Raw genomic sequence first — 46,103 nt, forward strand, 5'->3', positions numbered from 1 at the left:
GGCGGCAGCACGCGCTTGCCGGTGTTGCGCGGTGACTCGTTGACCGGGCGCTTGCAGTTGAACTTGGCGCCGGACTCGCCGGTGGCGAAGTCGTAGTCGCGGTAGGCGATCGTCGGCGACACGCAGTACGGCCAGCCGTAGTTCGCCGGCTTGTCGACGAGCATCCACCGGCCGTGCCCGGCCGGGCCGCGCTCCGGGCTCGGATTGGAGGCGTCCGGAGAATAGTCGCCCACGTACACGTTGTCGGTACGCCGGTCGACGGCGAACCGGAACGCGTTGCGCAGCCCCATCGCGTAGATCTCCGGGCGGGTCTGCGCCGTGCCCGGCTTGAACAGGTTGCCGGAGGGCACCGTGTAGCCGCCACCGTTCTTCACCTTGATGCGCAGCAGCTTGCCGCGCAGGTCGTTGGTGTTGGCCGAGGTGCGCTGGGCGTCGTACGCCGGGTGGCGGTCGGCCCGCTCGTCGATCGGGATGTAGCCGTCGGAGGCGAACGGGTTGCTGTCGTCACCGGTCGACAGGTACAGGTTGCCCTTGCTGTCGAAGTCGATCTGGCCGCCGACGTGGCAGCAGATGCCCCGGTCGGTGGGCACGTCGATGATCTGCTGCTCGCTGGCGAGGTTGAGCTTCATCCCGTCCAGCTTGAACCGGGACAGCCGCAGCGCGCCCTTGAACCGCTCCCAGTCCGCCTCGGTGCCGGTCTCCGGCGCGTCCCCCTCGTTGACGCCGGGGGTCGCCGGGTCGTCCACCGGCGTGTTCATCGGCGGCGAGTAGTAGAGGTAGACCCACTTGTTCTGGGCGAAGTTCGGGTCGATGGCGACCCCCTGCAGCCCTTCCTCGTCGTGCTCGTACACGGGGATGTCGGCGGCGAGGGTGTTCAGCCCGGTGCGCGGGTCGTGGATGCGGACCTCGCCGGTGCGGGAGGTGTGCAGCACCCGCAGGTCGGGCAGGACGGCGAGGCTCATCGGCTCGCCCGGGAAGTCGTTCAGTGTCACTTTCTGGAAGCTGCTGTCCGGCGGCGCGGCCGGTGCGGCGGCCGCTGCCGACGGTGGTACGACCAGACCGGCCGTCACCAGCAGCAGGGCGGACACGAATGCGGTTCTGTTCATCAAATGGTCCCCCGAGGTGTTTCAGTACCGGAGTGAAGCGAGAAAGTCGAAGCCGACCCGGGCGGTGTCCAGGGCGTCGGCGGGGGAGCGTGGCGGAGTGCCCGCGTCGTCGCGCTCCACGATGTACTCCTCGATGCCGGCCTCACGTTCGTGCGCGAAGATCCGACCGAAGTCGATGAGGCCGTCGCCGAGGTCGGCGAAACCGCCCTCGACGTCGAGGTCCTTGACGTGCACCTGGCGGATCCGGCCGCGGTTGGCCCGGATCACGTCGACCGGGTCGTGCGCGCCCCGCCAGGTCCAGTAGAGGTCGAGCTCGAAGTGCACCAGCCGGGGGTCGGTCTCCCCGGTGAGGATGTCGAACCCGGTCGAGCCGTCGGTCAACGGCACGAACTCCAGTTGGTGGTTGTGGTAGCCGAAGTCGAGCCCGGCGCGTTCGGCCATCCGGCCGGCCTTGTTCAGGTCGCGCGCCAGGGCCCGGTAGACGTTGGGGTCCCGGATGGCCTGGCCGCTCGCGTCCCGACCGAAGTACGGGTGGACGATCTTCTTGCAACCCACGACGTTCGCGTCGGCGAGGGCCTGCTCCCAGGTGGCGGCGTCGAACGGCTGCGGGATGCCGGTGTGCCCGGAGGTGGCGCGCAACCCGGCCTCGTCGAGCGCCGTCCGGAACTGCGCGGCGGTGCGTCCGACGAAACCGGCGTGCTCCACCCGCCGGTAGCCGATCCGGCGCAGCGCGTCCAGGGTGCCGGGCAGGTCGGCGGCAAGTTGGTCACGCAGCGTGTAGAGCTGAATGCTGATCCGGTCCACGGGAACCCGGCGCCGGCCGTGGGACTGCGCGGCGGGGGCGGCGGTGGCCGGAGCGGCGAACATACCGGCAGCGCCGACGGCAGCGGCGGACACGGTCGCGGCGCGCAGAACCGCACGCCGGCTGACCGGCTCGGACACCGCTGTCGGCTCCGGTTGGTTGATCTGTTGATCCATGGTGGTGGTCCCTTCCTGACGGCTGGCATGCCGTCGACGGCAGTCGACCTGGCTGCCGTCGCCCGGACGCGCCGAACCGGCCGGAGCGTGGCTCCGGCTGGACGGTGAGGGACGGCGCTCGGGCGCGGCCCGGACCCATCGGGGGGCGGAACGCGGCGACCCGGCAGGGTGGCGGCAGGCTGATCGACGAATGGGCAACCCTCTATCTAGATCGTGACCTTACCCTTGCCTCCGGACGAAGGCAAAGCTTCGTCGCGTTCGGCAGAAGTTTCGCTCCAACTGACAAAAGTCCGCCCCCGAGGTGCGCCGGCCGGCCTGACCTTCTACTTCCTCGCCCGCCGAGCGGCGCCGAGCGGCGCCGGGCCGGGCGCAGGCCGGAGCGCGCTGGGCCGGGCCTCGCTGGGCCGGGCCTCGCCGGGCCGGGCCTCGCCGGGCCGGGCCGCGCCGGGCCGGGCCGCGTCCGGGAAGCCTGATCCACTCGCGTTCACGGAACTCGGGGTGTCCGGACGTCCCGGACACCCCGATTCTCCGGAAGACGAGTCGATCATGAGTGCCGCGTAACCGCCACACGCCTCGTTGACGACGCTTCCCCCACAGGCGCGACCAGACGCCCGTCATTCGGACAGTCGGTGTGGCGGTCGCTCAAGCAGAGCAAAGGGCATGACACGGGCTGGTTGAACGCCTCATCCGCCAACCGGAACATTGGCGGAAAATGCGTCGATAAATGCGCCGACGATTATTTGCGAATGCCCTGGACGCCCCTGTCGGGGAAGCGAGAATGTGACGGAGGGAAGTCAAAAACGGGGGGACTGAACATGACGTCTAGGCGGCGATTGACGATGTTGGCGGTAACCATCGCAGCCGCACCACTCGTCCTGGGTGGGTGCACCGCCAACCGGGAGTCGGCGACCGGTTCGGCCAAGGGGCACGCCGCCCCACCGGAACTCGCCGTGACACCGGGGGACAAGACCCGCGACGTGCCGGTCAGCGCCGAGGTGGGCACCGTGGTCAAGGGTGGCCGGGTCACTGGCGTACGCCTCACCGACGACAAGGGCAAGCAGGTCAACGCCGAGCCCCGCGAGGACGGCTCGGGCTGGGTGCCGAGCGCGCCGCTGCAACCGCGCCGGACGTACACCGCGGAGGTGACCGCGACCGGTGACTCCGGTGCCACCACCACTCGCACCACCACGTTCACCACGATGGCGAAATCCACCAAACCGCAGATCACCAGCACCCTCTATTTCGTCGGTAATCGGACGTACGGCACGGCGATGCCGGTAACCGTCGCGTTCGACCCGGCAATTCCGAAAGAGGCCAGGGCGGATGTCCAGCGGCGGTTGTTCGTGAAGACGAATCCACCGCAGCCGGGCGCCTGGTCGTGGATCGAGGACGGAACTCAGGTCTATTACCGGGCACCCGATTTCTGGAAGCCGGGGACCACGATCAGCGTCCGGGCCGGTCTGGAGGGTCTGCCGATCGGGAAGGACCGGGTCGGCGACTCCGAGCGGACCGCGACCTCCAAGATCGGGCGCCAGGTCTCGCTGGAGATCGACAACGCCACCAAGCAGATGACGGTGCTGCAGGACGGCAAGCAGGCCCGGCGGATCCCGGTCAGCCTGGGTAAGCCGAGCACGCCGAGTTCCAGCGGCAAGATGGTGATCATGGAGAAGCACGACCGGACCACCTTCGACACCCGGGGTGAGCCCAACGGCGGGTACGTGGTCGACGTCGACGACGCGCAGCGCTACACCTGGGGTGGCGAGTTCATCCACTCCGCCCCGTGGTCGGAGGGGGACCAGGGAAACACCAACGTCTCCCACGGCTGCGCCAACGTCTCCGCCACCGCGGCCGACTGGTTGATGGGGGTGACCCAGGTCGGTGACCTGGTCACCGTCAAGGGCACCGAGGTGGAGTTGCAGCCGGGCAACGGCTGGACGGCGTGGAACGTGAGCTGGGACGAGTACGTCCGGGGCAGCGCCCTGCCGGTGCCGCCCGGGCTCAAGCCCGCGCCGGCCGCCCCGGCGCACCCGGGCGCGGTGGCCGGCGGGTCGCCCGCCCCGGCACCCTCGGTCAGCGGTCGCTGAGTCACCGCCGCGAGCCCTCGGGGCCGGCCCGCCACCGCGGCGGACCGGCCCCGCCGCGAGGGCCGCGCCGACCTGCCAGCAGGGGGCGGGGCCATCATCCCAGGGGTACGCGGGCCACCCCGGTCCCGACCAGGCTGCCCAGCCAGAGGTGGTCGCCGTGCTGGCGTACCCCGGTGATCATCCGGTAGTGGCCGGTCGGGCCGTGCAGCGTCCGGCGGACCGTGCCGTCGCCGTCGACCAGCGCGACCAGCCCGTAGCGGCGTGGCTGTGGCTGCATCGCGTCGGGCAGCAGCGCGGCGATCTGGCGCAGTCGCGGGTGCGGCAGCAACCGTTCGGCGATCGGCACCCGTGGGCTGGGCAGGGCGATCCAGTACGTCCCGTCGCCCACCGCGGCGAGATTGTCCGGGTACGCGGGCAGGTCGGCCAGGATCCGGACGCCGCCGCCCAGCTCGACGCGGAGCAGACGGTGGGTGCTGGTCTCGACGAGCATCAGGGCCGACTCGTCCGGGGTCAGCGCGATCCCGTTGGGGAAGTACAGCCCGTCGGCCACCACCTCGGTGCGACGGCTGCCCGGGTGGTAGGCCAGCACCCGGCCGTTGGGGCGGTGCTCCAGCAGGTCCCGTTTCCAGTGCGACACCGGAAACCGGTCGGAGCTGTCGGTGAAGTAGATGGTGCCGTCGCGGCTTACCGTCGCGTTGTTGGCCAGGTGCACCGGGGGCGTCGTCCCGGTCAGCTCGCGAACCGTGCCGTCGGGCGTGACCCGCAGCAACCCCCGGTACGCGTCGCAGACCACCAGCGCCTCACCGGACTGGTCCAGCTCGATGCCGAGCGGCCGGCCACCGGTCTCGGCCAGCAGCCGGGGTCGGGTGCCGGCCGGCGCGTCGACCGGCCACCACCAGAGCCGACCCTCCTCGTCGCCGCTGATCACCCGTCCGGAGTGGTCGACCAGCACGTCCTCCGGGCCGACGGCGCCGTCGGGAAGGGGCAGCACCTCGGCCTGGTCGAGCCGGCGGTCGGTGGGGGCCCACTGCCCGGCCAGCGCCGGGGGGACGGTCGCCGGCTCGCGGACGGGACGGATCAGCCGGGGCGGCCGGGGCCGGGGGATCAGCATTCGCCTATTCTCCACCGCCACTGTCGGCGGCCACCGGATCACCGCTCACGCGGCGCGCCGGTGTCCTGTCCCGGCCTCCACCCTGAGGGGGATGGGCAGCACCTCGGGGTATGACCCTGGGCGTACCCGGAATCACTCCGCGGAGGGGCGAAACTGTCGGGGGTGGGGGCTAGATTTCTGGGCATGGAAGAGCACAGCGACCGGCTCGACGTGCAGCTCAGCGTGGGTGACCAGGTGGTCCTCATGCGGGTGGCCGGCGAGGTCGACATCGCCACGGTCGCCGCGTTCCGTTCCGCCCTGTGGTCCGCGCCGGTCCGTCCGGTGCTCCAGGTGGATCTGTCCGAGCTGCGGCTGCTCTCCGCCGCCGGCGTCCGCACCCTGCTCGCCGCGCATCTGCGCGTCCGGGCCCGCGGTGGCGAGCTGGTCCTGGTCGACCCGAGCCCGGTGGTGGCGCGGGTGCTGCGCGCGACCGGGCTGCACCGCGTGATGCCGATCCTGGAGCCGGCCCGGGTGGTCGAGGCGGCCCGCCGCCCGACGGCCGCGACCGCGCACCTGCAACTGGTCGCCTGACCTCAACGCACGGTGGGGCCGCCGACGCGAGCCGGCGACCCCCTCCGACAGTCGGTCAGCTCACGCCGAGCAGGTCGACGATGAAGATCAGCGTCTCGCCCGGCGCGATGACGCCGCCTGCGCCCCGGTCGCCGTAACCGAGGTGCGGCGGGATGGTGAGACGGCGGCGGCCGCCGACACGCATGCCCACGACGCCCCGGTCCCAACCGGCGATGACCTGGCCGCCGCCCAGCGGGAACTCGAACGCCTCACCCCGGTTCCAGGACGAGTCGAACTCGCCGCCGGTGGAGTGCGACACGCCGACGTAGTGCACGCTGACCAGCTGGCCCGCCTCGGCCTGCGGGCCGTCGCCCACGGTGATGTCCTCGATCACGAGGTCGGCCGGCGGTGCTCCCTCGATCGGGCCCACCTCGGGCTTGCCCGATCGGGCGCCTGCTGCCTGGTTCATGCGCGGATCTCCTGCCGTTTTGGGTGATGTGTCCGGTCACCGTCGATCCTGCCGGATCGCCCCCCACCGATGTGCGGCGGACCCGCCACCTGCTCGATCGCCCGACGCGACGCGCGGCTGGCGGCCGGGTCGACGGCCACGACGAGCCCCAAAGCCCGGCCCGACGTCGCGGGACTTCGTCCGACCGCCGACGCCGGGCCGGGCGTACGCCTAGGCTCGGGAAACAGCCGGCCGACGGTGTGGCGGGCGGTGCACCGTGGTCGATGCGGAGGGCGTCGGTGGCTGAGGCGACGGTCACGGTCCCGCTGTGGGCCTGGGCGGCGGTCAGCGCGGTGATCGCCGTGATGCTGGCCGTGGACGTGCTCCTGCACCGCGACAACCACGTCATCGAGCTGCGCGAGGCGGTGCTGTGGAGCGCCGTCTGGATCGGCGCGGGCCTGCTGTTCGGGTTGGTCGTGTGGTGGGGTCTCGGCGGCGACCCGGCCATCGCCTACTTCTCCGGTTACCTGCTGGAGAAGGCGCTCTCGGTGGACAACGTCTTCGTCTTCGCCCTGCTCTTCGGCTACTTCCAGGTGCCACCCGGCTACCAGCACAAGGTGCTGTTCTGGGGCGTCGTGGGGGCGCTGATCTTCCGCCTGCTGTTCATCTTCGCCGGTGCCGAGCTGCTGGACCGGCTGGCCTGGGCCGGGTTCGTGCTGGGCGCCTTCCTGATCTGGACCGGCTGGCGACTGGCCGTACGCGGAAAGCCGGACGTCGACCCGGACCGCAACGTCGTGGTCCGGATGTTCCGTCGGCTGGTGCCCACCGACGCCCGCTACCACGGCGACCGGTTCACCGCCCGGGTGGCCGGCCGACGGGTGGCCACGCTGCTGCTGGTGGCCCTCGTCGCCATCGAGGCCACCGACGTGGTCTTCGCCATCGACTCGGTGGCGGCGATCCTCGCCATCACCACCAATACCTTCCTGGTCTGGACGGCCACCGCGTTCGCCGTGCTGGGTCTGCGCAGCCTCTACTTCTGCCTCGCCGGTCTGCTGCGACACTTCGGCTACCTGCGGTACGGGCTGGCGCTGCTGCTGGCCTTCGCCGGGTTGAAGCTCATCCTCGCCGAGACGCCGGTGGGCAAGCTGCCGGTCTGGTTGACGCTCGCGGTGGTGGTGCTGACCCTGGCGGTCAGCATCGGCGCGAGCATCCCGGCCGCGCGGCGCCCCGGAGCCGGCGGGCCGCCCGGAGCCGGCGGCTGAACCGCCCGGCAGCGCCGTGGCGCGGGGCCGCGGTCGGGTCAGTCGACCACGACCGGGCGGGACAGTTGCTCGGCCAGGAGCGCGGGTGCCTCCGCCAGCGAGGGGCCGTACCAGGTGAGGTGCCGACCGGAGAGCAGAGCGCACGGTACGCCGGGGAACGCCTCGGGGCCGTCGTCGGCGGTGAACCGGTACGGCTCGTCGGGCAGCACCACCAACTCGGGCTCCCGTTCGCGCAGCTCGGCGAGGGTGGGACGGGGGTAGCGCTCGGGATGCTCATCGTAGGTGTTGACCACGCCGAGCCGACGCAGCACGTCACCGGCGAACGTGTCCCCGCCGAGCACCACCCACGGCCGACGCCAGACCGGCACCACCGCCCGGCGGGGCGGGGCCAGCCGGGGTGGCTCGGCCCACGCCCGCCGGGCGTCAGCCAGCCAGGCCGGCTCCGTCGGCGCCCCCAGCTCGGCCAGCAGCTCGCCCAGCTCGGTCAGCGCGCCCGCGACGGTACGCGGATAGGTGACCCGCACCGGCACGCCGGCCGCCCGCAACGCCTCCGCGTCGTCGCGGCGGTTCTCCTCCACGTTCAGCAGCACCAGATCCGGCCGCAGGGCGCGCACCCGGTCCAGGTCCGGATACTTGCTGCCGCCGACCCGGGCGACGTCGAGCCCGGCCGGGCGGCTGCACCAGTCGGTGGCCCCGACCAGCAATCCCGGCAGGGTCACCGCCACCGCCTCGGTCAGTGACGGCACCAACGACACCACCCGCACCCGCGTACCTCCGTCCGCCACCGGTCCCGGCACCGATCATGCCCGTCGTGGCACCGTCCGTCAGGGCCGGCCCGGCTCGACGCGGGCGGTCACGTCGAGGTGCGCGGGCGTGCAGCCGGCGGTCGCCGCGAACCGGCGGACCGCGGCGTCGACGTGCTCGCGTACGGCGTCGACCGGGGCGTCGGCCGCCAGATCCACCCGGATCCACACGTCGGGACGCCCCGGCGCTCCGGTGAGCACCACCCGGGCGCGGCGCACCCCGGGGTCGCCGACCAGGTCGCGCTCCAGTGCGCCGACGAGCACGTCGGTGGCCAGGCGGGTGCGCCCCGGGTGGCGTCCGGGCTGGCTCAACATGCCGTGCAGTGTTTGGCGGGGTCGGCGCACCTCACGGCCCAACAGGCGCTGCCCGGTGAGGGCGGTGAGTACTCCGGCGACCGCTGCGGCCAGGGTGCTCCACGGCGCGGCCACCCGCCACGCGTCCAGTAACCCCGCGCCGAGCAGTGCCGCGCCCGAGTCGCTGTCCGGCAGTGAGGCGAGGTTGGCGCCCAGCGCGGTCGTTCCGAGCACCACCAGCAGCAGCGCGACGACAGTCCACAGCAGCCGGTGCGCGGCGTCCGTCATGCCGGCCGCCGGCGGGGCAGCAGCCGGATCTCGATCCGACCGGCACGGGGGGAGGCCAGCTGTCGCAGCTCCTGGCGCACCGCGAACTCGACCTCCGCACGGGCCGCCGGGTCGCCGGTGGCTCGCACCCGGGGGCGCCACTGGTCACCGCGCCGGCGGATCCGCACCCGCGCCCGGCGTACGCCGGGCACGGTCGCGGCCGCCTCGGTCAACCGGCGTTCCACGCACCGCCGCCGTAGGTGCCAGCCGTCCCGCTCGTCGGTTCGCAGGCGGACCGGTGTCCAGCGGCGCAGCTGGGCGGCCAGGATCACCAGGCCCAGCAACACGGCTGCGCCGGCCACGGCGCGAACCTCCGAGTCGTGCCAACGGGTACTGGTCAGCGCGTCGTACCAGCCGGTGCGCGCGAGCAGCGACGCCGGGCGACCCAGCGTGACCAGCAGCGCCTGCACGGCCAGCAGCACGCCGCCGACGAGCAGGGCGACGGCCAGCAGCACCGAGGCGGCCCGGTTGATCGTCCGCATGTCGGCCTCCGGCCAACGGGCGGGCCGTCCTGCCGCGGCGCCGTCCACCCCGGGGACGAGCAGGTCGTCCACCGTGATGGTCACCGCGGCCACGGTGAGGCCGGTGCCGGCGGCCACCCGCTCGCAGACCGCGACCCGGACCGCCTCGCTGACGGCGGGCACGCTGTTTCCGTACGAGGTGACCAGGTGCAGGTCGAGTCCCACGGACCCGCCGCCCAGACGGACGGCGGCCGGGTGAGCGCTGGTCACGCCGGACACCCGGCGGGCCGCTTCGGCCGCGATCCGAGCGACGTCCGCCGCCCCGACGGTGCCCGGATCGCGTCGCTCCGGCCCGATGCCGGCACGAGGTCGACTGGTCGGATACCGGCCCGCGCCGACGGGCGTGGTGGGGCTGCTGGTCGGGATGACGCGCGTGGTGCCGGCGGTCTGGCGGAGGGCGACGGGCCGCGAGGGAACCCGGTGGTGTCGCCCCGCGCGGTCAGCGCGAGGGCGCCGGCGGATGGTCGGGTCACCGGCCAGTCGGGGCCGGCGGGCGCGACGCGGGTCGTCCTGCCGGCGGCCGGCGGCCAGACGGCTACCGGCTGGGGTGCCGAGCTGTTGTCGCGACATGCTGACCTCCCGGCCGGTCCGCTACCGGCGACCCGGCTGAATACACCCGTCGCGCACCCGGGGAACACGACTCCTGCGTGACCTGCGTCACAGGTCCGGGTCGGACGCTGGCACTGACCGGTGGTTCTTGACACGCTTCTACAACGTTGTAATCCACGCTTCGACCCCCGGGAGCCCTCGATGCGCGTTTCTCCGGCACAGCCAGCGGCGTCGCCCGCCCACCCGTCCGCCGTTCCCGACGAGGTGCCGGTCGAGGCGCTCGGCGACCTCTACCGCGACGGCATCACGGCCTGCCGGGCCGCCTTCGACGCGACGTGGGTGGACCAGGTCGGCGAGGATGTCACCGCCGCCTTCGACGAGGCGCGCTCGCGCCCCGACGGCGCCGTCGGGCGAGGCCCGCAGCGCTGGTACGTGGAGATCCATCCGGAGCAGCTGCGCGGCTTCGTCGAACTGGTCACCCAGCCCTGGGTGGTGTCGGTCTGCCAGGCGGTGCTGGGCCCGGAGTACGAGATCGTCGAGCTGGGCTTCGACATCCCCTTCCCCGGCGCGGCCCTGCAACCGTGGCACCGGGACTTCCCCATGCCGGAGGAGACCCGCCGGCAGCGGCGGCTCACCTCGTTGGCGTTCAACCTGACCACCGTCGACACGGTGGAGGAGATGGGGCCGTTCGAGATCGCCCCGGGCACCCAGTGGGACCACGGCGCCGACTTCGACCACGCGATGTTCCCGCCACGGGAGCGTTACCCGCGCTACCAGCAGCGGGCGGTGCGCAAGTATCCGCAGCGTGGGGACATCTCGGCCCGTTCGGCGCTGACCATCCACCGCGGCACCCCGAACGTCTCCCGTCTGGCCCGCCCGGTGCTGGTGCTCGGCGTCGACGCGCCGGGAGCGGGAAACGCCGCCCACCACGACATGGCTGTCACCCGCAGCTACTGGGAGAGCCTGCCCCCGTTTGTCCGGGAGCACCTGCCCTGCCCGGTGGTGGACCGGCTGGAGCCGATCCGGCAGAAGCACACCATCGAGGGCCTGGTGATGGGCGCCGCCGAGTAACGGTCGGCCAGTCACCTCCGACCGGCCGCACCGCCGAGGCGCACGTCATGATCGACCACCTAGACTCGGCCCGGCGCGACCGACCGGCGGATGGATCAGGCAGATGACGAGCATCGGCAGCGACGACCGTGGCTGGCTGCGGGCGGTGCCCGCCGAGGACGGACGCGACCCGCTGCTCACCCGCGCCGGCCACCGGGTCCACCCGGCGCGCCGGCTCAGCGACCTGGTCCAGGGACGCCCTCCCGGTGTCACCGGCAGCCAGTGGAGTTCGGCCAGCCGCGCCAGCTTCGACTTCGTGGTCTGCGCGGCCGACACCGGCCGGGCGATCGTCGCCGTGGAGATCGGCCCCGTCGCGCCCGCCGGGTCGGCCGAGCAGCGCGTCGAGCGGCTGAAGGACGCGGTGAGCGCCGCCGTCGGCCTGCCGGTGCTGCGGGTCGGTTCGCCGACGTTGCGGGCGAGCGAGCACGGCCGCCGCCTGGTGGAGTACGTCATCGACGCGCGCGCCTACGCTGCCGGTGCCGCCGGGGCGACGGCCGCCCGGGACGACCCCGCCCCGGTGGGTTTCCGCGACATCCTCGGGCGGCTGCCCGACGGCCGCACCGGACCGGTCAACGACCTCGGCGCGCTGACCCGGGCGGCGGCGGTCGAGGCGTACGTGGCCGGGCGCGTGGCCGACCCGATCGTGCGGGGCCTGCACGTGCGCTGGGTGGACGGGCCGGCGCAGGGGTGGAGTTGGGTGCAGGTCCGTCCCGACGCGTGCCTCGTCGAGCGGGTCACGGTGACGGAGCACCGATTCTCCTGCGGCATCGACGCGGCCCGGCTGGCCGAGGACCTCGCGACGGTCGCCGTCGGGGAACGGCTGCGGGAGAACGTCGCCTCGGAGCTGTTGCCGCGCGCCGAGTTGACCGAACAGATCGTCGCGCTGAGCGGACGCCGCCACGAACTGGTGGGCGGGTTCGCCTTCGACCACCTCTGCGCCGACTGATCCGCACCCGTTCCACCTGCTGATTTCCTGGTCCGCACCGGCGTGATGTCGGGTCGCGGCAATTTCCTGTGCGCCGGTTGAACCTTCGCGGTCGCCCACCCGTACTCCTGCGCGAATGAACAGGATCTCCCATCCGTGTCGTCGGACGCGGGAGGCGGTGCGGAAAGGGCATCGTCGGCCATCGACGCATTACCGGTAGGTCACGGTGGTCGCCGCCGTGGCGTGCCATCTCACATCCGTCGGTCCGCCGAGGGCAGGAATCCACTACCGGATCGAGAAGGAGAACAATTCGATGCGCAGGTCCACACGGGCGAGCCGGTCATCCGGCAACTCGCGGAGCAAGCGTCTGCTGGCCGTTGTCGGCACGCTCGTGGTCTTCGGCGGAGTCGTCGCCGTGACCCAGATTTCGTCGGCCCAGGACCGGCGGACAAATAAGCCGCGCCCGGCTGCTGGGCAGTGCGTGGAACCGAGCCCGGGCGCTACCGCGCCGACGGGCGGCGGTTCGACCAGCCGCACCTGGCAGAACGGTCGGTGGGTGCGTAATCACTGGGGTGACGGACAGCAGTCGGTCCCCGAGTGTGAGGACGGCAAGGACGGCACGGTGGGCACCGGCACGGCCATTGCCTGCCCGGACGTGACGGCCAAACTGCCGCAGGTGCCGGACCGGGCGCGGGCCGAGGTGGACCGCAACCTCGCCCAGTTGCAGACCCAGATCGCCGAGGCGGACCGCCGTCTCGCCGCCGAGGGCAACAAGGGTGAGGCGTTCATCCGCAGCGCGATCCTCCAGCCGCTGGCCGGCAAGCGACGCGCGGTGCTGGACCGGATCACGACCGCCATCGACCGGGTCGGTCCCCGGCCACAGGGTCTCGCGCAGCTCGCCGAGTGCCAGGTGCAGCCGACCAACAACACGGGCGGCAACAACGGCGGCGGCACCACTCCCACCACGACTCCCACCACGACCCCCGGCGGGAACAACGGCGGCACCGCCCCCGGCGCCGGGCTCGGCGTGCTGGCCAACGACTGTGACGAGAGCCGGCTCCAGCCGCACGACGGCTTCCAGAACGGCAACCGCTGCGTGAGCACCGAGTTCGGTGAGGTCGGCGCCGCCGCGAACAACCCGTCGCTGCTGATCACCCAGTTCCCCCAGCAGGTCGGCCAGAACCAGGCCTTCACCCTGCGGGTCAGCACCCGCAACCTGGTCCGGGACCGCTTCCTGGCCGCCGGTCAGGGTGGCTACTACGTGGAGAGCTCGCTGCTCAACGCCCAGGGCCTGGTCCGGGGTCACTTCCACACCGCCTGCCGGATGCTGGACAGCCTGACCGCTCCGCCGGAGCCGCAGGAGGTGCCCGCGTTCTTCGTCGCGACCGAGGATGGCCGCGGTGGCGCCCAGCCCGACGAGGTGACCATCCAGATCCCGGGTCTGGCGGAGTCGGGTACGGCACAGTGCTCCGTCTGGGCCGGTGACGGTTCGCACCGCCTGCCGATGATGGAGCGGGCCAACCAGACCCCCGCGTTCGACTCGGTGCGGATCACCGTCAACTGATCCAGCAACGACCGGCGGCGGCCGGTCACCCGGGGCGACAACCTCGGGTGACCGGCCGCCGCGTCGTTTCGGTGCCCAGACAAACCGACGGGGCCACGCCGTTTACGGCGGACCCCGTCGTCAACTCCTGCGTCAGCGGCTCTTGTACGCCTCGACGACCTCAACCGGGATCCGGCCTCGTTCGGAAATCTTGTAGCCGTTCTTGACGGCCCATTCCCGGATGGCCCGGTTTTGCTCCCGATCCATTCCCGCGCCGGCGGGTCGCCCCGGCCGCCGGACTGTGCGGGCGCTCTCCACCGGGCCACGCCCGATCCGCCGACCCGCATTGATGTAGGGATCCAGCGCCTTGCGCAGGACGCCGGCATTCTCGTCCGAGACGTCGATCGTGTAGGCCACGCCGTCGAGACTGAACTCGACCGTCCGGTCGGCCTTCCCACCGTCGAGGTCGTCGGTCAGGACCGTGATTACTTTTCTCGCCATTGCCGATTACTCCCTGTGTGCGGCGGGATGTGTCCAAAGTCTGACCTATCACCCCGGTAATCCGCAACAATATGCGTCCCATTCATTCGGCGCGTCGCGATTCCGTTACCGAGCAAAACCGTGAATCGCACGCGATGAAGCGGTCTCATTCGCCGAGGAGGCCGGCGTGCCCGGCCAGGGCGGCTGCCTCCGCCCGGTTGGACACCCGCAACTTTCGCAGCAACGCGGCGGTCATTCGTTTCACCGTCCGCTCCGAGACGTGCAGTTCGTCGGCGATCTCGATGGTGTTGCGGCCGGCCGCGATCGCGCGGAGCAGTCGACGTTCCTCGCCGTCGAGGTCGACCGGTGCGGCGCGGGTGGGCCGCAGCATGGCGTGCAGCAACTCGGCCGGCAGCACCGCCCACCCCTGCAGGATGGCCAGCAGTGGGGGTAGCAGTTCTTCCGGTTCGCTGGTCTTGGGCAGGAACCCCTCGGCACCGGCCCGCAGCGCCTCCAGTGCCGGTGCCGGGTCGGCGGAACCGGACATGGCGACCACCCGTACCCGCGGGGTGGTCCGTCGGATCGCGCCCACCGCCCGGACCCCGCCGGGCGGTGGCATGTGCAGGTCGACCAGGACCAGGTCGGGGTGCCACTGGTTGACCAGCGCCGCCGCGGCCGCGGCGTCGCCGGTCGAGGCGACCACCTCGGCCCGGCCGTCCGTGGTGATGGGGAGCAGCAACTCGAGGCCGCGGACGAAGAGGGGGTGATCGTCCACGACAACAAGTCGCATGGTGGAGGCTCCCGGCATGTCTGCGCCGTTCCCCAGCGGGTACCGATCATGCGGGTACGCACCGAACGAGGGGAGTCGGGTGGATGCGCGCACGCCACGGTCTGCAGGGCCTGCTGCGAGGGTTGCGCCGGATCGAGCCGGCTCCGGAGTTGCGAGCACCGACGGCGGATTCGGAGTTGCTGCTGCGGGTGTTGTGCCACGAGTTCCGTACGCCGATCACCACCCTGACTTCGCTGACCCGCGCGCTGGCCGACGAGCAGCGGGAGCTCAGCGGCGCCGACCGGCGGGCGATCACCGAGTTGGTCCGCGACCAGGCCGTCCACCTGCAAGGTCTGCTGCGCGACGCGACCGCCGGCACGGGCGCGCTGGCGCCGGCACCACAGCCGGAGCCGGCCGTCCCGCTGGCGGGCATCCTGCGTGAGGCCGCCGCGTTGGTGCCGGCCGGTCGACGGCGTGCGCGGGCCACCCGGCGGGCGGGCGCCTGCCCGGTGCCGGCCGGACGGACCCGCCAGGTGCTGGTCAACCTGGTGGAGAACGCGCTGCGGCACGGGCCGCCGGACGGGCAGGTGGGGCTGTACGCCACGCTGCGCGGGCCGGGCCTGAGCGTCCTGGTCACCGACGAGGGGCGGGTCGACGACGCGTTGCTGTCCGCGTTGCGCCGTCCGGCGCCGGCGGTCGGGATGTCCGGGCTGGGGCTGTGGATCGTGCGGCAGCTCGTCGGGACGGACGGGGGAACGCTGCGGGTTCACCGGCTGCGACCGCGCGGGGTGGCGCTGGAGGTGCTGCTGCCGGTGGTCCACCCGCTGCGCTGACCCCACCGGGACACGGGTTGGCCCGGTCGGGTCACCGGGGCGGGAACGGCAGCCTCTGCCAGTTCCCGTACCGAGGGGGTCAGATGTTCAGCCATGTGAAGGACCTGCAGTTCGAAGCCAAACCGGACGGCCCGGACGCCGCGTTCGCCCGTCGCCTCCAGGAGGTGCTGGGTGGCAAGTGGGGTGAGATGACCGTCGCCAACCAGTACCTCTACCAGGGCTGGAACTGCCGGTTGCCCGGCAAGTACAAGGACCTGCTGCTCGACGTCGGCACCGAGGAGATGGGCCACGTCGAGATGATCGTCACGATGATCACCCGGCTGTTGGACAGCGCACCGCTGTCGCTGACCGAGGGGATCGCGGAGGACCCCGGGGGCGCGGCGACCTACGCCGGGTCGAACCCGGCGCACTTCATCCACGGCGGCGGCGGGGCCTTGCCCGTCGACTCCAGCGGGGTGCCCTGGAACGGCTCGTACATCACCGCCAGCGGCAACCTGCTGGCCGACTTCCAGCTCAACGTCACGGCGGAGGCGCAGGGCCGCCTCCAGGTCGCGCGGCTGTTCAACATGACCGACGACCCGGGCGTCAAGCAGATGCTGCGCTTCCTGTTGGCCCGCGACACCATGCACCAGAACATGTGGCTGGCGGCGATCGAGCAGCTCAAGGAGGACGGCCTGGAGGACATGCCGGTGCCGGAGGCGTTCCCGGACTCCGGCGACCTCGGCGAGGAGTACGGCTACACCTACCTGGGCTTCTCCTCGGGCACCGACGCCGCCCAGGGCCGCTGGGCGTCCGGGCCGGCGCCGGACGGCAAGGGCGAGTTCCGGTACGACGACGCGCCGCGTGCGAACGCCCCGGAGCCGGTGCTGCCGCCGGGGGACCCGCGGTTGTACGGCACCAGTCCGGGTGTGGCCGGCGCGGTGGTGAACACGGTCAGGAGCAAGCTCACCTGACGCGTCCCGTCGGGTCGCCCGCCAACCTCGGGCGGCCTGACGGACCGCCGGAAGAGTGGTCTGGGTCACAGAGCGGAACAAGGGGAACGCTTTGTTACTTGAGTCAGACACGCTCAACTCAACGCGATAGCAGGTGTTCGATGGCAACTCTTCCGGTACTTCCCCTGACCGACGCCGTGCTGCTGCCCGGCATGGTCATCCCGGTGACCCTCGACCCGACCACCCAGGCCGCGATCGACGCAGCCCGGGCGACCGGCGACCGCAAGCTGCTGGCCGTGCCGCGCATCGACGGCGAGTACGGCCCGGTCGGCGTGGTCGCCACCATCGAGAAGGTGGGCCGGCTGCCCGAGGGTGAGCCCGCCGCCGTCATCCGTGGCCTGTCCCGGGCCCGGATCGGCTCCGGCGTGCCCGGCCCCGGCGCCGCACTCTGGGTCGAGGCGACCGAACTCGACGAACCCGCCTACGCCGGTCGGGCCCGCGAACTCGCCCGCGAGTACCGCGCCCTGGTGACCTCAGTGCTCCAACAGCGGGGCGCCTGGCAGGTCATCGACGCTGTGGAGCGGATGACCGACCTCTCCGAGCTGGCCGACTCGGCCGGCTACGCGCCCTGGCTGACGCTGGAGCAGAAGACCGAACTGCTCGCCGCGCCGGACGTCACCGCCCGGCTGGAGCTGCTTGTCGGCTGGGTGAAGGACTACCTGGCCGAGCAGGAGGTCACCGAGCAGATCAACAGTGACGTCCGCGAGGGGCTGGAGAAGTCCCAGCGCGAGTTCCTGCTCCGCCAGCAACTCGCCGCGATCCGCAAGGAACTGGGCGAGGACGAGCCGGACGGCTCCGCCGACTACCGGTCCCGGGTCGAGTCCGCCGAACTGCCGGAGAAGGTGCGCGAGGCGGCCATGCGCGAGGTCGGCAAGCTGGAGCGGGCCAGTGACGCCTCCCCGGAGGCGGGCTGGATCCGTACCTGGCTGGACACCGTGCTCGAGATGCCGTGGGGCACGCGTACCGAGGACAACACCGACCTGGCCGCGGCCCGGGCGGTGCTCGACGCCGACCACGCCGGCCTGTCCGACGTGAAGGACCGCATCCTGGAGTACCTGGCCGTGCGCAACCGTCGTGCCGAGCGCAACCTCGGCGTGGTCGGCGGTCGCGGCTCCGGCGCGGTGCTCGCCCTCGCCGGCCCTCCCGGGGTCGGCAAGACCAGCCTCGGCGAGTCCGTGGCGCGGGCGCTCGGGCGCAACTTCGTCCGGGTGTCGCTCGGCGGTGTCCGCGACGAGGCGGAGATCCGCGGTCACCGGCGCACCTACGTCGGCGCGCTGCCCGGCCGGATCGTCCGTGCCCTGCGCGAGGCGGGCTCGATGAACCCGGTCGTGCTCCTCGACGAGGTGGACAAGCTGGCCGCCGGCTACGCCGGTGACCCGGCCGCCGCCCTGCTGGAGGTGCTCGACCCGGCGCAGAACCACACCTTCCGGGATCACTACCTGGAGGTCGACCTCGACCTGTCCGACGTGCTGTTCCTGGCCACCGCCAACGTGGTGGAGTCCATCCCCGGCCCGCTGCTGGACCGGATGGAGCTGGTCATGCTGGACGGCTACACCGAGGACGAGAAGGTCGCCATCGCCCGCGACCACCTGCTGCCCCGGCAGCGGGAGCGGGCCGGGCTGACCGCCGACGAGGTGGAGATCGCCGACGAGGCGTTGGCGCTGATCGCGGGGGAGTACACCCGGGAGGCCGGTGTCCGGCAGCTCGAACGTGGCCTCGCCAAGATCCTGCGCAAGGTCGCGGTGACGCTGGCGACCGACCCGTCGCCGGTACGCGTCGACACCGACAACCTCGCCGGTTTCCTGGGGCGGCCGAAGTTCACCCCGGAGTCGGCCGAGCGCACCGCCGTTCCCGGCGTGGCAACCGGCCTCGCCGTCACCGGCGCCGGTGGGGACGTGCTCTTCATCGAGGCGACCAGCATGGAGGGCGAGCCGGGGCTGACCCTGACCGGCCAGCTGGGCGACGTGATGAAGGAGTCGGCGCACATCGCCCTGTCGTACCTGCGCTCCAACGGGCGCCGGTTCGGCATCGACCCGAACGTCCTCGCCGGACGCCGGATCCACGTCCACTTCCCGGCGGGCGCGGTGCCCAAGGACGGCCCGAGCGCCGGCATCACCATGGTGACCGCCCTGGCCTCGCTGGTCACCGGCCGTCCGGTCCGCCCCGAGTTCGGGATGACCGGCGAGGTGACGCTCTCCGGTCGGGTGCTGCCCATCGGCGGGGTGAAGCAGAAGCTGCTGGCCGCGCACCGGGCCGGCCTCACCGAGGTGATCATCCCGGCGCGCAACGAGCCCGACCTGGACGACCTGCCGACCGAGGTGCGTGAGGCGCTGACCGTGCACACCCTGGCCGACGTGGCCGACGTGCTCGCGCTGGCGCTTCGCCCGGCCGACGTCAAGACGCTGGACGGTCCGGCGCTCTTCGCGGCCTGACGCTCCGACCCCAGGACCCCCGCCGTCTTTCGAGACGGCGGGGGTCCTGGTGTACGTGGGGAGAGGTCTACTGTCTCGCTTGAACCCTCAACTACCTCTTCGCCGCGAGGCGTCCCCCTGGAGGAACCCCCGTGAACGTGGTGCTCTGGATCATCCAGATCCTGCTGGCCGTCGTCTTTGCCGGCGCCGGCTTCGCCAAGCTGACGCAGCCCAAGGACAAGCTGCGCGAGCTGATGCGGTGGGTGGACCCGGTCCCGCCGACCCAGGTCAAGGCGCTCGGCGCCGTCGAGGTGCTGGCCGCCATCGGCCTGGTGCTGCCGCCACTGACCGGCATCGCCACCGTGCTCACCCCGCTCGCCGCCGTCGGGCTGGTCGTCGTCATGATCGGCGGCATCCTCGTGCACCTGCGCGACCGGAGGAAGCAGGACACGGCCGAGCAGCGTCGGACGGAACTCCAGGGCGCGATCACCTGCGCGGTGCTGCTCGTGCTCGCCGCCGTGGTGGCCTGGGGCCGGTTCGGGCCGTACTCCTTCTGATCCGCAGCGCCGGCGACCGTCGTACCTCGGCGGTCGCCGGCGGCGTGCTCAGGCCGGCTGCGTGCTCAGCGCTCGTCGCCCCCGCGGTCGCGGCGCACGGTGGCCTTGCGGCCCTTGATCGTGCTCTGCCGCAACCCGGAGATCACCTCGTCGGCCACGCCCTGCGGCACCTCCACCAGGGAGAACCGGTCGGCGATCTCGATCGAGCCGATGTCCCGACCACGGATCCCGGTCTCCCCGGTGATCGCGCCGACCAGATCCTGCGGGCGCACCCCGGCGCGCCGGCCCAGGCCGACGAAGACCTGGACGGTGTTGCCGCCGCCGGAGCGCGGCCGGCCCCCACTGCGTCGGTCGCCGCCCCGGCCGCCGGTCTCCGGCCGCCCCTCGCGGGGCCCGCGCACCGGGACCTGGGGGATCTCCTCCTCGTCGTCGGAGCCCGGCGACGTCACCTCGTGGGCCAGCTTCACGGCGGCGAGGGCGACCTCCATCAGGTCGAACTCGTCGGTCAGCGTCTCCACGATGACCCGGAACGGGTCGAGGTCGTCCTCCAGCAGGCTCTCGCGCAGTGCCGCCTGGGTCAGCTCCAACCGGCGGGTCCGCATGTCGGCCACGGTGGGGATCTTGTCGATGGTGATCCGCTGGCCGGTCACCCGCTCGATGGTCTTGAGCATCCGGTGCTCACGCGGCTCGGCGAGGGTGATCGCCACGCCCTCGCGGCCGGCCCGGCCCACCCGGCCGATCCGGTGCACGTACGACTCGGGGGCTGACGGCACGTCGTAGTTGACGACGTGGGTGAGCTGCTCGACGTCCAGCCCACGGGCCGCCACGTCGGTGGCCACCAGCAGGTCGGCGGTGCCCGCCCGCAGCCGGCCCATCACCCGGTCGCGCTGCTCCTGGCTCATGCCGCCGTGCAGCGCCTCGGAGCGGTAACCCCGACCGTTCATCGTCTCGGTCAGCCGGTCGACCTCCTCCCGGCTGCGGCAGAACACGATCGCCGCGGTGGGCGACTCCACGTCCAGCACCCGGCCCAACGCGGCCGGCTTGTGGGCCCGGGTCACGATGTACGCGCTCTGTCGCACCCGGGGCGCCTCGCCCGCGACCGTCTGCTCCCGGCCGATCTCGATCCGGACCGGTTCGCGTAGGTGCTGCCGGGCCATCCCGTCGATGCGCGACGGCATGGTGGCCGAGAAGAGCACCGTCTGACGCTGCGCCGGAGCGTGCTCCAGGATCGCCTCGATGTCCTCGGCGAAGCCCATGTCGAGCATCTCGTCGGCCTCGTCGAGCACCACCGTGGCGAGCCCGCCCAGGCGCAGGGTGCCCCGGGCGATGTGGTCGAGGGCCCGCCCGGGGGTGGCCACCACCACGTCGACGCCGCTGTCCAGTGCCCGCAGCTGCCGCCCGATCGGCTGCCCACCGTAAATCGGCAGCACCCGGGCGCCCAGGTCCTTGCCGTAGCGGTGGAACGCCTCGGAAACCTGCACCGCCAGCTCACGGGTCGGCACCAACACCAGCGCCACCGGGTCGCCACCCTGACGGTGTGCCGTCATGAGGTTCAGCAGCGGGAGCGCGAACGCCGCCGTCTTGCCGGTGCCGGTGGCCGCCTGGCCCAGCAGGTCCCGACCCTCCAGCAGTGGTGGGATCGCCTCCCGCTGGATCGGGGTCGGCTCCTCGTAGCCGAGGGCGGACAGGGCGCCCAGCAGCTCGGGGCGCAGCCCGAGATCGGTGAAGGCGGACGCCTCGTCGGTGCCGGCGGGGGTGGCGTCAATCGGTGCGTCGATCGGTGCGTCGTGCTGTGCAGGTGCGGAACTCATGTGCCAAGCCTTTCATTACGCCGTCCGGGCCGCTGCGCCGACCGCCACAAGAGCCCGACCAGTGCCCCACCAGCGCCCACACAAGATCCGCACAACGACGGGGAAACTGCTGCCTCCGCGATGTCTGAGGCAGCAGTTTCCCGGAACTTGCGCGGATCTTGGGGGATCGCTCGCACGGCGGGCGGGGCGGTCAGGTGAGGATTGCCAGGATCATGATGCCCGCCAGTGTCACGTCGAGCACGCCGCACCACTCGGCGTACCCGCGCGGCACCACCCGACCGGTGCGGTGGTGGACCAGGTCCCACCCGGCGTGCGCCAGCCAACCGAGCGCCACCAGCCACGCGGCCGTCCGACCCCCGACCGCGACGGCGACCAGCGTCAGCGCGACCCAGACGACCAGGCCGACCAGCTGGGTGGCGAGCACGCCCGGCCCGCGCAGGGTCCGTCGGACCACACCGATCAGCAGGTACCCGCCGGGCAGCACCAGCATCGTCCACGGGCTGAGCACCCTCGGGTCGACCCACAGTTCCACCGTCATCAGCAGCGCCAGCCCGGTCGGCCAGCGGTGGGCCAGCGCCACCACGGCCGGATTCCGGCGTACCGCCAGCGGCGTCTCGTGCCGGTGGCGCACCGCCACCAGCACCATCGCCGGCACCATCAGCAGGTGGCCGCCGAGCATCAGGGCGTCGCCATCCAGCCGGCCGGCCCAGTACGGCACGAGCAGCAGCAGGAACGGCACGTACATCGCCGCGGCCATCTCGACGACCCCACGCCAGTGGTGCGCCCGGTAGCGCATCCACACCGTCATCCCGACGGTCATGTTCGTCGCCATCACCAGCGCGGCGACCTCCGGCCGGGCCAACGTCCCGGTGATCCCGAGCGGGACGCCGGCCGCGTCCCACAGGGGCCCGAGCAGCAGCATCCCCACGACCATCGCCAGCGCCATCTCGGCGAGATGCCACCACAGTCGCCGCGTGCCGGCGCCGGGCGGTGCCGGCAGCGGTCCAGGTGGCGGTACGACCATGCTGTCCGCGTACACCCGTGTGTTTTCCATGCCGTTGACCCTGCCGGTGTCCCGGCGCGGTCGGCAGGCTCGTCCGTCACCGGAATGGCGTGCGGATCGCACGGTCCGACCGTGACATCTCGCACGGGTGGACCGGGCGTCGGACGGTCCTAGGATCGGTGCGTGGCGAGCGAGGCGGTGACCCCCCGGGCGGATCGCCGGCTGCACCGGGCTCGGCGGGCGACGCTGCTGTCGCTGGCCACCGGCGTGTGGGCGAGCGTCCTGCTGCCCGCGGTCGGCCTGACCCGGGAGCCGTCCGCCGGCCGCGTCGTGCTCGGCGCGGTCGGGATCCTCGTCTTCGCGGCCACCCAGACCGCTGTGCTGTACGCGGCGGTCACCCCCTGGCTCGCGCAACGGTGGCGGCGTCGCGCCCAGCTCGGCCTGGTCGTCGTGGCGGCGCTGACCGTGCCGTTGGTGGCCCCGGTCGCGGCGGGGGTCTGGCCGACCTGGGCGTGGATCGGGGCCTCCCTGGTCGGGATGGCCCCCCTGCTCGTCCGCCTCCCGGGCGCGCTGGCGGTCACCGCCGGCACCCTGCTCGTGTCGGCGGCCGTGGCCTGGTGGACCGGTGGTTCCATCGGGCGGTCCCTGGCCGTGACCGGCGGCATCGGGGTGGGCGTGGCCGCGGTCAACTGGTTCCAGGTCTGGTTCTGGGACCTGCTGGTGGAGGCTCGGCAGGGTCAGGCCGCCCAGGCCCGGCTGGCCGCCGCCGAGGAGCGGCTGCGCTTCGCCCGCGACGTGCACGACCTGCTGGGGCACAGTCTCACCGTGATCGCGCTGAAGGCCGAACTCGCCGCGCGGCTCGCCCCGGTCGACCCGGAGCGGGCCGGGCGGGAGGCCGCCGAGGTGCAACGGTTGGCCGCGTCCGCGCTCACCGAGGTCCGCGAGAGTGTGCACGGCTACCGGGCCGTCGACCTCGGTGAGCAACTGGCCGCCGTGGCGGACGTGCTGCGCTCCTGCGGGGTGCGCTGCACCGTGCCGCACCGCGTCGACCTGCCGCAGCCGGCCGCCACCGAGCTGGCGGCGGTGCTGCGCGAGGCGGGCACCAACGTGCTGCGGCACAGCCGGGCGCAGTGGTGCCGGATCCACATCGACCGGGACGAGAACGGGGCCAGGATGACCATCGCCAACGACGGGGCCGACGACGGCGGCCCGGACGAGCACAGCCACGGCCTGCGCGGCCTGGCCGACCGACTGGCCGCGGTCGGGGGAGAGCTGCGGGTCCGCCGGGAGGACGGGGTGTTCACCCTGGAGGCGACCGTGCCGGTGCCGTCGTGATCCGTGTCCTGCTGGCCGACGACGAGGACCTGATCCGCGTCGCGGTCGCCGCGCTGCTCGGCCTCGAACCGGACATCGACGTGGTCGCCCAGGCCGCCGACGGGCCCTCGGCGGTGACCGCGACGCTCGCCCATCGCCCGGACGTGGCGGTGGTGGACCTGGAGATGCCCGGCCTGGACGGCATCGCGGTGGCCGCCGAGCTGGCCCGGGTCCGTCCCGAGTGCGCGGTGGTCGTGCTGACCGGGCACGGCCGCCCGGGGCACCTGCGTCAGGCACTGACCGCCGGGGCGCGCGGCTTCGTGCCCAAGGGCTCGCCCGGTGGCGCGCTCGCCGACGTGATCCGCCGGGTGCACGCCGGCGGACGGTACGTCGACCCGTCGCTGGCCGCCGACGCGTTGACCCTGCCGGCGTGCCCGCTGACGCCACGGGAGTTGGAGACGCTGCGGCTGGCCGAGTTCGGCGCACCGGTCGCGGTGATCGCCCGCCGGGTGCACCTGTCCACCGGCACCGTCCGCAACCATCTGTCCGCCGCCGTACAGAAACTGGGCGCGACCGACCGGGCCGAGGCGGTCCGCACCGCCCGAGACAACGGCTGGCTCTAACCCACCCCACCCCACTTCGTTGATCATGAGGTTATGGGCGCGACACGCCGCCATCCACGTCGCTAACTTCATGATCGACGCCGGGATGGGCGGAGGCGGCGCGAGCGCTGCCGCTAGCGTGTCGGGGTGCGTACGGTGGAGTTGGTCTGCTCGCCCGGGTTGGACGTGGCGATCCGGACGGTCTGGAGCCGGTTGGCGGCTGCCGGGCTGCCGAGCCTGGCCCGCAACATCCACCCGACCAACCGGCCGCACCTCACGCTCGCGGCGGTGGACGACTTCCCGCCCGGCGTCGAGCACCGCCTGGCCGAGCTGTTCGACGCCGCGCTGCCGGTGCCGGTCACGCTCGACCGGGTCGTCGTCCTCGACGGCAGTGCCCCACTGGTCTGGCTGCTGCGACCCACACCGGCGCTGACCGCGCTGCACGCCGCCGTCTGGGACGTCCTCGCCGGGGCCGACGGGCATCACCCGTGGCACGCGCCGGGGGCGTGGGTGCCGCACCTGAGCCTGGCCCTGCGCTTCCGCAACGCGGACCTTCGGATGGCCCGTGCCGTCGCCGGGGGCCAACGGCCGACCGGCGCGTTCGTCGCCGCCCGCAGCTACGACGGCACGGACCGGACGGTGACCCAACTGACCACCCCTTAGGGTCGTCGCGGCGGGTCAGGGGCCTCAGTTGCTACCCCCACCGCCATCGCCGCCTCCATCGCCCCCGCCACTGAACTCGCCGCCGCCACTGCCGCCCGCACCGCCGGCGTAGCCGTGGCGGCCGTCGTTGAAGGGCAGATCGCCACGGATGCCGCCTGACCTGGCTCGCTTGCCCGGCCCCGCCAGGTGTTGCAGGCAGACGCGTTCGGAGACCGGGAAACACTCGCCACGGCCTCCGCAGTCGGCCAGGTAGCGGTTGCCCTCTTGGACGCGCACCTCCTGGTCCACCCGGAACAGCAGGGGAAGGCCGGTCGGGCCACAATCCTCGTCCCGGCGGCCGTGCTTCAGTGTGGCCAGCAGGGCGCTGCGATCGGTGGTGGTCGTGTCTGCGCTTGTCGCGGCCCTGGGCTGGTGCGGCAGCGGACGCCCGAACGCGGCGTCGCAGAAGGTGGCGTAGTCCTGCGCATGCCGGGTCAGTGCCTGCCACAGATCGTCCACGGCCACCGACGGCACCGACAGTTTCGCGTTCGGCTGGCGGGCGATGATCCGGAACCACTGTCGGGTCGCGGTTTCGACGAGGACGATGTCGTCGTCGCTGAGATGGAGGTGCCGATTTCGTAGCTGCTGCCGTCCGCTGGCAGGAAACTGCAGTTCGGACACGGCGCGGAGTCGGCGAGAGGTGCGGTCGCTTCTGAACGTCGTCCAGTTCATCCGGCTACTTCTATCCGCCCAGGGAGCGGGCGCTAGGGCCTCGACTTGCCGAAGTGGCGCCGCGGCCCCTTCAGAGTAGTGCGGTCGGCAAGCGCGTCACCGGGCACGACGTCGACCGGGCCCCCGGCCGACGGCAGGGGGCCCGCACGCCCTAGCGGTAGAAGCGCAGGTAGTCGAACTCTGCGGTGACCGCCGGTTCGGCGCCGCCGTGCGCCACCAGCCCGATGCGGGGCGTGGTGTCGGCCGGGAACGTCCACACCGCACCCCACGTCCAGGTGCGCCCGTCCCGACTGGAGCCGGCCCGGAACTCGTGCTCCCCGGTGGTCGGGTCGACGTGGTGCGCCAGTCGCAGCCAGGTGGTGGTGGCCGGGGTGCCGACGATGCTGCCGCCGTAGACCGGCTGATCGGCGAAGGGCAGCTCGTAGCCGTACTCGACCTGCCGGGTGTTCCAGATCGCCACCTGGGTCAGCCGGGCGAACCGGTCGTCGTCCACGTAGGCGACCAGACCCGCCTGCTGGTAGTTGCGGACGGCCTCCTCGCCCAGATCCAGCGTCACCTTCGTCTCGACGACGTAGTCGCCCCTCGGCGCGTCGCGCAGCAGCACACCGGCCGTGTTGCCGGTGCCGGTCAGGTCGGCCGACTGCACCGGCCAGCGCAGCGCGCCGTCGGCAACGGTGGCCGCCGGGTCCTCGCGTACCCAGCGCCAGTCGCCGTCGAGCCCGCCGGTGAACTCGTCGGAGTACGCCCGCAGCGGCGCCCCGGCACGGGGCTCGGGCACCGCCCGCCTCGGCGACTCGAACAGCCGGGCCATGCTGACGTTGTCGAACTCGGCCGGACCACCACCGGCGGTCAGACCGAGCCGCCCCGCGACCGGGCGGTCCAGCCGCAGCGACACCACGGCGACCTGGTCACCGAGGCGGGCCGGGCTCAGCTCGGCGACGAGCTGCTGCCCGCGTACCTCGACGGCCAGGTTGTGCGGGTCGGCCAGGTCGAGCCCGACGGGCAGCGGCGTGGTCGCGCGGCGGCGGCCGTCGCTGGCGACGAGGCGGCCACCGGCCGCGTCGACGCGGACCTCGACGCGGTCACCCAGGGTGAGCCCGGCGCTGGCCGCGCCGGTGAGCCGCAGGTCGGCCTCTGCGCGCACGTCACCGCCGATGGTGGTACGACTGGTCAGCGCGCCGCTGCCGGTGAGTCGACCGTCGGCGATCCGCCACTGGCCGGCGACACGTCGCCAGTCGGCCAGCCCGGTGTTGTCGAACCGGTCGTCGACCCGGCCGGTGGTCACCGGTGCGGGTCGGGCGCCCTCGGACGGGCCGGCGCCGGCGTTCACGGTCGGCCAGCCGTCGATCCAGTCGAGCCGGTCGAGCAGCATCGGGCGTTCGTTGATGCCGAACGGCTCGTCGAGGTACGGGTCGGCGCGGTCGATCGCGTGGTAGACGATCCAGTCCTGGCCGGACAGGTCGGTGAGGAACCCGTTGTGCCCCGTGCCGATCCACCGGTTGCCGTTCTGGGTCAGCACCGGCGTGCCACCCGCGCGGGACGCGGTCAGCGCGACGCCGTCTCGGTCGGTGAACGGGCCGCGTGGGCTGCGCGCGCGTCCCACCTGGACGGAGTAGCCGGTGGCCGGGCCGGCGCAGCAGTTGGCCGTGGAGGCGAACAGGTAGTACCAGCCGTCGTGGCGCAACACGTAGCTGCCCTCGAACTTGTTGTCGACCGCCACCTGCGTCGGTGTGCCCACGGCGCTCAGCCCGTCCGCGCTGAGCTCGGTGACAGAGATGCCGCCGTAGTAGCTGCCGTAGTAGAGGTAGCCCCGGCCGTCGACGTCGGTGAACTGGCTGGGGTCGATGGTCCACAGGTAACCGCCGCCCCCGCCGGGGCGGGGTGCCACCACGGGTTGCGCGGCGAAGGTCCACGGGCCGGTCGGCGTGGGTGCGGTGGCCGCGCCGATGGCGTAGTCGCTGCCCTCGGCGGAGACGGTGGTGTCGGTGACCGTCACGTACATGACCCACCGGTCGCCGACGCGGCGCACGTCGGGTGCCCAGAAGGCCGCACCGGGGGCCGCGTACGGTGGCCGCTGCTCGGGGCCGAACGCGTCCCCGACGTACGCCCAGTCGACCAGGTCGGCCGAGCGGGCGGTGGGCACCCGGTGGAACTCGTGCTCGCCCTCGCGCAGCGGGTCGGTGGTGCCGTAGGCGTACCAGAAGCCGTCGTCGCCTCGCACGATGACCGGGTCGGCGAACGTGTCGCCCACGCCGACCGAGATCGGGTTGTCGTAGCGGGACGGGCCGCCGGAGCCGGCGGCGGGTAGGGGCGCCAACGTGGCCAGGATCAGACCGAGCGCGGCGGCGAGCGCGCCGCCGCGGCGAAGGTGTCGCATGTGGACCTGCCTCGGGGGAGTGGGCGTGGGGTCGTGTCCTCGTTTCTACAACGATGGATACAACGTTGTAAAGAGATCGACGCCCGCAGCCTCAGGTGCCACGCACCGAACCCGGTGGCTTACCGCGCCGATGGCCGGGGCGATGATGGGGCCATGAGTGGTGGCACCGAGGGCCGGGGAATGGCCGAGCTGGCCGCGCTGCTGGCCGACGGCACGCGGGCCGGCATGTGCCTCGCGCTGCTCGACGGCCGGGCGTGGACCGCCGGCGAGTTGGCCCGCCGCGCCGGGGTCGCCCCGTCGACGGCCAGCGACCACCTCACCCGGCTGGTCCACGGCGGGCTGCTGGTCGAGGAACGGCAGGGCCGGCACCGCTACCTGCGGCTCGCCGGGCCATCGGTGGCCCAGCTGATCGAGGACCTGGCCGGGCACGCGCCGTCCCCACCCGCGCCGGTCGGGTCGCTGCGGGCCGCCACCGCGAGCGCCGCTCTGGCGTACGCCCGGACCTGCTACGACCACCTCGCGGGCCGCCTCGGTGTGCTGATGTACGACGCGTTGTTGGCCGACGGCCGGCTGGACCGGTCCAGTGGGTTGGCGCTGACCGCCGACGGGTGGGCGTGGGCGGCCGACCTGGGCGTACCCGTGCAGGTGCTGCGCACCGCCCGCCGCCCGGTGGTCCGCGACTGCCTGGACTGGACCGAACGCCGCTCGCACCTCGCCGGGGCGCTCGGCGCGACGCTGTGCCGCCGCTTCACCGACCTGGGCTGGATCACCCAGGGCGCCGGTCGCGCGATCCGACTCACCCCGATCGGCCGCGTCGCCCTGGCCGAGGCCCTGCACGTCTCGGAGGACGCCCTCGCCCCCACCGCGTCCCCGACGCCCACCAGCGGCCGAGCCTGACCCTCCCGCCACCGCGCAACGGCGATGCGGCGGCGCGGCGGGCGGTGACCCGGGGCGCACCACATCCAGGATGTAGTGGCCTTCGACGGGCACGGAGGCCACTACATCCTGGATCGAGCGCGATCCCGGCCCGGCCCGGCGCGGACGGGCGACGCGCGGACGGGCGACGCGCGGACGGGCGACGTGCGGGCGGGACTGTTCGGTGGGGAGCGAAGGGTTCGGGTTCTACGGTCGGGCCGTGACTGACAGGTGGCCCCACATCGCTGCTGCTCCCGGAACGCCAACCTGTGGCCCGCCCTCGTTCGCGCCGGAGCGCGGTTGGTGGGTGACGCGGCACGCCGACGTGCGGGCGGCGCTCACCGACCCGGCCTTTCGGGTACCGGCCGTCGAGAGTGGCCCGCCCGGCACGCTCGCCTGGCTGCGCGCCTCGGTCAGCAGGTTCAGCCCACCGCAGCGGCACGCCGAGCGCCGGGCGGTCGTGGTGGGCGCGCTGACCGAGCTGGACCCGGACGAGCTGCGGCACGAGGCGGCCCGGTTGACCGCCGCTGTCCTGGACCGGGCCGGCGACCGCCTCGACGTGACGCGTGACGTGGCCCGGCCGGTGCCGCTGCGGGTGCTGGCCGGTCGCCTTGGTCTCGCCGATCCGGCAGCCGCCGGGACGGCGGTCGCGGTCGTCGCTGCCGCGTACCACCCGGGGGTTGATCCGGCGCTGGCCCGGCGGGCCGACCAGGCGGTCGCGACGTTGCTGGCGCTCGTGCCCCCGGCCCCGCCGGAGGTACGGGCGAACCTGATCGGACTGCTGGTCCAGGCGTGCGACGCGACCGCCGGTCTGATCGGTGCCGCCGCCCACCACCTGCTGCCCCCGCTCGGCGGCCTGCCCGGCGACGTGCCCGGACCGGCGGAGACGAGCGCGATGCTGGCCGAGGTGCTGCGGCTCGACCCGCCGGTGCGGGCGACCCGGCGCGTCACCACCGCCGGGGTACGCCTGGGCGGGCGGGATCTGCCGGCGGGCAGTCCGGTGCTGGTGCGCTTCGACGCCGCCAACCGGGATTCGCAGGCGTTTTGCGAGCCGGCGGCGTTCCGGCCGGGTCGGCCCGGTGCGGGTCTGCTGACCTTCGGGGCGGGGGAGCGCGGCTGCCCCGGTGACCGGCACGCCCTGGCGTTGGCCGCCGGGGTGTTCGACGTGCTGCGCGCACGCTGCCGGCGCGTCCGGGCCGACCTGTGTCACGAGCCGCACCCGACCCTGCGTGTTCCGACGAACCTGGAGCTGAGCGTCCGATGACCGACCGTTGTGCCGAGTTCCGCGCCCTGCACCACGCCCGCCGCCCCCTGCTGCTGCCGAACGCCTGGGACCACGCCTCCGCGGCGGCGCTGGCCCGGCGCGGCCACCCGGCGATCGGCACCACCAGCCTCGGCGTCGCCGCGGCCGCGGGCCGACCCGACGGCACCGCGGCCACCGCAGGGGAGACCCTGGCCCTGGCCCGGCGGCTCGCCCCGCTGCCGGTGCTGCTCAGCGTCGACGTCGAAGCCGGTTTCAGCGATGATCCGGCGACGGTCGCCGGGTACGTGACGGAGTTGGCCGGGCTCGGCGTGGTCGGGATCAACCTGGAGGACGGGCGCGCCGACGGCACCCTCACCGAGCCGGAACTCCTCGCGGACAAGGTCGCGGCGGTGAAGGCGGCCGTGCCGGACCTGTTCGTCAACGCCCGAACCGACACGTGGTGGCTGGGGGTGGACGACCCGCTGGGGCAGACCCTCGTCCGGGCCCGCGCCTACCGGGCGGCCGGCGCCGACGGCATCTTCGTGCCCGGCGTCGTCGACCCGGCCACGCTGGGCGTCCTCACCGAGTGGATCGACGCGCCCGTGAACGTGCTGTACCAGCCGGGTGGGCCGGGGCTGGACAAGCTGGCCGCCGTCGGGGTTGCCCGGGTCAGCACCGGCTCCCTGCTGTTCCGGGTGGCGCTGGCCGCCGCGCTCGCCACCGCCGACGGGGTACGCGCGGGCGGGCTCGCCGCGCCGGACGGGCTGCCGTCGTACGCCGAGGTGCAGGCCCTGGTGCCGCCCGCCCCCGGTGCCCAACCGGACGGTCGGCTCCCTTAGGGGTAGATAGGAGAATTGTTCGGTCCGCTCCGGTCCCGGCAATTACGGTGTGTTACAGGGCGAATCACCCAGTGTCGTGACCGGAGAAGGGACCCCGTCATGCGAGTGCCCAGCCGAAGCCCGGGTCAGCAGCCCGGTTCGCCCGCGTCGCCCACCGCGCCGGCACGCCGCCGGCCCTCCGGCACGACTCCCCGCCGCGTCCCCACCCCCGAGCCGGACCTCGCCGCCTACCGGGCAGCCGTCGCCGAGCTGCTGGTCGAGGTCGGCGCGCTGGCCGACGCGCCGAGCACCCGGGCTCGGCAGGTGCTCATCGACGCGCGACTGCGCGAGCCGGCGCTCGCCGAGGTCCTCGACGCCACCCCGCAGGGGCTGATCGGCGCCCGCGAGACGCTGCTGCTGGAAATGGCCCGCTACCAGCCGAACGAGCGTACCTCGGCGCGGGACCTGACCGCGCTGGTCCGGATCTACCTGCTGTCGCGCATCGACGTGCTGTGGTGGCAGGACGCGCCGACGTTCCTCACCGACGACCAGGTCAACGGCAGCGCCGAACTGGTCGACCTGGAGTGGTTGCGCCGCCGCGACCTGCTGCGCTTCCGCTACCAGGAGCAGCCCGCCACCATGCTGGGCCGGGCCGCGCGGGGGCTGCGCCGGCGGCTGCGACCGGACGTCACCCCACGCACGGCGGGGCTGCTGTTCCGTCGGGCACGACGCGAGGTGGTGGCGCTGCTCAACGACATCGCCCGCGAGTTCGCCGCCGCCGCGCCGCCGGCCACACCGCCGCTGTGGGTGACCAGCCTGGTCCGCAGCGCCGAGCACCAGTACCGGCTGCGCCGCCTGGGCTACGCCGCGATGCTGCCCAGTGGGCACTGCCTCGGCTACTCCGTCGACGTCGAGCTGGCCTGGTTCGAGCGGTTCGGCGCACGGGACACCCTGGCGGAGTTGCTGCTCGACCGGCAGCGGGCCGGGGAGCTGAACGTGATCGACGAGGGGCAGGCGTGGCACCTGTGCCTCGCGCCCACCGCCCGGCGTCGCCTGCGCCGCGCCTACGAGGCCGAGATGGGGGTCTGACCCCGGTGTGCGGCATCGCGTTGAGCATCGGCCCCGAGGCCGACCCGGCGACGTTCCGGCGGATGCTCGCCGCCCTGACCCCACGCGGTGAGGTCACCGAGACGCGGTCCGAGAACGGCCTGCTCGCCGGCACCCGCCGGCTCCGGGTCGTCGACCGGGACCGGGCGGTGCAGCCGTGGACCTCGACCGACGAGCGCTGGCTGCTCTGCTTCAACGGCGAGATCTTCAACTACCGGGAGCTGCGGGCCCAACTGACCCGCCTCGGGCAGGCCTTCCGCACCGAGAGCGACACCGAGGTGCTGCTCGCCGCGTTCCAGCAGTGGGGCGAGGCGGCGGTGACCCGGCTGCGCGGTGAGTACGCCTTCGCGGTCGTCGAACGGGCCACCGGCCGGGCGTATGTGGCCCGCGACCCGATCGGCGTCAAGCCGCTGTACTGGTCCCGCCGGCCTGGCTGCCTGCATCTCGCCTCCGAGGTCAAGGCACTCGTCGGGCACGGCGCCCCGATCGCCGAGGTGCCGCCCGGGCACCACGGCTGGGCCGATGCGGACGGGCACGTGCGGCTGAGCCCGTACGTCGACCTGCTCACCATCGGTGACGGCCTGCCGATCATCGACGACCCGGACGAGGCCGCCCTTCTCGTCCGTGCCGCGTTGAGCGACTCGATTCGGATGCGGGTGGAAACCGACCTGACCGTCGGGGTGGTGCTCTCCGGTGGGCTGGACAGCTCGCTGACCCTGCGGCAGGTGCGCGACATCCACCCGGACTGCGTGGCGGTCACCGTCGGCGCGGCGGACAGCCCGGACGTGGCGTACGCCCGGCGGCTCGCCGCCGACCTCGACGTGCCGCACGTGGTGGTCGAGCTGCGTCCGCGCGACATCCGGCTCGCCGACGTCCGCGAGGCGATCCGGATCTGCGAGCTGACCGAGTACGGCGACATCATCAACGCGGTCGTCTCGGTGCCGATCTTCCGACGGCTCCGTGACCTGGGCATCAAGGTGGTGCTCACCGGCGACGGCTCCGACGAGCTGTTCGGCGGCTACCCGATGTACCGGCAGGTCGGCCCGGCCGCGGCGCGCCGACTGTTCCTGCACCGGATCCGCAACCTGTGCCGTACGGAGTTGCAGCGCGTGGACCGGGCCGCCATGGGGCACGGGGTGGAGGCGCGGTTGCCGTTCCTCGACCTCAGCGTAGTGGAGCTGGCGATGCGGTTGCCGCTGGATCTGAAGCTGCGCCACGGCCAGGAGAAGTGGATCGTCCGACGGGCGTTCGCCGACGTGCTGCCCGACTACATCCTGCGCCGCCCGAAGAACCCGATGTCGTACTCGTCGGGCCTGCACGAGCGGGTCCGGCTGTACAAGCCGCTCTTCGCCCGGCTGCACCGCTCGTTCGGCTACGACCTGCAGGAGCCGGTCCGCCGGGACTTCGACAGTGTGCTGAGCCGCTGCGGCAACGACCTGGACCGGGCCATCGCCGACGGGCTGACCCGACCCGACTACACGGTCCTGGAGCACGCCCGCGACCTGGTCGGCGCGGCCAAGTGGAACGCGGCGCCGATGGTCCGCCGGCTGGTCGGGCCGCGCCCGGCCCGGCGCTGAGTCGCCCCGCGGGCCGCGCTTGACTCTGACACGGTGTCAGGGACGAGCGTGGAGGGACCATGTTCACCATCGGAGACTTCGCCAGACTCGGCCGGGTGTCGGTGCGGATGCTGCGCCACTACGACAGCATCGGCCTGCTGCGCCCCGCCAGCGTCGACCCGCACACCGGTTACCGCTCCTACCGGGCCGACCAGCTGCGCCGGCTCAACCGGGTGATCGCCCTCAAGGAGCTGGGCCTCACCCTCGAACAGGTGCGGGCGATCGTCGACGACGCCGTCGACGTGGCCGAGCTGCGCGGCATGCTGCGGCTGCGCCGGAGCCAACTGGCAGAACAGTTGGCCGCCGACACCGCACGGTTGACGGCCGTCGAGGCGAGGCTCCGAATGATCGAGTCGGAGGGTCGGATGGCCACCCAGGAGGTCGTACTCAAGGAGATCGTGTCGGTCCGCGTCGCGGAGCTGACCGCGGTCGCGCCCAGTTACCAGGGCGAGGACATCGGCCCGGTGATCCAACCGCTCTACCCGGAGCTGTTCCGTCGGCTCGGCGACGCCGGGATCACGCCGGCGGGGCCGAGCATCGCCTGGTACGAGCCGGCCCCCGGCGACGACGGCGACGCGGTCGTGGTGCATGCCGGCGTGACCGTCGGGGTCGGGGCGGAGGCCGCCTCCGACGTCGCGGTGGTGGACCTGCCCGCGGTACGCACCGCCGCGACGATCATCCACCACGGCGCGATGGACGACGTCGAGCCGAGTATGCAGGCGCTCGCCCGGTGGATCGAGGACAACGGCTACCGCACCGACGGGTTCGCCCGGGAGGTGTACCTCGACTACTGTCCGGACGCCCCGGAGAAGGGCGTCACCGAACTCCAGCTCGCCGTGTACCGGGACTAGGTGACGTCTCCGTCGATCCGATCGCCCCTGCCGGAACTTTGCGCCCCAGCCTCATCTGAGGCTGGGGCTCCTTTGTGTCCAGCCAACCTTTGAGAGGTTTCCCGGCTGCCGGCTTCCGCCCGGTGGCAGTTGGTCTCGGTGGTGGCTGAGGTATGTACTCGACGTGCTCTGGCATAAGGAAGAGTGACCGTCGTGCAAGAGCCTCACCGTTCCTGCCGAGCTGGTAGCAGTCGATCCAGCACCAGCCGTCGTAGGTGATCCAGTCGAGCTTTCTGATTACCCGCGCAGTGATCGGACGCATGAATTGAACGCTGCAAGCCCGATCCAGCCGGAGGACGATATCCGGCCGGACCGTGTCGTCTTCGATATTTGTGTCCCGCACGACGAGGCGCCACGGCGGATCGACGCCGCGCTGGCGGCCGGTGGTCGACTGCTATCCGCGTCGCGTGCTCCCGCCTTCTGGGTTCTCGCCGATATCGAGGGCAACGAGGCCTGTGTGACGACCTGGCAGGGCCGAGACGACTCGTAGACCGGGCTGACCGGCCAATCAAAGGCGGGACCTCAAAAGGATCGTGAAACACGCCCCTGGCGATCGGTCGACGACCGTCAGGTCCGATCGCCGCCAGCCCTTCCGTCGTCGCCGCGCCAGGCTGGACCGATGACGAACAGCACCACGTTCCGCGTCCACGCCCTGCCGGCCGAGGCGCTCGACGCCGTCCGCCGCACCGGCCGGGACGCTGCCGACCGGCCCGTCGAGGCGCTCCGAGCCGGTGGCGGCGAGTCCCTGCGCTGCTGTCTGCGCGATGCCGACGAGGGCGAGGAGCTGCTGCTCTTCGGGTACGCGCCGCCGGGCGCCGCCGGCCCGTACCGGGAGATCGGTCCGGTCTTCGCGCACGCTGCCGCCTGCGCCGGCCCGGACCAGGCGGGCGGACACCCACCGGCCTGGCGGGGGCGACCCCAGGTCCTGCGGGCGTACGACCGGCAGGGCCGGATCTGCGGTGGGCAGCTGCACGACGGCACGGACCCGGAGGGGGTGATCGCCGAGCTGTTCGGCGACCCGGCGGCGCGCGAGCTGCACAGCCGCAACGTGGTGTACGGCTGCCTCATGTTCGTCGTGCGGCGGGCCTGACGCTGCTGCTGCCGCGCCCGGTCGTGGGCGCTCAGCTCACCAGCAGCAGCGTGCCGACGGCGGCGAGGGTGCCGGTGACCGCGAGCACCGTGCTGGTCAGCACGAATCGGGTCACCGGCACGCTCACCCCGGCCGCCCGGCACCGCTCGAACCACAGCAGGGTGGCCAGTGACGCCCAGGGGGCGGCCAGCGGGCCGACGTTGGTGCCGATCAGCAGGGCCAGCAGGCGGGTGTGGTCGCCGGGCGGCAGCACCGACTCGCCGGCCAGGTAGGCGGGGAGGTTGTTCACCGCGTTGGACAGCAGCGCGCCGGTGCCACCCGCGCGCAGCGCGCCCAGCGCCCCGCCGTCGGCGCCGAGCAGGCCGCCCACCAGGTCGTCCAGCCCGTGCCGGCCGAGGGTCTGCACGACCAGGAAGAGGCCGGTGACGAAGAGCAGCAGCCGTACGGGCACCAGCCCGGGGCGCAGCGTGGCGGGGGACCGGACCACGAAGCCGAGCAGCACCAACGCGAGCGCGACGGTGGAGGCGAGCCCGATCTCCACCCCGGCGAGGATGCCGGCGACGAAGAGCAGGCAGCCGGCCACCGCGGTGCGGTGCAGGACCGGATCGGCCGGGACGTGCCGGGCTGGCGGGACGAACCGTCCACCGGCCGGCCGCTCGCGCCGCCACCAGGCGTACCAGAGCAGCGCCATGGTGACCGCCACCGCGGCGAGCTGCGGCAGCGCCATTCGCTCGGCGTACGCCAGCGGTGTCAGCCCGACCCGGTCGGCGGCCAGCAGGTTGGTCAGGTTCGACACCGGCAGCAGCAGACTGGCGGTGTTCGCCAGCCAGACGGTGGTGACCGCGAGCGGGGCGGCGGGAACGCGCAGGTTGCGGGCCAGCGCGAGCAGCACCGGGGTGAGCAGCACGGCGGTGGTGTCGAGGTTGAGCACGAGGGTGGTCACCGTGGCCAGGCCGCCGCAGAGCAGGAAAAGGGCCGCCCAACGGCCGCGGGCGGCGATGGCCAGCCGGCTGGCCAGCACGTCGAAGACGCCGGCGACGGCGGTCAGCTCGGCGAGCACGATCACGGTGCCGAGGAAGAGCAGCAGCGGCAGGATCCGGTGCAGGGTGGCGGTGGTCTCCGCGCGGGGCAGCAGCCCGCTCAGGGCGCAGGCCGCGCCGACCACGGCGAGGACGACCGCGACCAGGTCCAGCGGGTGGGGTCGCCAGCGTCCGGTCGGCTCGGGCGGAGCGGGCGGCGCATCGGCGACGGCGGCAAGCTTCACGTCTGACCACGTTCGCATGACGACCCGCCTGTTGCCCGCGCTGGCACCGTCGTGGTGACCAGCCCCACCATCGCGGGGCCGATCACCGGGGGAGCGCGGCTGGCAGCCGACGTGGCCCGGCGCGGGAAACCCGACAGGCCGCACCGTTGCGGAAGAGAACCTGCGATAGGCCCCACGGCGTCCGCTGACGGGCGGACCTGCCCGAACACGGCCGGGCCCGGCCCCCGAGGATGGGGGCCGGGCCCGGTTTGCGTGCGCGGTGCCTACCAGCCCAGGTAGCTGGGCTGGGTCTGCACGTTGAGCTCCTTGTAGCGGGTCAGGTTGGCCGTCCAGGTGCGCCAGTCGTTCAGCTCCAGGACGTCCAGGCCCTTCACCATGTCGTTGGAGTAGATGTGGCCGTTGTAGTAGTACGCGGACCAGGTGCCGCCGCCGACCAGCGAGTCGGCCGAGAGCGGACCGCGCTCCCAGAAGGCGATCTCCTTCGGCTTCGACGAGTCGGTGAAGTCCCAGACCGAGATGCCACCCTGGTACCACGCCTGGACCATGATGTCCCGACCGAGCACCGGGACCAGCGAGCCGTTGTGGGCCACGCAGTTCTCGGTGTCGGCGTTGTTGCGAGGGATCTTGTAGTAGCTGCGGAAGTTCATCTTCCGAGCGTCACCGCGGCCGGTGATGTCGTAGATGGCGTCCGCGCCCCGGTTCGGTCCGATGGCCTCGTTGCAGGTCGCGGCCCCACCACCACCCAGCTCGTCGGTGAAGATCACCTTGGTGCCGGAGTTGTTGAAGGTGGCCGAGTGCCAGAACGCGAAGTTGACCGTGTCGCGGACCCGGTTGATGACCCGAGGCGCCTCGCGGTCCTTGATGTCGAGCAGGATGCCGTCACCCATGCACGCGCCGGCGGCCAGGTCCTTGGCCGGGTAGACGGTGATGTCGTGGCAGCCGGCGGTCGCCGATCCGGTCTCACTGCCCGGGAAACCGCCGTCCGGGAAGAGGTTCGGAGCTGCGATCACCGCGGCGTCGGTCGGCTTCTTCAGCGGCACCTTGATGATGGAGATCGAGTCGTGCGGCGGCTGGCAGTCCGGGAACTCGGCCCGCGGGCTGTACGACGAGACGTACAGGTAGACCGTCTTGCCGCTCTTGCCCGGCACCAGGGTGTGGGTGTGTGAGCCGCAGGCCGTCTCCACGGACTTGATGTACCGCGGGTTCGCCTTGTCCTTGATGTCGAAGACCTTGATGCCCTCCCAGGACTCCTTCACGCTCGCCGCCTGCGCGGTGCTGTTGCAGGAGTCGTCGCTGCGGGACGAGTCGGTGGAGAGGAAGAGCAGGTCACCATGGACGGAGATGTCGTTCTGCGACCCCGGGCAGAGCACCCGGGACACGACCTTCGGCGCGCTCGGTCGTGCGATGTCGTAGATGACGAAGCCGTTGTAGTTGCCGGCGAAGGCGTACTTGCCCTGGAAGGCGATGTCGCTGTTGGTCGCGTCCAGTGGGGCGACCTTCGGCACGTTCGCGATCTGGCGCAGGTTGGGGCTGCTCACGATCTCGTCGACGCCGGGGATCGTGTTGGTGGGGGCGGCAGCCTGCGCCGCCTGGGGCACCACCTGGGCGTTGCTCGCCGGGGCGACGAGGACGCCGGCGACGAGGAAACCGGTCGAGGCGAGCGCCACGATGCGGAGTTGTCGTAACCGTGGCTTGTGGAGTCTGATCATCGGCGAGGCCCTTCGCAAGGGGAAGACGATGGTCGACACCTTACCGCCCGGAGAAGAACGTCGATGTGAGCTGGGTCACATGAAAGTGTCTTCTTCAATGGATAGCATCGCGGTGACCTCGACCCCCGGGAGTTGCCCATGACCAGCCGGCGTGCACGGACCCTGGCGATTGTCACACTGGCGCTTGTCCTGCCGCTGGTGGCCTTCATCGTGAGCCGCTCCGGGGACGACACCGCGACGAGCGCCGCCCGGCCGGCCTCCGCGCCCGCCACCTCCGCGCCCCCCGTGTCGCCCTCGGCCAGCCCCGTGCCCACCGACCTCACCGTCATCGCGCCCGGTCGCCCTGGTGAGTCGGCTGCCACCCGCCCGGCCCACGAGGTCCGCGACGCCGGCCCGGCGCCGCACAACTCGTTGGACGTCTGGTTCGTGCGGATGATGATCCCGCACCACGCGCAGGCCCTGGCGATGGCGGAACTCGCCCCCGACCGGGCCGCCGACCCCGACATCCGCGCGCTCGCCGACCGCATCCGAGCCAGCCAGGGGCCGGAGATGGGCATGATGCGGGGCTGGCTCCAGACCCGCGGGCTCCCGGCGGAGGTCCAGGGGCACGACCACGGCACCATGCGCGGCATGCAGACGCCCGAGGCGATGCGGCAGCTCGCCGCAACCCGCGGCGCGGACTTCGACCGACTCTTCGTGCGGATGATGACCGCGCATCACGAGGGCGCCATCGAGATGGCCACCAACCTGCTCAAGGTCGGTTCCGACCTGACGCTCAACGAGTTCGCCAACGCGGTCGCCACCGAGCAGACCGTGGAGATCGACCGAATGCGTGAGCTCCTCGCCGGCTGAGCCCGGCCTCCCGGCACGTACGCTGGGTGACCGTGAGACGCACGATGTTCGGTCGGCCGTTGCGCGGCGTCGCCTTCGACGTGGCCGTGTCCGTCCTGGTGGCGCTGGTCAGCCTGACCGCGGCGGTGAGCCAGCCCGGCGGCTGGGCGGCCACCCTGGTCGGTGTGGCCATGGCGGCGGCGCTGCTGTTCCGCCGCACCCACCCGAGCGCGGTGACGGTGGTGGTCGCGGCCCTCGCCCTGGTCCAGGTGATCGCCGAGTGGGGCCCGCTCGTCTACGACGTCGCCGTCCTGATCGCGCTCTACAGCGTCGTCAAGTACGGCGAACGCCTCCGCGACGGTGTGCTGGCCGGCGCGGTCGCCGCCGTCGGTGTGCTGCTCGCCGCCGCGCAGACCCCCCACGTGATCCAGTGGTGGGTCACCGCGCTGTGGTACGCGCTGGTCACCGGCGCGGTGTGGTTGGTGGCGCTGAACGTGCGGACCCGCCGGCTCTACGTGCTGAGCCTGGAGGAACGGGCCACGACCCTGGAACGTGAACGGGAGGCCGAGTCCCGGGCGGCGGTCGCCGAGGAGCGCACCCGGATCGCCCGTGAGCTGCACGACGTGGTCGCCCACAGCATGGCGGTGATGATCGTCCAGGCGGACGGCGCCCGGTTCATGTTCGACCGTGACCCGGCCCAGGCGCGCACCGCCGTGAAGGTGGTCGCGGACACCGGCCGGCAGGCACTGGAGGAGATGCGCCGGCTGGTCGGCGTCCTGCGTGACGCCGGCCCGGGCGGCGGCGCCGACGGGCTCGTGGTGGCCGCCGACCCGGAGCACCGGCGCCTGGCCCTGACCGAGTTGCCCGACCTGCTGACCCGGTTCGGCGACGCCGGGCTGCGCATCCACAGCACCGTCACCGGTGCGCCGCAGGCCCTGCCCCCGGGCCTGGAGCTGACCGTCTACCGGGTGGTGCAGGAGGCACTGACCAACGCGCTCAAGCACGCCGGCGTCGATGCCGGCGTCGAGGTCTGCCTGGGCTACACCGCCGAGGCCGTCGTCGTCCAGGTGGTCGACAACGGCCTGGGCCGCCCGCTGGTCAGCCCGACGCCGTCGGGCGGTCACGGTCTGCTCGGCATGCGCGAGCGGGTCACGGTGTACGACGGCACCCTCACCGCCGGCCCCCGACCGGTCGGGGGCTGGCAGGTCGACGTGCGCCTACCGCTACCGTCGGAGCCGGCAACGGAGGTGATCGCGGCATGACGATCCGGGTGGTGATCGTGGACGACCAGGCGCTGGTTCGCGCCGGGTTCCGGATGGTGCTGGACTCCCAGCCCGACCTGGAGGTGGTCGGCGAGGCCATCGACGGCGCGGACGCCCTGCGGGTGCTCGCCCGCACTGAGGCCGACGTCGTCGTGATGGACATCCGGATGCCGACCATGGACGGGGTGGAGGCGACCCGGCGGCTCTGCGCCGACCGGCCCGCGGGCCCACCCCGGGTGCTGGTGCTGACCACCTTCGACACCGAGGCCGACGCGTTCGCGGCCCTCCAGGCCGGGGCGAGCGGGTTCCTGCTCAAGAACGTCCCACCGGAGGACCTGCTGGCCGCGATCCGCGTGGTCGCCCAGGGCGACTCCGTGGTGGCCCCGTCGATCACCCGCCGGCTGCTGGACCGTTTCGCCGGGCAGCTCGGTGCCGCCCCGAGCGCCGACCCCCGGCTCACGCAGCTCACCGAGCGGGAACGGGAGGTGCTGCTGCTGGTCGCTCAGGGGCTGTCCAACGCGGAGATCGCCGCCCGGGTGCACGTCGCCGAGGCGACGGTCAAGACCCACGTCGGGCGGATCCTGGCGAAGCTCCAGCTGCGCGACCGGGTCCAGGCGGTGGTCCTGGCGTACGAGAGCGGGCTGGTCACGCCCGGCGGATGACCCCGCGTACGACCTGGGTCGTAGCGGCCGGCGCGTGCACCGCGACCCGGGGCGCACACAGGTCGAGCGCACAGGTGGAGACGGACGGACCGACACCGGCCATAGCGTCGGAAGGGTCCGATCCGCCACCTGCACCGGGAGCCCCGCTTGATCCGCCTGACCCTGCGCTCGTTGCGTGCCGAAGCGCTGCGCATGCTGCTCTCCGCGCTGGCCGTCGTGCTCGGTGTCGCGTTCGTCGCCGGCACCATGATCTTCGTCGACGGGATGCGCGCCGGCACGTACGAACGGGCCGGCACCTTCGACCGCCACACCGACCTGGGCGTCTACTCGGCCGGCCGCAAGCTGTTGCCCCCGGCCCTGGTCGACGAGGTGCGCGCGGTCGACGGGGTGGCCGCCGCAGGCGGTGAGCTGACCAACACCGCCGGGGTCGTCGGCGTCGACGGTCGCCCGGTCCTCGGCTTCACCGTCCTCGCCGCCATCCCCACCGAGGACGCGCTGCGCTCGTACGACGTGGTCGCCGGCCGGCTGCCCGACCGCGCCGGGGAGGTCGTGCTCGACGCGCCGACGGTTGCCAAGGAGGGCTTCGCGCTCGGCGCGGCGGTCCGCGTGGGCGGCGCGAACGGCCCGGCCCGGCCGTACACCCTGGTCGGCACCGTCGACGTGGCGGGTACCGCGCGCGATGTCGGCGGTCCGTTCGTCGGCATGGTCGGGCCGGACGCGCTGGCCCTCACCGGCGAGCGCGGTTACGGCCGCATTCTGGTGGCGGCCCGACCGGGTGCGTCCGTCGCGGCGCTGACCGACCGGGTGCGGGCCGTGGCGGGCGCCGAAGCCACTGTGAAGAGTCGTCAGCAGATCCTCGACGAGGCCGTCGAGGACGCGGTGCGCAACGTGGACCAGTTCCGGATGCTGTTGCTGATCTTCGTCGGGATCGCCGTGGTGGTGGCGGGCTTCGTGATCGCCAACACCTTCGCGATCGTGTTGGCACAGCGCACCCGCAGGACGGCGCTGCTTCGTCTGATCGGGGCCACCCGGGGGCAGGTCTTCCGGGCCGCCGTGCTGGAGTCGGCCGTGCTGGGGCTGGTCGCCTCCGCGCTCGGGGTGCTGCTCGGCGTGACCCTCGCCGGCGGGATGCGCCTGGTGATGTCCCGACTGGACGTGCCGGTCGCCGGTGGCCTGACCGTGTCCGGTTCGACCGTCCTGACCGGCCTGCTGCTGGGTACCGCGCTGACCGTCTGCGCCGCCCTGCTGCCGGCCTGGCGGGGGACGCGGGTCGCCCCGGTGGCCGCTCTCACCGACGCCGCGGTGCAGCCGGCCCAGGGTGCCGGCCGGGTGCGGCTGACCTTCGGCGCGGTGGCGTTGGCCATCGGCGTGGCGGCGCTGGTCGGTGCCGCCAGCGCCGGCCAACTGGTGCTGGTGGCGGCCGGCGGGGTGTTGGCCTTCTTCGGGATCGTCCTGTTCGGGCCGGTGCTCGTCCCCGCCCTGGCCCGGGTGTTCGGCTGGCCGGCACGGCGCGTGCTCGGGGCGACCGGTGCGCTGGCGGTGGCCAACACGGTCCGCAATCCGCGGCGGGTCGCCGCGACCGCCACCGCGCTGGTGATCGGGATCGGACTGGTGTCGGCTTTCATGGTCGGCGCGCGCAGCACCAAGGACGGCATCGAACGCAGCGTGGACGCCCAGATCGGCACCGACTTCGTGGTCAGCGGTATCGGACAGGATCTGCCTGCCGCGCTCGCCGGGGAGCTGGCCGCCCGCCCCGAGTTGGGGGTGGTGCACGAGCAGCGCCGCACGATCGTCGCGGACGTCGAGATCCGTTCGGCCCACCCGGCGTTGGTCGGCCGGACGCTGGACCGGGTGCTCGACGGCGACGCCAGTCGGGTCGGGCCGGGCCAGGTGCTGGTGCACCGCGAGCTGGCGCAGGCACGCGGCTGGCAGGTCGGCTCGTCGGTGACCGTCGAGGGTCGGTCGTTCCGGGTGGCCGCCGTGGTCACCGACGACACCCGCGCCGACGGCGCGCCCGCCGGGCACGTCATCGACATGGCCGACCAGGATTTCGCCGCGCTCTTCCCCACCGATCGCGGTTACCTGGCCGAGATCGACCCGGCCACCGGGGTGAGCGCCGAGCGGGCCCGGGGCGCGATCGAGGCGGTGCTGGGCCGCTACCCGACGGTGAACCTGATGGACCAGGGGGCGTACAAGAAGATGCTGACCGGCACCGTCGACATGCTGCTCGTCCTCGTCACCGCGCTGCTGGGTCTGGCCGTGGTGATCGCCCTGGTCGGTGTGGCGAACACGCTGAGCCTGTCGGTGGTCGAACGCACCAGGGAGAACGCCGTGCTGCGGGCCGTCGGGCTGACCCGAGGACGCATGCGGGCGGTGCTCGCCATTGAGGCGGTGCTGATGGCGCTGGTCGGCGCGGTGCTCGGGGTGGGACTGGGCACCGGGGTCAGCGCCTCCGCGATGGCCCTGCTGACCCGCCTCGGCGGGGACTTCCACGTGGTGCTGCCGCTCGGCCAGCTCGGGCTGACCCTCGGCGTCGCGGTACTGGCCGCCCTGCTCGCCTCGGTGCTGCCGGCCCGCCGGGCGCTGTCCCGCCCGGTCGTCGAGGCGCTCGCCGACCAGTGACCGACGCGGCCCGGTCGAACGCGACCCGGACGGACATCCGCCGGCCGGTCCCGCCCTGTTCCCAGCGGCGGGACCGGCCAGCGGTGCCGGGTCTACAGGCGCTCGACCATCGGGCCGACGCACCGGTTGCGGGTGTCGAAGACGTAGCGGGCGTGCCGCACCACCAGGTCGTAGTCGAAGCTGTCGTGGTCGGTGACCACCACCACCCCGTCGGCGGCGCTCACCTCCCGCTCCGAGAGCCCGACCACGGTGACCCCGGCCGGGATCTGGTGCGACTCGGCGTACGGCTCCACCGCGTGGACCTCGGCGCCGAGAGCCTGGAGGCGGCGGGCCACGTCGACCGCGGGGGAGTCGCGCATGTCGCCGGTGTTCTTCTTGTACGCCAGACCGAGCAACAGCAGTCGGGCACCGCTGACGGCCCGGCCGCTGCGGTTCAGCCCCGCCATGATCCGCTGCGCGACGTGCTCGGGCATCTCGTGGTTGATGTCGTTGGCCAGCTCGATGAACCGGAACTGCCGGCCGAGGCGGCGCTTGACCTGCCACGAGAGGTAGCACGGGTCGATCGGCAGGCAGTGCCCGCCGACGCCCGGGCCGGGCCGGAACGGCATGAAGCCGAACGGCTTGGTCTCCGCGGCGTCGATGGCCTGCCAGACGTCGATGTCGAGGTGGTGCGAGAGCATGGTCAGCTCGTTGATCAGCGCGATGTTGACCTGCCGGAAGGTGTTCTCGATCAGCTTGGTCAGCTCGGCCACGCGGGTGGAGTCCACCGGCACGGTGCGGTGCACGAGGCGCTGGTAGAACTCGTCCACCCGGGTCAGTGACGCCGGGTCCACGCCGGAGACCACCTTCGGGGTGTTCTCCAGCCGCCAGTCCGGGTTGCCCGGGTCGATCCGCTCCGGGCTGTAGCCGAGGTGGAAGTCACCGGGGCTGGTCAGCCCGCTGGCCGACTCCAACAGCGGGCGCAGCAGCTCCTCGGTGGTGCCGGGGTACGTGGTCGACTCCAGGATCACCGTGCAACCCGGCCGGACGTACGAGCCGATGCCCACGCCGGCCTGCTCGACGAAGCTCAGGTCGGGGGTGCCGTCGCGCAGTGGGGTCGGCACGGTGATGACGCAGATGTCGAAACCCTCTGCGTCGGTGTACTCCGTGCTGGGGTGGTATCGGCCGCTGCTCAACGCCCGGCCCAGCCGGTCGGTCGGGATGTCCTCGATGAACGACTCACCGGAGGCGAGACGCTTCACCCGGTCGGCGTCGACATCGAGACCGACCACGTCCAGCCCTGCCTCGACGGCACGCATGGCCAGCGGCAGTCCGACGTACCCCTGACCGATCACGACCAGCTTTTCAGCGCTCACCCAGGCTCCCGCAGCAGATGGTGGAAATGACCTGCAGAGAGCCTAGAGGCGTCTTCGGCGCCGTAAGTCCGTTTTGGGGATATCGGTGCTGGTGGGACTTCGCGGGGCAGGCGAAGTCGCGGGTCTGCTAGTCGCTGGCGGGGCCGTCCGGATCGATCGGCGTGCTCTCCGTCGCGCTCGGAGTGGGGGGTGAGGGGGTCGGCTCACCCGTCGGCGTCGGCGGCGCGGTGGTCACCGTCGGCATCCCCGTCGGCGTCGGCGGAGCGGTCGCCTGGCTCGGCTCGGTGCTCGGCGTGACGGAGACCGAGGCCGACGGGGAGGTGCTGGGGCCGTGCCCCCGATCGGGTCGGCCCGGATCGCCGGTGGGGACCTGCTCGTTCGCGGCCGGCAGATCCAGTGGCCCGCTCGGCGCCACCGTCGGCGAGGTGGTCGGCAGATTGACCGCCGGGTCCTCGCTGCCGGCGTTGCGCGCCGCGCCCAGTGCGGCGCCGAGCCCGACCAGCGCGACCAGCATGGCCGCCGCCGCACCGACCAGCGGGCCCCGCCGGCGCTGACGCCCGTCCTGCGCCCCACTCGCCACCGCCGC

At 72.8% G+C, this 46,103-nt stretch carries 40 protein-coding genes and 2 pseudogenes (1 of these 42 cut by a window edge); 25 read left to right on the plus strand and 17 right to left on the minus strand.

Annotated features, from left to right (window positions below):
* Together LADH09A_RS15075 and LADH09A_RS15080 are read right to left on the minus strand one after the other, a co-directional pair.
* Positions 1-1,106 carry the 5' portion of a PQQ-dependent sugar dehydrogenase gene (locus tag LADH09A_RS15075; protein WP_238645759.1) on the minus strand. 982 nt of this gene lie to the left of the window's left edge, so only the first 1,106 of its 2,088 coding nucleotides appear in the window; the start codon lies at positions 1,104-1,106; its stop codon lies off the left edge, out of view.
* Positions 1,107-1,127: 21 nt separating this feature from the next.
* Positions 1,128-2,084, minus strand: coding sequence for a sugar phosphate isomerase/epimerase family protein (locus LADH09A_RS15080; protein ID WP_238645760.1), 957 nt, complete (start codon positions 2,082-2,084; stop codon positions 1,128-1,130).
* 815 nt (positions 2,085-2,899) lie between these two features.
* On the opposite strand from LADH09A_RS15080, the gene LADH09A_RS15085 reads away from it, so the two are divergent.
* On the plus strand, positions 2,900-4,168 hold the full coding sequence (locus tag LADH09A_RS15085) for a L,D-transpeptidase (protein WP_238645761.1): 1,269 nt from the start codon (positions 2,900-2,902) through the stop codon (positions 4,166-4,168).
* Positions 4,169-4,262: 94 nt separating this feature from the next.
* On the opposite strand, the gene LADH09A_RS15090 is transcribed toward LADH09A_RS15085, so the two are convergent.
* The gene (locus LADH09A_RS15090; protein ID WP_238645762.1) at positions 4,263-5,279 is read right to left on the minus strand and encodes an SMP-30/gluconolactonase/LRE family protein; all 1,017 of its coding nucleotides are present in this window, start codon (positions 5,277-5,279) and stop codon (positions 4,263-4,265) included.
* A 183-nt stretch (positions 5,280-5,462) separates the two neighbouring features.
* Between LADH09A_RS15090 and LADH09A_RS15095 the strand changes: the two genes are divergently transcribed.
* On the plus strand, positions 5,463-5,849 hold the full coding sequence (locus LADH09A_RS15095) for an STAS domain-containing protein (protein WP_238645763.1): 387 nt from the start codon (positions 5,463-5,465) through the stop codon (positions 5,847-5,849).
* Between the two features lie 55 nt (positions 5,850-5,904).
* Here LADH09A_RS15095 and LADH09A_RS15100 read toward each other — a convergent pair whose 3' ends face one another.
* Positions 5,905-6,297: an FKBP-type peptidyl-prolyl cis-trans isomerase gene (locus LADH09A_RS15100; protein WP_238645765.1), complete on the minus strand. Its 393-nt coding sequence runs from the start codon at positions 6,295-6,297 to the stop codon at positions 5,905-5,907.
* A gap of 263 nt (positions 6,298-6,560) precedes the next feature.
* Here LADH09A_RS15100 and LADH09A_RS15105 point away from each other — a divergent pair, with 263 nt between their 5' ends.
* Positions 6,561-7,538 (plus strand): TerC/Alx family metal homeostasis membrane protein, encoded by a 978-nt coding sequence (locus LADH09A_RS15105; protein WP_238645767.1) that lies wholly within the window; start codon positions 6,561-6,563, stop codon positions 7,536-7,538.
* A 38-nt stretch (positions 7,539-7,576) separates the two neighbouring features.
* Here the strand turns inward: LADH09A_RS15105 and LADH09A_RS15110 are convergent, their stop codons facing one another.
* The 3 genes from LADH09A_RS15110 to LADH09A_RS15120 are packed head-to-tail and all read right to left on the minus strand — an operon-like array spanning position 7,577 to position 10,053.
* On the minus strand, positions 7,577-8,302 hold the full coding sequence (locus LADH09A_RS15110; RefSeq protein WP_238645816.1) for a helical backbone metal receptor: 726 nt from the start codon (positions 8,300-8,302) through the stop codon (positions 7,577-7,579).
* Between the two features lie 60 nt (positions 8,303-8,362).
* On the minus strand, positions 8,363-8,923 hold the full coding sequence (locus tag LADH09A_RS15115) for a hypothetical protein (protein ID WP_238645768.1): 561 nt from the start codon (positions 8,921-8,923) through the stop codon (positions 8,363-8,365).
* Positions 8,920-10,053 carry an Asp23/Gls24 family envelope stress response protein gene (locus tag LADH09A_RS15120; protein WP_238645769.1) on the minus strand — a complete coding sequence of 378 codons (1,134 nt, stop codon included), beginning with the start codon at positions 10,051-10,053 and terminating at the stop codon, positions 8,920-8,922. Before LADH09A_RS15120 ends, LADH09A_RS15115 begins: the two co-directional genes overlap by 4 nt.
* Positions 10,054-10,233: 180 nt before the next feature.
* On the opposite strand from LADH09A_RS15120, the gene LADH09A_RS15125 reads away from it, so the two are divergent.
* The 3 genes from LADH09A_RS15125 to LADH09A_RS15135 all read left to right on the plus strand — a co-directional run bounded on the left by LADH09A_RS15125 (position 10,234) and on the right by LADH09A_RS15135 (position 13,631).
* A complete protein-coding gene (locus LADH09A_RS15125; protein ID WP_238645770.1) occupies positions 10,234-11,103 on the plus strand; it encodes a phytanoyl-CoA dioxygenase family protein in 870 nt (289 codons plus the stop codon).
* 103 nt (positions 11,104-11,206) lie between these two features.
* The gene (locus LADH09A_RS15130; RefSeq protein WP_238645771.1) at positions 11,207-12,088 is read left to right on the plus strand and encodes a PDDEXK family nuclease; all 882 of its coding nucleotides are present in this window, start codon (positions 11,207-11,209) and stop codon (positions 12,086-12,088) included.
* Between the two features lie 535 nt (positions 12,089-12,623).
* Complete coding sequence (locus LADH09A_RS15135; RefSeq protein WP_372492274.1) at positions 12,624-13,631, plus strand: hypothetical protein; 1,008 nt, start codon at positions 12,624-12,626, stop codon at positions 13,629-13,631.
* Between the two features lie 132 nt (positions 13,632-13,763).
* Here LADH09A_RS15135 and LADH09A_RS15140 read toward each other — a convergent pair whose 3' ends face one another.
* Together LADH09A_RS15140 and LADH09A_RS15145 are read right to left on the minus strand one after the other, a co-directional pair.
* Positions 13,764-14,111: a histone-like nucleoid-structuring protein Lsr2 gene (locus LADH09A_RS15140; protein WP_088948309.1), complete on the minus strand. Its 348-nt coding sequence runs from the start codon at positions 14,109-14,111 to the stop codon at positions 13,764-13,766.
* A 145-nt stretch (positions 14,112-14,256) separates the two neighbouring features.
* Positions 14,257-14,865, minus strand: coding sequence for a response regulator (locus LADH09A_RS15145; protein ID WP_238645773.1), 609 nt, complete (start codon positions 14,863-14,865; stop codon positions 14,257-14,259).
* Positions 14,866-14,963: 98 nt separating this feature from the next.
* On the opposite strand from LADH09A_RS15145, the gene LADH09A_RS15150 reads away from it, so the two are divergent.
* The 4 genes from LADH09A_RS15150 (at position 14,964) to LADH09A_RS15165 (ending at position 19,652) form a co-directional block, all read left to right on the plus strand.
* Positions 14,964-15,692 carry a sensor histidine kinase gene (locus tag LADH09A_RS15150; RefSeq protein WP_238645774.1) on the plus strand — a complete coding sequence of 243 codons (729 nt, stop codon included), beginning with the start codon at positions 14,964-14,966 and terminating at the stop codon, positions 15,690-15,692.
* 83 nt (positions 15,693-15,775) lie between these two features.
* Positions 15,776-16,645: a manganese catalase gene (locus LADH09A_RS15155; protein WP_238645776.1), complete on the plus strand. Its 870-nt coding sequence runs from the start codon at positions 15,776-15,778 to the stop codon at positions 16,643-16,645.
* A 140-nt stretch (positions 16,646-16,785) separates the two neighbouring features.
* Complete coding sequence (gene lon / locus LADH09A_RS15160) at positions 16,786-19,116, plus strand: endopeptidase La (protein WP_238645778.1); 2,331 nt, start codon at positions 16,786-16,788, stop codon at positions 19,114-19,116.
* A gap of 131 nt (positions 19,117-19,247) precedes the next feature.
* Positions 19,248-19,652, plus strand: a complete 405-nt coding sequence (locus tag LADH09A_RS15165) for a DoxX family protein (protein ID WP_238645779.1) — start codon at positions 19,248-19,250, stop codon at positions 19,650-19,652.
* A 65-nt stretch (positions 19,653-19,717) separates the two neighbouring features.
* Here the strand turns inward: LADH09A_RS15165 and LADH09A_RS15170 are convergent, their stop codons facing one another.
* Positions 19,718-21,463, minus strand: coding sequence for a DEAD/DEAH box helicase (locus tag LADH09A_RS15170; protein ID WP_238645780.1), 1,746 nt, complete (start codon positions 21,461-21,463; stop codon positions 19,718-19,720).
* Between the two features lie 190 nt (positions 21,464-21,653).
* Entirely contained in the window at positions 21,654-22,517 is an 864-nt protein-coding gene (locus tag LADH09A_RS15175; RefSeq protein ID WP_238645781.1) for a hypothetical protein, read from the minus strand.
* Between the two features lie 132 nt (positions 22,518-22,649).
* Between LADH09A_RS15175 and LADH09A_RS15180 the strand changes: the two genes are divergently transcribed.
* The 3 genes from LADH09A_RS15180 to LADH09A_RS15190 all read left to right on the plus strand — a co-directional run bounded on the left by LADH09A_RS15180 (position 22,650) and on the right by LADH09A_RS15190 (position 25,045).
* A complete protein-coding gene (locus LADH09A_RS15180; protein ID WP_238645782.1) occupies positions 22,650-23,801 on the plus strand; it encodes a histidine kinase in 1,152 nt (383 codons plus the stop codon).
* Positions 23,798-24,403 carry a response regulator transcription factor gene (locus LADH09A_RS15185; protein WP_238645783.1) on the plus strand — a complete coding sequence of 202 codons (606 nt, stop codon included), beginning with the start codon at positions 23,798-23,800 and terminating at the stop codon, positions 24,401-24,403. The genes LADH09A_RS15180 and LADH09A_RS15185 overlap by 4 nt, the downstream gene beginning before the upstream one ends.
* 126 nt (positions 24,404-24,529) lie before the next feature.
* Complete coding sequence (locus LADH09A_RS15190) at positions 24,530-25,045, plus strand: 2'-5' RNA ligase family protein (RefSeq protein WP_238645784.1); 516 nt, start codon at positions 24,530-24,532, stop codon at positions 25,043-25,045.
* A gap of 24 nt (positions 25,046-25,069) precedes the next feature.
* Here LADH09A_RS15190 and LADH09A_RS15195 read toward each other — a convergent pair whose 3' ends face one another.
* Positions 25,070-25,756 (minus strand): UCP032817 domain-containing protein, encoded by a 687-nt coding sequence (locus LADH09A_RS15195; RefSeq protein WP_238645786.1) that lies wholly within the window; start codon positions 25,754-25,756, stop codon positions 25,070-25,072.
* Positions 25,757-25,907: 151 nt separating this feature from the next.
* Positions 25,908-28,133, minus strand: coding sequence for a glycoside hydrolase family 43 protein (locus tag LADH09A_RS15200; RefSeq protein ID WP_238645788.1), 2,226 nt, complete (start codon positions 28,131-28,133; stop codon positions 25,908-25,910).
* A gap of 153 nt (positions 28,134-28,286) precedes the next feature.
* Between LADH09A_RS15200 and LADH09A_RS15205 the strand changes: the two genes are divergently transcribed.
* From LADH09A_RS15205 to LADH09A_RS15240, 8 genes and pseudogenes are all read left to right on the plus strand, one after another.
* Positions 28,287-29,030 carry an ArsR/SmtB family transcription factor gene (locus LADH09A_RS15205; RefSeq protein WP_238645790.1) on the plus strand — a complete coding sequence of 248 codons (744 nt, stop codon included), beginning with the start codon at positions 28,287-28,289 and terminating at the stop codon, positions 29,028-29,030.
* A gap of 325 nt (positions 29,031-29,355) precedes the next feature.
* Positions 29,356-30,312 (plus strand): cytochrome P450, encoded by a 957-nt coding sequence (locus LADH09A_RS31915; protein WP_238645792.1) that lies wholly within the window; start codon positions 29,356-29,358, stop codon positions 30,310-30,312.
* Complete coding sequence (locus LADH09A_RS15215; RefSeq protein ID WP_238645793.1) at positions 30,309-31,130, plus strand: isocitrate lyase/PEP mutase family protein; 822 nt, start codon at positions 30,309-30,311, stop codon at positions 31,128-31,130. The genes LADH09A_RS31915 and LADH09A_RS15215 overlap by 4 nt, the downstream gene beginning before the upstream one ends.
* Before the next feature lie 99 nt (positions 31,131-31,229).
* The gene (locus tag LADH09A_RS15220) at positions 31,230-32,198 is read left to right on the plus strand and encodes a DUF5715 family protein (RefSeq protein WP_238645794.1); all 969 of its coding nucleotides are present in this window, start codon (positions 31,230-31,232) and stop codon (positions 32,196-32,198) included.
* A 5-nt stretch (positions 32,199-32,203) separates the two neighbouring features.
* Complete coding sequence (locus LADH09A_RS15225; RefSeq protein WP_238645795.1) at positions 32,204-33,793, plus strand: asparagine synthetase B family protein; 1,590 nt, start codon at positions 32,204-32,206, stop codon at positions 33,791-33,793.
* Between the two features lie 59 nt (positions 33,794-33,852).
* Positions 33,853-34,683 (plus strand): MerR family transcriptional regulator, encoded by an 831-nt coding sequence (locus LADH09A_RS15230; protein ID WP_238645796.1) that lies wholly within the window; start codon positions 33,853-33,855, stop codon positions 34,681-34,683.
* Positions 34,684-35,008: 325 nt separating this feature from the next.
* Positions 35,009-35,212: pseudogene (locus tag LADH09A_RS15235) on the plus strand (VOC family protein); the annotation flags it as partial.
* 129 nt (positions 35,213-35,341) lie between these two features.
* Positions 35,342-35,812 carry a DUF1203 domain-containing protein gene (locus LADH09A_RS15240; protein ID WP_238645798.1) on the plus strand — a complete coding sequence of 157 codons (471 nt, stop codon included), beginning with the start codon at positions 35,342-35,344 and terminating at the stop codon, positions 35,810-35,812.
* A gap of 31 nt (positions 35,813-35,843) precedes the next feature.
* On the opposite strand, the gene LADH09A_RS15245 is transcribed toward LADH09A_RS15240, so the two are convergent.
* Both LADH09A_RS15245 and LADH09A_RS15250 read right to left on the minus strand, forming a co-directional pair.
* Positions 35,844-37,076, minus strand: coding sequence for an ArsB/NhaD family transporter (locus LADH09A_RS15245; RefSeq protein ID WP_238645799.1), 1,233 nt, complete (start codon positions 37,074-37,076; stop codon positions 35,844-35,846).
* Between the two features lie 263 nt (positions 37,077-37,339).
* Complete coding sequence (locus tag LADH09A_RS15250) at positions 37,340-38,785, minus strand: LVIVD repeat-containing protein (RefSeq protein WP_238645800.1); 1,446 nt, start codon at positions 38,783-38,785, stop codon at positions 37,340-37,342.
* Between the two features lie 138 nt (positions 38,786-38,923).
* On the opposite strand from LADH09A_RS15250, the gene LADH09A_RS15255 reads away from it, so the two are divergent.
* The 4 genes from LADH09A_RS15255 to LADH09A_RS15270 all read left to right on the plus strand — a co-directional run bounded on the left by LADH09A_RS15255 (position 38,924) and on the right by LADH09A_RS15270 (position 44,162).
* Entirely contained in the window at positions 38,924-39,637 is a 714-nt protein-coding gene (locus LADH09A_RS15255) for a DUF305 domain-containing protein (RefSeq protein ID WP_238645801.1), read from the plus strand.
* Between the two features lie 26 nt (positions 39,638-39,663).
* Positions 39,664-40,878: a sensor histidine kinase gene (locus LADH09A_RS15260; RefSeq protein WP_238645802.1), complete on the plus strand. Its 1,215-nt coding sequence runs from the start codon at positions 39,664-39,666 to the stop codon at positions 40,876-40,878.
* Positions 40,875-41,540 carry a response regulator gene (locus tag LADH09A_RS15265; RefSeq protein WP_238645803.1) on the plus strand — a complete coding sequence of 222 codons (666 nt, stop codon included), beginning with the start codon at positions 40,875-40,877 and terminating at the stop codon, positions 41,538-41,540. The genes LADH09A_RS15260 and LADH09A_RS15265 overlap by 4 nt, the downstream gene beginning before the upstream one ends.
* A 147-nt stretch (positions 41,541-41,687) precedes the next feature.
* A complete protein-coding gene (locus LADH09A_RS15270; RefSeq protein WP_238645804.1) occupies positions 41,688-44,162 on the plus strand; it encodes an ABC transporter permease in 2,475 nt (824 codons plus the stop codon).
* 92 nt (positions 44,163-44,254) lie between these two features.
* On the opposite strand, the gene LADH09A_RS15275 is transcribed toward LADH09A_RS15270, so the two are convergent.
* Positions 44,255-45,517: a nucleotide sugar dehydrogenase gene (locus LADH09A_RS15275; RefSeq protein ID WP_238645805.1), complete on the minus strand. Its 1,263-nt coding sequence runs from the start codon at positions 45,515-45,517 to the stop codon at positions 44,255-44,257.
* A 127-nt stretch (positions 45,518-45,644) separates the two neighbouring features.
* Positions 45,645-46,103 (minus strand): annotated as a pseudogene (locus tag LADH09A_RS15280) (serine/threonine protein kinase); the annotation flags it as partial.

Source organism: Micromonospora cabrerizensis (assembly GCF_022230955.1).
In the GTDB taxonomy this organism is placed as follows: Bacteria; Actinomycetota; Actinomycetes; order Mycobacteriales; family Micromonosporaceae; genus Micromonospora; species Micromonospora cabrerizensis.

Excerpts from the sequence above, each read along its gene's own strand:
- LADH09A_RS15155 (WP_238645776.1), top strand. The coding sequence starts at position 15,776 with ATGTTCAGCCATGTGAAGGACCTGCAGTTCGAAGCCAAACCGGACGGC.
- LADH09A_RS15230 (WP_238645796.1), top strand. The coding sequence starts at position 33,853 with ATGTTCACCATCGGAGACTTCGCCAGACTCGGCCGGGTGTCGGTGCGG.
- LADH09A_RS15125 (WP_238645770.1), top strand. The coding sequence starts at position 10,234 with ATGCGCGTTTCTCCGGCACAGCCAGCGGCGTCGCCCGCCCACCCGTCC.
- LADH09A_RS15140 (WP_088948309.1), bottom strand. The coding sequence starts at position 14,111 with ATGGCGAGAAAAGTAATCACGGTCCTGACCGACGACCTCGACGGTGGG.
- LADH09A_RS15195 (WP_238645786.1), bottom strand. The coding sequence starts at position 25,756 with ATGAACTGGACGACGTTCAGAAGCGACCGCACCTCTCGCCGACTCCGC.
- LADH09A_RS15090 (WP_238645762.1), bottom strand. The coding sequence starts at position 5,279 with ATGCTGATCCCCCGGCCCCGGCCGCCCCGGCTGATCCGTCCCGTCCGC.
- LADH09A_RS15085 (WP_238645761.1), top strand. The coding sequence starts at position 2,900 with ATGACGTCTAGGCGGCGATTGACGATGTTGGCGGTAACCATCGCAGCC.
- LADH09A_RS15250 (WP_238645800.1), bottom strand. The coding sequence starts at position 38,785 with ATGATCAGACTCCACAAGCCACGGTTACGACAACTCCGCATCGTGGCG.
- LADH09A_RS15150 (WP_238645774.1), top strand. The coding sequence starts at position 14,964 with ATGCGCGCACGCCACGGTCTGCAGGGCCTGCTGCGAGGGTTGCGCCGG.
- LADH09A_RS15105 (WP_238645767.1), top strand. The coding sequence starts at position 6,561 with ATGCGGAGGGCGTCGGTGGCTGAGGCGACGGTCACGGTCCCGCTGTGG.
- LADH09A_RS15120 (WP_238645769.1), bottom strand. The coding sequence starts at position 10,053 with ATGTCGCGACAACAGCTCGGCACCCCAGCCGGTAGCCGTCTGGCCGCC.
- LADH09A_RS15240 (WP_238645798.1), top strand. The coding sequence starts at position 35,342 with ATGACGAACAGCACCACGTTCCGCGTCCACGCCCTGCCGGCCGAGGCG.
- LADH09A_RS15095 (WP_238645763.1), top strand. The coding sequence starts at position 5,463 with ATGGAAGAGCACAGCGACCGGCTCGACGTGCAGCTCAGCGTGGGTGAC.
- LADH09A_RS15205 (WP_238645790.1), top strand. The coding sequence starts at position 28,287 with ATGAGTGGTGGCACCGAGGGCCGGGGAATGGCCGAGCTGGCCGCGCTG.
- lon (WP_238645778.1), top strand. The coding sequence starts at position 16,786 with ATGGCAACTCTTCCGGTACTTCCCCTGACCGACGCCGTGCTGCTGCCC.
- LADH09A_RS15175 (WP_238645781.1), bottom strand. The coding sequence starts at position 22,517 with ATGGAAAACACACGGGTGTACGCGGACAGCATGGTCGTACCGCCACCT.
- LADH09A_RS15215 (WP_238645793.1), top strand. The coding sequence starts at position 30,309 with ATGACCGACCGTTGTGCCGAGTTCCGCGCCCTGCACCACGCCCGCCGC.
- LADH09A_RS15220 (WP_238645794.1), top strand. The coding sequence starts at position 31,230 with ATGCGAGTGCCCAGCCGAAGCCCGGGTCAGCAGCCCGGTTCGCCCGCG.
- LADH09A_RS15265 (WP_238645803.1), top strand. The coding sequence starts at position 40,875 with ATGACGATCCGGGTGGTGATCGTGGACGACCAGGCGCTGGTTCGCGCC.
- LADH09A_RS15100 (WP_238645765.1), bottom strand. The coding sequence starts at position 6,297 with ATGAACCAGGCAGCAGGCGCCCGATCGGGCAAGCCCGAGGTGGGCCCG.
- LADH09A_RS15200 (WP_238645788.1), bottom strand. The coding sequence starts at position 28,133 with ATGCGACACCTTCGCCGCGGCGGCGCGCTCGCCGCCGCGCTCGGTCTG.
- LADH09A_RS15115 (WP_238645768.1), bottom strand. The coding sequence starts at position 8,923 with ATGACGGACGCCGCGCACCGGCTGCTGTGGACTGTCGTCGCGCTGCTG.
- LADH09A_RS15080 (WP_238645760.1), bottom strand. The coding sequence starts at position 2,084 with ATGGATCAACAGATCAACCAACCGGAGCCGACAGCGGTGTCCGAGCCG.
- LADH09A_RS15170 (WP_238645780.1), bottom strand. The coding sequence starts at position 21,463 with ATGAGTTCCGCACCTGCACAGCACGACGCACCGATCGACGCACCGATT.
- LADH09A_RS15130 (WP_238645771.1), top strand. The coding sequence starts at position 11,207 with ATGACGAGCATCGGCAGCGACGACCGTGGCTGGCTGCGGGCGGTGCCC.
- LADH09A_RS15255 (WP_238645801.1), top strand. The coding sequence starts at position 38,924 with ATGACCAGCCGGCGTGCACGGACCCTGGCGATTGTCACACTGGCGCTT.